This is a genomic window from Polaribacter litoreus (genome assembly GCF_054584775.1).
In genome coordinates, this window is record NZ_JBTLRD010000001.1 from 115,343 (window position 1) to 173,013 (window position 57,671).

Below are 57,671 nucleotides of genomic sequence, written 5' to 3' on the forward strand. Positions count from 1 at the left end.
GGACAAGAAGTTCCCATAGGCGCTAATCTTTCTAAATCATTACTATTTATATATTGCATTACAACATCAGTATCAGAAAAATGACCTATCATTCTATTTTCTGAAGAACACAAACCTCTTAATAAAGGCATAATTTGAGCAGCTTTGTTTAAACGCTCCTCTTTTGGTAAACTTTCAACTTTTTGACCACCAAAAACATCACCTTGTTCTTTTAATTTTTTTTCTATGAATTCAGAAGCCATTTCAATTACTTCTAAACTATTTATATAACATTCGTAAGAGGTGTCTCCCCAAGTAAATAAACCATGACTCCCTAAAACAATACCTCTAATTCCTGGATTATCTGCTAAACATTTTTCTAATTGCAAACCTAAATCGAAACCTGGTTTTTGCCAAGGCACCCAACCCATAGTGTCTCCCCAAATTTCTTTGGTAACTTTTTCGCTGTCTTTAGCTGCGGCAACTGCAATTAAAGCATCAGGATGTAAATGATCTATATGTTTAAAAGGTAATAAACCGTGTAAAGGCGTATCAATAGAAGGAGCTTTGCTATTTAAATCATAAATACAATGATTAAATAAACCTACCATTCTATCTTCATCATGTAAACCTTGATAAACATTTTTTAAATCACGAAGTCGTCCTGTATACAAACCTGCAATTCCAGATCTTGTTAAAGTACCAATATCACCACCAGAACCTTTTACCCACATTACTTCTACATCTTCATTTGTTAACGGGTCTTTTTCTATGGTTTTACAACTTGTATTACCTCCACCATAGTTGGTAATTCTTAAATCTGCACCCAAAATATTTGAGCGGTATAAAAATAATTCTACTTGATTATCTCCTAATGATATTGCTTTTTCTTCGTCCCATAGATAATCGACGTATTTAAAACTTTTTGTAATTTCTTTCATTATTGTCTTTAGTGATAAGTTTATAACCCAAAAATATACGTGAAATTGTACTTTTCTATCCTGTACTATTATGGTATAGAATAAAATTATTTTAAAAGAGTGCTTGGTCTTTAGAATTGAAAGAAAATATTAACATAAATATATAAGTTTTGTTTTGCTTTGACATTATAAAAGCTTAAAAAATCGATTTTTAAAAAAACTAAAGTTAGCTAAAAAGTTCTTTTTATTAGTTATTGGTTTTATCTTACCTTTTGCTACATTTGATTTCTGGAATAAATAAACAAAACAGAAAACAATAGATTATGGAAATGATGAAACTTATTACTATTGATGAAAATTCAAGGGTGCCTAAATATCAGCAGATTATAGATTCTATTATTCATAATATTTCACAAGGCAACCTTGTTATGGATCAAAAAATACCATCTATTAACATGTTTAGTGAAGAGTTTTATTTATCTAGAGATACTGTAGAAAAAGCTTACAGTATATTAAAAGAGCGTAAAGTTATTACCTCTATAAGAGGTAAGGGGTTTTATATATCTAGAACTAAATTAATTTCTAAAGTAAATATTTTATTTTTGGTAAATAAGTTAAGTTCTTATAAATTAAGGACATATAATCATTTTATAGATAAAGTTGGTGCAAATTCTTATACAGATTTAGATATATATCATTGTGATGAAACTCTTTTTTTAAACTTATTAGAGAAAAATAAAGCAGCCTACGATTACTATGTTATTATGCCGCATTTTAAAACTGAAAATTCTAAACACATTAGTTTGCCTGAGAAAGTTTTAAAAGCATTGCAAAAAATTCCTAATGATAAATTGATAATATTAGATAATGTTAAAGAGAATATAGGAGACGGATTAACCCAGATATATCAAGATTTTGAAAATGATATATACCATGCATTAAATTTAGGAATAGAAAAAATTAAAAAATACAAAAAAATTATTTTAGCCTATCCTGATAAAGCTGTATATCCATATCCTAGGCGAATACTTCATGGATTTAGAAAGTTTTGTATAGAGCACAATTTAGATTTTGAAATACTGGACAAAATCTATGATGATATGATTTTAATAAAAGGCGACTTGTTTATAACTATTGAAGAATCTGACTTGGTAAACTTAGTAAAACAAGCCAGAGAAGATGAATTTAAGTTAGGAGCCGACATTGGAGTGATCTCGTATAACGATACTCCTTTAAAAGAACTTTTAGGTATTACTGTTATTTCTACCGATTTTAAAGTAATGGGAGAAACTGCTGCAGAAATGATTTTACACAAAACAAAAGGTAAGGTAAAAGTTCCCTTTAATTTTATTGATAGAGAATCTCTTTAGTAACTTTTCATCTGAATACTTGAAGGGCTGTTTACTTTAATTTCATTTGGTAATTTCATTAATTTGCCTGTTTTTGCATTTCTTTTAAAAATGGTAATATTATTGGTAAATTGATTTGCAACCAATAAAAAACTACTATCAGGTGAAATTGCAAAATTTCTAGGATGATTTCCTCCTGTATTTACATGTTCTATAAGTTGTAATTTTCCATTATTTTTATTGATAGAAAACACAGCAATACTATCCTCTTTTGGCCCTCTATTTGAGGCATATAAGTAATTTCCATCTGCAGAAATATGGATATCTGCTGCCCTATATATTTCTTGTTCTTCTTGATAAGATTGATAATCTTCAATAAAATTCAACCTACCTTTATCGTATAAGTATAAATCAATTTTACCACTTAATTCATTAATTCCATAACCATATAATCCGTTTGGATGAAATGTAAAATGTCTTGGTCCACTACCTAATTTTGTTTTGATTGGTTGTTGATTTAATAAGCTATCATTTGAGTTGTTGAAAATAAATTTTCTTATTTTATCTGCACCTAAATCGTGAACATATAGATGCTTGTTATCAGGAGAGAAATTTGATGAATGTATATGTGAAGCTTCTTGGCGACTTTTATTAATACTACTATCTTTAAATTGTAAAACTTGTTTTGCTAAACCTAAACTACCATCATTTTTTATTTTAAAAAGGCTTAAACTACCATCAGAATAATTTGAATTTACAAGATAACTGCCTGTTTTATCAATTTCTAAATGGGCAGGGTTTAATCCTCCACAATCTTGCATATTTAACAACTCTATTTTAGAATTTATTGCGTCCACTTTAAAAGCAGCAATTTTACCATTGTGTTTCATTTGGCTATCTACAACAGAATACAAGTAATTACCATCTTTAGAGATTTTTAAAAAAGACGTATTTGTAATATTGTTAAGTGTAAATGTTAATTTTGTTTCTGCAGTTTCTGTATTAAACTCATATACATGAATACCTTCACCATGTTTTTTATCGGTAAAGCTACCCACAAAAAGTAAGGTTTTAGTTTCAGTTTTAAAATTTTTACATCCAAAAACAAAAAAGAATACAAGTAAAAAAACGACGTTATTTTTTATCATATTCTCTATAAAATGCTTTGGTTGAATTGGTTGTAATTTCTTTATTTTTGTAAATTAATTTGTCTCCTTCTCCAATATAAATACTCTTTAGACTTTTATCTTTATGTAAAGTGATAACCGCATAAGAACCTTTAAAATAAATAGTATCATTTTTAAATATTTGATTTTTAGATTGCGTAATTACATATTGAGTTAAATCTTCTTTTGGTGTTTTACTTTCTATAATCAATCCTTTATAAATGCCATTTTGCTCTAATTTTGAAACCGATTGTATGCATGGTTTTTCGGTTTCATTATAAGGTTCGTAAACTACTACAAATGGGTTTTCCCAAGCTTCTCCTTTATTTCTGATTACTAAGGTTGGTGTAAGTACATTGTCATAAGGCTTTGGTGCTTGAAACGTATGAGGTGCTTTTACTTTAGTGTACGTTCTATTTTCAAAGCCTGGAATATGCAACTCCATAAACAAATCATTTCCTTTTAATTCTTTAATACTAAATGTAGCTTTTACAGTATTTACATATTCTTGAGAAGTGCTAACCTCTTTAAAAAAGTGCCACCCAGGGTTTCTGTATTTTTTATTATGAATCCATTTAGATTTTGCATTTTCCATATATCTTTTTGGTGTATTTTCGAACTTCATGTCTTTATTATCAAACACTATTTTATCACCTATATTATGGTACAAATAATCATGATACTCATTTGGGAGTTTCGATTTTGAACGAAAAACATCTATATAATATCCTGTTGTAGGCGATGTTCTTATCAAACCTAAAGTTCTTTCTTGGGTTGCTTCTGCTTTATCTCCTTTATCATCTAAAAAACTAGTTTGACTAAAAGAAAAATTTGGGGCAACTCCTTCCTCTCCAACTTTTGGCTCTACAGATAGTAATTGAACCGTATTCATGCCTAAATTTACCCAACCACCTTGACCTTGTGATGCTCCATTTACAATAACAGTATTATGTGCTGCAAATATTCTAGAATAGTTTTCATGAATGTCTTTACCATACTTACCATTACCATTATCAACCCCTAAAACCTGACCTTCTCCATACAGCTCCATATTCATACCATTTGCATGACCATGCACCATAGCTGCTCCTCCAACAAAACCCATTAAGCCATCTTTTGGATCTTTTGTAGAGCTCAAATTTCTTTGCATTATAATCCCTGCATGATATACCCTATCTGTTCTTGGTAGTTTATTAAAAACTGATTTTTCATCAATAATATTGTGCCAAAATAAAGCTTCAATACTTCTTCTTTTGTATTTATCTTTTTGAATAGCATTTTTTAAAATCGGACCTATTTCTTTAGTAACCTCTTCTAAATTTGATAATTTAGCTAAAGTATATGCATTATCTAGAGCGTTATAAGGAGCTTTTCCTTTTCTCTTTCCATCTCCCCATCTTACAATTTCGTTATTTGGATACACAAAATAATCTAACCTTGGTAAAGCAAATAAAATGTTCTGGTATTTATCGGCTAAATTTAAACTAGGATTATACCTACTTATCACCAACAATAATTTAGTTAAAATTGATGTTGAATGATTTAAATATCCTGATGTTTCTGGCCAAATATTTCCCTTATTTTTAAAATTTTCTGCAAAAACAGGCAATGCATCTTGATTTTTTGTGCTTTCTGATAAAAAGTAGGACAGTAATTTTTTACGCTCCTTTTCATCATCCATTGCCAAAGCATTATACACTAAACTTGGAGCTTCTAGCACTGGATGATTAGAACCTGTTTGTCCGTAATTTACAGTAATGTCTGCGTAAGTTCTACACACATTTTGAAGTTCATCAACAGGAAAAGTTACTTTTTTATTTTGCATGATATCAAAAGCATTACCTTCTTTTTTAAGATAGCTTGCTACAAAATCATAAACTAACGGAACTTTATAACCAATTACACGCACTTCTCTAAAACCATCATATGGAAATAACCAACCACCTCTACCATGCCAATTAGATAAATTGGATTTTTGTACAGATTTTACAAATGAATACAAGATACTACTGGCCATATACGCGTATTTTTCATCTTGGGTAATGTAGTATAGATAACCACAATCTAAAGCAACTTGTAAACAGGTAATCAATTTTTCTGCTGGTTCCCACTCTTTATCTGTAGCATTATCTAAATTTCTTTGTTTACCATTCTCTATATGATACGTTTTATAAAAAGGTGGAAAATCGTTTTCATTTCCTTCAGACCAATTAAAAGGCAATTGTTTGATGTAGTTTTTTGGATTTTGATTGAATTTAACAACTTGTAAATCTGTTCTTGTTTTTAATTTTTGATAAATCTCTTTCGCCCAAGGTTCTTTCTCTATTTTTTGTAAAACTTGATTTCGTTCGGAAGATTTCACCAATATGAAAGGGCGCTCTAACTTCTGTGAATAGAGGCTTAAAGAACCTATAATTAAGAATAATTGTAATACTATTTTATTTTTCATATTCGGTTTACTTTAAAAAATCTTTACCCCATTTTTTTCTTAATTCTAAAGCAAGTGCTTTTACTTTTTCTTGATATGCTGGATTATCAGCTAAATTATCCAATTCTAAAGGATCTGTTTTATGGTCAAACAACATTCTGGCATACGCAACACCATCATCTTTTGTCCACTCTGTGTAAAATAAATCGCCCTTAATTAGCGTAACTGCATCTTTAAATTTGCTAACTGCCCAATCTTTTTGAGGTTCTTTTCCTTCTAAAAGTGGCACAAAACTTTTACCATCTAAAGTATTTGGTGATTCCAAACCTACTAACTCTACAAGGCTAGGATAGATATCGATATATTCTGTAATGGCTTCTGTTTTTGTTCCTTTAGTTTTTCCTGGAACTTTAATGATTAATGGCGTTCTTAAAGCAGTTTCAAACGTAACATGCTTACACCATAATTTATGGTCGCCTAAATTCCAACCATGATCTCCCCATAAAATTACAATAGTATCGTCTTCTAATTCTAAACGTTTTAATTCGTCTAAAACCAACCCAATTTGAGCATCAATATAACTTACACAAGCATAATATCCGTGTATCAATTCTTTTGCAAGATCATCAGATAAATCTCCTTTTTTAGGAATATTTTCGTAATTTCTTAATTCTCCATATCTGTGAAATGCTTGTTTTGGAGTTGTTTTTGGTTGAATATAGCTTTCAGGTAATTCAATTTGATTTCTGTCATATAAATCCCAATACTTTTTTGGGGCTGTAAATGGAAGGTGTGGTTTCATTAAACCCATTGTTAGAAAAAAGGGTTGATTTGATTGCTTTAGTTTTTTTAAATCTTGAATTACTTTTAATGCTAGTTTTCCATCTCTATATACAGAATCATGCACTTCTGCAACCTCAAAAGGCAATCCTCTTTTTGTGTTTTTTCTAATTTCTTGACTTTCTGGCAATGCATAACTCCAAAGTTTATCTGGTTGCCACATTTCGTCCCAAGCAGCAACATCATCTTTATTATAATGATAAACTTTACCGTTAGAAATGGTTGTGTACCCATTTTCTTTTAAAAGAAAAGGAAGAGATTTTGCATTAGGTACTTGTTTATCTTTTGAGGTATGTGCTGTTATAAACCGATTTCTAGTTGGTCTCATACCTGTTAATAAACTTGCTCTTGAGGCACCACAAACAGGAACGTTACAATACGCTCTATTAAATACTAAGCTTTCACCTGCTAGTTGATCTAAGTTTGGCGATTTGATGTGTTTTGCTCCGTAAAAATTGAGCTCTGGACGTAAATCATCAACCGCAATAAATAAGATGTTTTTTTTTCTTTCTAGATGACTATCTGAATTATTTTTTTTACTATTTCCGCAGTAAAAAAAGATAACTGAACAAAATAATATTATCGCTGTTTTAATTTTTGATTTCTTCATTTTGTTCTGTTATTTTTTTTAATTGTCCTTTTTAATTTTAAAAAACGATACTAATTCACATTTACACGTTTCTTTTGCTCAACAAAATAAGGTTGAAACGTGTAGTTTGAACTAGCATCCCATTTAGAGTTTACCTTAGGTAAAAAAACTTTCATCTTTTCTATTTGAGCCTTATATTTTGGATTTCCTGCTTCATTATTCCATTCATTTGGATCTGAATTATGATCGTAAAATTCCTCTTTTCCATCTTCATATTGAATGTATCTATACCCATTCATCTTAATAGCATGGTTATTCATTCCATAAGTTGTAATCGCTTTTGCATCTGCAAGTCCTTTATCTTGCTGCATCATATCCACTAAACTGTACCCTTCATTTCTCTGGTAAGCAGGTAACCCACTTAATTCTAATAGAGTAGGGTAGATGGATAACATTTCTACAGGAGCATCTATCTTTTTTCCCTTTGGTAAATTAGGTCCAGCAAATAGCAATGGAGCTTTGGTGGCGGTTTCCCAAAGTGCGTGTTTTGCAAAAGTTCCTTTTTCTCCTAATCTATATCCATGATCTGACCAGAGTACAATTACAGTATTGTCTGCATATTTGCTGTTTTCTAAAGCATCTAAAACTCTACCTAATTCATAATCTACATAACTGATACACGCCAAATAAGCTTGCACAATTTTTTTCCATTCACCACTTTCTTTAGCCCATTCTGTTGATGGCATCATGGGTAAATCGTTAATTTGCATTCCAACTGGAGGAATATCATTTAAGTCATCTGACTTATAAGGTGGTGTTTGAATGTCTTCTAAAGGATATAAATCGAACCATTTTTGAGGCACATATAATGGTACATGTACACGTAAAAAACCAAGACCCATAAAAAAGGGTTTGTTATACTCTCTACGCAAACGTTCTGTAACCCAATTTACAGATTGATGATCTGGCATTAAAGAATCTTTTTCTGGAAAAGCACCCCAATCGGTACTGGTTCTGCCATATTTCTCTTTTTTAGATTTTGATGTTCCAAAACCATCCCAAACAAAACGTTTTTTAGGGTATGGTCCAAAACCCCTAACACGTCCTCCAGATTCATTAAAAACGCTATCAGGAGCATGAATATGAAATAGTTTTCCAATACCCATAGTGTGATATCCATTTTGTTCAAAATATTCTGGCAAAAATGTAATGTCTTTTGTGGCTTTATTTCCTGCTCTTCGGATTTTATTATCGGGTGTCATGCCATAGATACCCGTTGTTGAAGGTCGCAAACCCGTCATTAAGGATGCTCGTGAAGGACCACACAAAGGAGCTTGTACATGGGCGTTTGTAAATGTAACTCCCATTTTTGCAAGTCTATCAAAATTCGGTGTTTTTACATTTGAAAAATTTTGAATTGGACTAATCCAATTGTTTAAATCATCAACAGCTATAAAAAGTACATTAGGTTTAGCTGCTTTAGCTGCTTTTTTCTCTTCAGATTTACATGCACCTAAGAATAGTGTTATTGCAAATAATAAAAAATATACTTTTTTCATACTTTACTATTTCGATCTAAATTTTTTAATTTTTGAAGATAAATCTTTAACAATTTCTGAGTTTGCCTCTGCAATATTATTTTTTTCATAAGGATCTGTATCAATGTTAAATAACTGTACTACTTCATTTTTCTTTCTTACAGGATCTGGAACAATAATTTTATAAGGAGGAAAAATTGCCATGTTGTAATACATGCTATTTTCAATAGAATCAAAATCATGTGCGTACACTTCTCCAAAAATTCCTTTACGAGCTTCTAATGCTTTTTTATCTAACACACTAACACCTGGCAAGTTTTTAGGTTTTTCTATATTTAAAATATCCAATACTGTAGGTACCATATCTATACTACTTGTTATGGTGGTATTATTCATTTCTGGCTTTATCTTACCTGCCCATTTGTACATAATTGGTGTACGAATTCCCATATCATAAGGTGCACGTTTAGAGTCTTTCATGTAATCACTCTTATCTGGATTTTGTCTCCAACCGTTATCACAAACATATACAAAAAGGGTATTTTCAGTTAAGCCTTTATCGTCTATTAAATCGAATAGTTGACCACAAGTTTCATCAAACCACTCTATCATTGCCCAATATTTAGCTAAGTGTTCAGAGTCTGTTTTCTTTTTATATTTTTCAAATAAACGAGCTGGTGGATTATGAGGTCTGTGAGGTAAAAATGGAGCGTACCATAAAAAAAACGGTTTCTTTTCTTTTAAAGCTAAATTTACATAACTATTAATGGTATCTAAGCCTTTTCTGGCAATGGTTAAACCAAAATCGCCATGTCTCCCACCTCTTTTAGGGTCTCCATGTGTCATACCGTAATCAAAACCACCAACTTTATGGTTTCCATGCCACCATTTTCCTGTTTGAAAAGACAAATAGCCTTTTTCTTTTAGCATATCTGGTAGTGTCATTTGCTTTTCAAAAGCTGTAATTATAGGTTTGTATGCCTCTGATCTATTAGCTCTACTAGCTTTATGATCTCCTTTTACTCGTTCATACACTTTATCATTACCTAAAATACCATGATCTTTTGGATACAAACCTGTAATAATTGTTGCTAATGAAGGAGAGCATAATGGTGTTGGTACATAGCTTCTTGTAAACGTTAAACTTTCTTTTGCAAATTGATCTATTCTTGGAGTTTCAATATTCTCATCGCCCATAAAACTGTAATCTGTCCAAGATTGGTCATCAGATAAGATGAAAACGATGTTTGGCTGATTTTGAGTTTTTTCTGTAACAGATGCTGTCTCTTTTTTAGTTCCTTTTCCGCAGGAAATTAAAATGCTTATTGCAAATATTACTAAAGATAATTTTTTAATGATTTTCATTTTAAGTTTTTTTTTATTTTTTGGTTTGATTTATGCTCGGTTTTTCAAGTATGGTTTCCTTTTTGTTTCTTTGAATAGGACCTTTATCTCCAATAAGATACATTTTTCTAAAATCTGATTCTTCTTCTTTTTCACCTACAATGATTCTAGCATCAGGGTGAGGGTTATCTATCAAAGCAGATATTACAAAACCTGAGTTTTTACGTTCTAAAAAAATCTGGTTCTTTTTAAAAGTATCACCACCATCAAAACTATCCCACCTAGCAATTTCTCCAACATCACTATTGGTTTCACTCTCTAAGTAAATACTCACTTCTGTTGCAGACTTTACTTCTAAATCTCCATTTCCTCTTGGAAGATTAGCATTCTTACTTCGTAACCACTCTTGTCCATTCCATCTAAAATGTTGTAAACGTTTAGGTCCGCTTCTTTTGGCTCCTATATCTGGACCAACCAACACACAAACTTGTGGTTTTCCATCAGGATCAACATCGGCAATTCCTTGAAAAGTCCAATCATCAGGTATTTTTTTTACCAAAGTTTTTTCATCTGCCATTTCTTTGGTTAAAGGCATTTCTAAAGATTCATTTTTAACATTTTTCCATTGCCCTGTATTTGTATCAAAAAGCATGTAATACAAATGATGTCTCTCTGGAATGTGCCCTCTTTTATCTTGAGCGTTTTTATTATCTCTACAAATATGATAATCAAAAGCTACAATAATATCATCTCCATTTCCTTTACCAACCCAAGGATACCAAGAATCTTCAGCTTCAATATTTATTCTTCGTTTATGTTTTAAAAATGAAATTGGTTCGTTAAAAGTAACTCCATTGTCTGTAGATTTTTGATACACCCAATCACTTCTATGCGCTCCATGTCTGTAAAACAAATAGATGTCTCCATTATCCATTTTTACAAACTGACTGTAGGTACCAAATAACGAAACATTATCTAATGTTTCCCATGCAGAAATGTCTAATGGTTTTTTAGAAACAGCATGTAGGTTTTTTCCATAATGATGGTTTCCTAAAGGATTTTTGCCATCTGATGGTCTCCCTCCATGTCCACCAAAGGCAATATGAATATAACCAGCATCATCAATAAGTAATGCAGGTTTACCATGATTATCTATTTTCTTTTTACGATTCGGGTCTTTACCCATTTCACTAATACCCGCTTTAAAAGGACCTTTCCATTCTTTGGTTTTATGATTGTACGATGCTACATAAGGATCTTCTAAAGGACCTTGATACGCCACATACGTAATTCCTTTGTGATACACTCCTGAAGGGTGTTGCACAATAGCCACTGTATTCCCAAAACCATTATCAGCAAAATAATCTACCATTATGTCTTTATTCTTCTCTTCTGAAGTTACTTTTTTACTGCCATTACATCCCACTAGGAAAAAGCAAAAACAGATACTGAGAATTATTATTTTTTTTGTCATTATTTTATGGGTATTATTTTATGGGTATTATTTTTGAAACTCTTAATTTAACTGGACCAAGAAGACCTGAGGTAAGTAATTCATCGTTTTTTCTCCAATGTCTCCAAGATGAAAATGTGGTTCGTTTTGATGATCGTTTTGAGTTATTTAACAACCAATCTGGTATTTTTTTTAGTTTATCTCCTCTTCGTTCATAATCTAAAGGCAAACCTTCATCACCAATTAGTTTGTTTGGCCATAAATTGGTTACTTTAATTTTTATGGTGTTTGTTCCTTTTTTTACAAAGCTATCAATAGTAACTCTAAAAGGTGCTTTCCATAAAGTACTTACCTTTTTTTCGTTGATAAATACTTCTGCAATTACAGCTACGCTTCCTAGATCGAGTTCTATTTGTTTGTCTTTTTGTAATAAATCATCAGTAATCGTAAATTCTTTTTTGTAAGATGCAGTTCCAGAAAAATGCTGAATATTTTCGTCTTTATGATTTGACCACGATATTAACTTCTCAAATTTTTCATTTATAGTTTTTTGGGAAACTGATGGAAATTCAACTTCCCAAGAATTTGACAAATCAATGGGTTCTGGTATTGCACTTACTGCTGCAGTTTTTGTTTTTCCTGATGCATTGGTATAAGTAATTTTACCTGAATTTGGTGTTATCCAATTGATAACATCTTCACTATATACTAACTCTGGTTTTGATGTGTCTTTGGATAATTTTAAAATTTGCCCTTTAGGAATAAACATCGTGCGTTCTTCACCATCGGTTTTGTAAGTAATTTTTAAGTTGATTTTATTACCTTCTGGAATTTGATTATTTATCAATGCATCAGAAATTGAAATATCAAAAGTATTGTTTGAAACTAGTTCCTTAATTTTATTTGTAATCTCAAAAGTTTTATAATTTTCTGGAATGCCTTTAGTTTCTGTTTTAAATTTTCCGAATACAGCTTTTAAAACTTTTAAAGGTTGATTACCTGCATCAATCTTAATATGTTCTCTCTCTTCTGCATAAATTTGATGTTTGGTATTACCTATTTGGTATTCCATTCTTAACTCTTTTTTGTATCCCATTGCTGGATCACAATCACAAAATGCTCTCGACATTTTAAAGTCTAATTCACCATCAATTATAGCTTTATTTACTTTGTCTGTAATATCGATTAAACCTTCTTGAAGAAATGTTCCGTATTCTGCTTTTATAATTTCTAAATTCGAAAGAGCCTCCGATTTTGGTTGTTCTAATTCCATTGTAACCGATGTTAAATGGTTTGTTTTTGTAGGCTTTTTGAATACAATAAAAACAGATTCTTCAATCCCTAACTGTAAAGGAATTGTGGTTGTTCCATCTGCATTTTCTTTAAAAACCACCACATCTTTTATTTTACCTGTTTCCGAATTCCATAGTTCTGGTTGTTTTGCAGAAACTCGAAAACGCGCTACAATATCTCTTGCTTCTTTTCTAGCATTGGCGATAAAATAAATATCAGCATCATCAGTTTTTCTATGGATGAAACTTAGATCTGTTTGATCGCTAGTTTCTATTTTAAAATCGGGTATTTGATTGCTTAACACAGCCTCAATTGAATTCTGCTTTACCAAATCTTTTCCCCATAATTCATCGACATAAGTTTTAACAACTTGATCATTATTAGGATTATCAGTTAAACTTGGCGATTGTGTTGGTTTTTTTCCAATGACGATTGCACCACCTTCAGCCAATTCCTTTACTTTCTGTAAGGTTTCTGGTTTTATAAAACTAGATTCTGGCAATACCAAAATCTTATATGCATTTCCAACAGACGAGTAAATTGTTCCGTTTTTAACAGTTAAGTCTTTTAATTTATTGGCGCCAATCAAATCATAATCAAAACCCATTTTTTTAATTTCAGGTTTTAAAAATGCGGTATTTGGTGATGATTCTCCTGTAAATACTAAAACATCAGCTACATTTTTTCCTTGTTGTAATAAAAATTGAGATCGTGCTATATAATCCAAAAATCCTTTTCCTTGATTCCACCAAGTATTATTTCTATTAAAATCAAATCCGTGATAACTTAATGCCAAACCAGGTGCCACATCCCAAGGTTGATGTACATAAGAATGAAAAATAAAACGTGTAATTCCTTGTGCCCAAGCTTGGTCTCCAATTGATTTTATGTCTGCTGGATGTTTGCTCCAACCCCCAATTCCAGTAAATGCTTCTGCACCAACAATAGCACTTCCATTTAAATGAGCAATAGAAGATACAAATTTTGCCGAATCAAAAAATGGGTAGCCACCACTCCAAAATTCACACATTACAATGTCTCCTGTGGCACCTACTTGCATATTATCAAAAGGGCCCCAATAGGGTTCTACAGAAAACTGCATTCCGTTTTTATGGCATAATTCTGCAAAATGTGCGTAGTAATTTTCGGCAATTAAATCGCCAATAGTTCTTCTAAAATCCCACAAAAAACGCTCTGAAATTTCGCCACTTTCTACGTAATACCCTGCTAAGGTTGGTAAATACGATGTTAAATCGTAACCTCTTAAATTTTCAAATTGCGTTTCAAAACCAGTAGTCCAATTGGTGGTTTCCACCTCGTAACTATCAATTAAACAATTATTTACAGTTGTCCCAATTAAATCGCCAAGTTTATCAATGATAGGTTGTACACCACCTTTCCAATAAGCATCAACTGCTGTTTTACTCATTTTATCGACTTCTAAACCTCTAGCTTCTGGTGGCGCAGGCCTATTGGTTGTTCCTATTGGTGTGTGCCCTAATCGCAACACAATCCATTCGCCTTTTGGCACATTCCAATCTAAAAATCCGTCTTTAGAAACTTTATCAGTTAAATTAACAATAGTTTCTTTTTGAATAGTACTCGTTTTTGGAATGTCTTGCGTATCTGGTAATAAATGATTTCGAACACGTTCAGATAATATTTTATAATCTAATCCTTCTATTTTTTGTATCTTTTTTGGTTTTGGAAATGCTAAAACTGCAATGTCTTTATAATAATCGTACTTCGTTTTGGGTTTTGGTAATTGTACTTTAATTTCTTTTCCGCCTTTAATATTTAATTCACTAAAAACTACGGCTTGCATTGCGTTTTCTTCAGTAACCCAAGGTCCACCAGAAGAAGACCAACCTGCGCTGTTATGAAATGCCAATTCTAAATCCAAACGTTTGGCTTCTTCTGCCGAAAATTTGAATAAATCTAGCCAATCTTCACTTAAATATTTTACTGGGCCTTTTGGGAATCCTAAATGCACGTTAAACAATTGTGCTTCTTGAATACCAACAGCTTTCATAGCTTCTAAATCTTTTGTAATGCCAGATTTAGATACATTTCCGCTAATCCAATGCCACCATGTTCTGGCTTTTGCTTCATTTGGCGGATTTTTAAATCCGTCTTCTAAAGTTAAGGTTTGTGCCTCCTTTTCCGAATATGAATTGCACCCCAAACCTAAAAACAGAACAACTAAAATGGCTAACTTTTTCATTCGTTATTTTCTTTTTATAATTTTTGATATCGATATCGTAACAGGTCCTAATAAACCTGAAGGCAATAAGTCGTCCTTTGCTTTTTGGAATGAATACGCACTAAATGTTTTACGAGATCCTTCTGGAAGTGGTTGATTCTCTCTAAACCACTTTGGCATTTTTTTAAACTTACCTCTAAATTCTGAATCGCCAAAACCAGGCTTTCCTCTTCTAACGTCATAACCAGTTTGGTTGGGTAATTTTTCATCACCAATTAAACGATTAGTCCATTGGTTGGTAACTTGAATTTCTAAAGTATTTTCTCCTGCTTTTAAAGCTGTCGTTACATTTAAAGCGTGAGGAGCTATCCAACTTACCCCAACATCTTTTCCGTTTACAATTACTTTAGCAATTACATTTACTTTGCCTAAATTAATTTGAAATTGTCTATCGGATTGCAACATATCTTTTTCTATATTGAATGTTGTTTTATAGATTGCTGTACCAGAATAATGTTTAATTTCATCTACTTTGCTTGTTGTCCAATCAAATAATTCATCTGTTTGCAAAGTAGTTTTATAAAAGTCTTCTGCTCTAAAATTGATTTCCCAATTGCCTTTAATTTCAATAGGATTTGGAATATCATTCACTGTAACATTCCATTTTTCAGTATCATTTACCAAGGCTGTATAATTTCCATTTGTAGAGACCTGCATTTGTAAATTATCAGTATCATCTATACTAAATTCAGGTTTTGGTAAATTATTAGTTTGTTCATAAGCTACTTTTGGTCGTTTATTTTTTGCTTCTTTAAACACTACAAAAACGGATTCCTGTGGATTTAGCGGAATTGAGATCTCTGTTCGTCCATTTTTGTTACTATATTCTACCAATTTGGTAATCTCACCTGTTTCTGCATTCCATAATTCAGGTACTTTACCTTCTACTAAAAAGCTACAGTTTAGTACTTCCTTTTCTGTTAAATTATGATTGTACACAAAGTAAATATCTTCGTTTTGGGTTCGTCTGTGGTAAAAATTAAAATCTGGTTGTCCTTCAACAATTAGATCTTTCTGAATTTCATTTTCTTTCAATATTTGTTCCCATTCACCAGAGCTGTATGTTTTTTTATTTGACCAAATTTCTTTTACAAGTGTGTCAAATTCAGCTTTCATTTCTTTGGAAGTGTTATAACCACCTAGTTTTTTTGGTTTTTTACCTACAATTAATGCACCCTGTTGCGACAGTTTATGTATGCCTCTTAGCGTTTCTAAATTGATGATATCATTTCTCTGCAAAGACAGAGCATTATACGTAATGCCATTTGGTAATTTTAATTTTCCATTTTCAACTTTTAAACGATTGATAATTACATCAGCATTTAGACAATCGTACTTATATGCAGCTGGCAATTTAGGTCGCATTTGGTTGGCGTGTATCACATGACTTGGTGCTCTATCACCCACAAAAACCAATACATCTAACACAGGATTTCCTTGACGTAATAGATACGAACCTCTAGCCAAATAATTGAACCATTCAGGTCCTGCATTGTCCCACCAAGTTTGAGTTCTATCAATGTGAGAACCCACAAAACTCATGCTCATTCCTGGTTTTACGTGCGTATTGGATTGATGCGCAAAACGATGAAACATATATTCGTTGATGCCATTAGTCCATTCGTAATCGCCTTTTTGTTTGGCTAAAGCTGGATGAAATCCCCAATTTAATTTAGTACTTGTAAAAGCTTCCGCAGAAATTACATTTTTACCATAAATATGACCAGCAGATACAGCTGCACGTTTATGGTTATTCGGTTTTCCTAACCAAAATTCACCCATAGGAATATCCGCACTTCTACCTGCATCTAAACTGTTAAAAGGCCCCACAAATCCGTAAGGTTCTATGTAAGAAATTAAACCATCTTGATGACATAATTCTGTAAAATAATCAAAATAATTGGTCACCATTAAGTCACTTACCAATTGTTTCATATCCCAAAAAACAGCTTCAATTGTTTCGTTGTTTTCTATGTATTTACCTGCATACATTAATAAAAACGGCGTAAAATCGTACCCAAATCTTTTTTCAAAGATTTGCTCCATATCGTCAGTCCAGTTTTGTGGTCCCACTTCATAACTATCGATTTCTACATATTGTAAGGCGTTTGGTGCATCAATTTTTGCTTGCTTTACCAATTTTCCAACAAAAGCATCGTAATGAATTTTCAAGGCTTTTTTACTGAATTTATCCACTTCAAGCCCTGTACCTTCATCAGATGCAGGCTCATTTGTTGCCCCAGAAGCTGTAAAACCAAAACGCATAATGGTCCAATTTCCTTTTGGTAATTTTGCATTTAACACACCATCACTATTCATTTTATCAGTTAAAACAATAATATCTTCTTTTTTGATGTATGTACTTTTATCAGGATTTCCAATAGATCTTCTACGTTTTCTGTAAGATGTAAATTCTAACTTATTTCCTAAAGTTTGATTTGCAGAAAGTTGCATTTCGTAAATTCCTGTATCTAATTCTGTTACGATTCTAAAATAACGCGCTGTAATAGGTTTAAAATGCTCTTCAAAATAACATTCGTCTTTCCCAATACGTTCTTCGTTGGGTTTGTGAGCCAAAGTAAAATTAACACCATCATCTGATTTTAATAATTTTAAACGCCCTTTTCGTTTGTTGATAAACACAGACATAGAACGAATTGTGTGTGGTTTTCCATAATCATATTGCACCCAACCTTTTGCTTTTAAATCGGCATGTGTATTGGTTTGGTGGTCTGTTGCTAAAGCTGTTTTAAATGCTTTATCTGATGAAGTTATAACAGGGTTTACACTATTATCTATCAATTCGGTTTTTAAAGACGGATACGCAACTACAGCAATATCTTTATAAAAATTATGTCTTGTTGGTGGTTGTGGTAATTTTAGCTGTATTTGTTTACCTCCTTCTGTAATAACTTGACTATTCACCACAACTTTCATTGCGTTTTCTGGGGTTACCCAAGGTCCTCCACTAGACGTCCAACCATCACAATTATGCACTCCAAAACTCAAGCCTAATTTTTCACATTCTTTAGCTGCGTGGGTTAAAATATCTCTGTGTTCTTGTGAGTTGTATTTTACATCGCCTTCTGGTAATCCCATAGATACATTAAACACCAAAACACCACCAATACCAGCTTCTTTTATGGCTTTTAAATCTTTGGTAAAGCCTTCTTTAGAAGCATTTCCGCTATTGATGTGATACCACGTTCTGGGTTTTGATGCTTGTGGCGGATTTTTAAAACCTTCTTCTAGTGTTAAATTTTGGCGTTCCTTTTTCTTTTCATTACAATTACTGAAACAAAAGCAAAGCATTATTAACAAGATGTAACCTAAATTCTTCATTAATTTTGATTCAATTTTTCTAGGGTATTATCAAAAGCATCTTCTTTAAATAGTTTACGAGCCTTTTTTAAATCTGCTATTAATTTTTCTTCAGAAGGTTTTTTGTCTTTAATTTGTTTGTATGGCCACTTTTTTTCATTAGTTAAAAAAGGCAACATAAATTCATAGCCTTTTTTTATGCTTCTGCCATCTTTTGAAGAAACATCCCAAAGATTTACACCTACTTTTTGTCCTATTTGTGCCAATTGTAAAAATCCGTGTAAGTTCATTACTGAATAAGAAAAAGATTTTGTTCTTTTCAGCTCTAAAGGTTGTCTCCCATCTGGTTTTATTTGACTAAAAATTCTTGCTTTTGTTATTGTAGATAAATATTCTTTTACTTCTTCAGTTCTATTTAGATACATTAAAATACTTAATAACTGTACATCATAATGAGTAGCATGATTGTTTTTTCTTGTAGATTCTTCTATTCCTAATTTGCTGTTTTTTAACCAATTGCTATAATCTGTAAACCAGTTAATCATACCTTCTTCTGTTTGTTTATCAAGTACGCCTTTATATTTAGCTAATTCAAGAAACTCTACAACCTCTATAAGACCATCAAATTCAATAATTCCAAAACACCTACCTTCTGATTTACCAGGAACATATTGCCCAAAATTCACATTAGGATTCATTTTAGTGTTTTCGTTTAAAAACCAAGTATTGATGAACTCTAAATTTTTGTTAGCGTATTTTTTATCATCACTATAAAAGAATACATCTTTTAACGTTTTTACAGCTGAAATAAAATTCTTTTTCTCAACGAAATCTGTGAAATTATTCCTTGTTTCTGGATTAATTTCTCCATCTTTTCTAATATATGGCAAGCCATTTTCTGTTTTAGGATTTGGCCACCAATATGGACCAATACTCATATAATCGTGTTTATTTTTACTTGGAGGAATACCTGTTTTTTTTGTTACAGAAAAACCATCAACCTTTAAAAGGTTATCTGCTTTAGCTAATAGTTTATGATAATTTTCTACAGACTGTTTATCACCTTTTTTAATAAGTGATTTTTGAGTTTCTAAACTTTCATAATCTATGTTAGAAACTCTATTAGTATTGTTTTGGGTGATTGAACAACCATATGTACTTATTAAAAGTACAAGAATCAATTTTTTACAAAATGCTAATTTATTCTTCATAAAACTACTCTAATAATTATTAATTAATCGATAAACAGCTCATCTAAATAAGGACCACTTTGTCCTGTGGTTTCTAATCGTACACTATTTGCCCCTGCTTTTAATCTAATAATTGTAGGCACAAACTTCCAAGATTTTTCCCAACCACCTGTTGCTTTAAATTCTAAGGTTCTAATGTATTCATCATTTACAAACAATTTCATTGGATGTAACTTTCCAATATTATTGTGCATGTATCTAAAACGAATACTGTAATCGCCAGCTTCACCATCATTTTCTTGATAAAACTCCACAGAACCTTCTTTGCCTTTAAAATCTACAAAACCAGTTCCTTTAAAACGTCTTGCAGCTCTACTAGCAGTTGCGTTTCCTTTTAAAATTCCTTCTTCAGCAGAAATATTCACACCTCTACCAATCCACATATCTTTAGAGTGTTCATCACCCCAAAATAACCCTTCGTTTTTCCCAAAAGTTTCCTCCATGTTTAATACAATTTCACCATTCTGTTTTACAATGGCTTTTACAGTGGTATTGTCTTCAATTTCAAAAGCACCTTTGTAAACGATTCCATTTGTTTCAGGATTATCGCCATTTATGGTATAAAAAACTTCTAAGTCTGATGATTTTGATTCACCAATTACATCAAATTGTTGGGTTGCTATGGTTATTTTATTAGAAAGAAATAAAGCCTTATCTCCTAAAATTGAAGCTGTAATTATAGTTGCATTTTTTGCATTAGGTCGCTCTCTTAAAAACAATCTTGATTTCCCAAAAAACAAAGCTCTAAAATCTGATTTTGTTCTGCTTGTTGGGTCAATAGGATTTCCATTTTCCATAGAAATCTTATTTACATCACCTTGAATATTGTAGTAAACTTTATTTTCTCCATAAGGATATAAATTATCGTTTGCATCTAAACTTTCTGAAGTGATGATATAACTGGCTTCAAAACTATCTTCTGCGTCTAATTTTTGAAGACTTGTTTTTAGTTTTGATGGCTGCTTGCTTGTGTTAAACGAAGTTCTTTTAACTTCTTTACCATCGATATATGCAACAGCTTCCAATTTTCCTTCTTGATAAGGCACCATCCATTCGCATTGCATTTCGTTCCAAACAGTTCCTGGTTTGTCTTTTCCTAATGATTTTCCGTTTAAAAACAATTCTACTTCCTCTGCATTAGAATACACCCAAACAGGAATTACAGTACCTTTTTCCATTCTTGGATGCGACCAATGTGGTAACATATGAATCATTGGTTCTGTTGTCCATTGACTTTGGTAGAAATAAAACAAGTCTTTTTTGAATCCTGCTACATCTAAAGCGCCACCCATAAATAAGTTGAAAGGTAAACCACCATGCACCAAACCTGCTTCTCCATAATAATCGAAACCTGTCCATCTAAAATGACCACTATGCCAAGGATGATCTCGCATAACTTCCCAATATTTTCTTGCAGAAACTCTTACAGTTGCATTGTCATAAGACGAATTGAAACTTTGTTTTCTGTTTCTCCAATTTTTAGGATTGATACCTTCGTAAAAGAAAATTTCTTTTTCAGTTAAATTTGGTAGTTCATATGTTCCTGGTAATTCGTTATCTCTCCACCAAGTTTGTGTTCTGTAATAGCCTCTAGTTTGCCAAGTATGTGGCGCTTCTGTAGAAATAAAAGGTTTCTCAAAAGTTCTGCTTTCTATAAAGGATTTTGTTTCAGAACCACCATTTACACCAGTAATATCCATATCTTCAGGATTTCCTGCTCCTGAAGTAAATAAACGAGTTGGGTCTAAACGCCTTCCAAACTTCACCAATTCTGGTCCAATTGGGCTATGTGTTTCATTACCTAAACTCCATACAAAAATACTTGGATGATTTCTATCTCTAGTAATCCACTCTGTAACATCACGTTGCCACCATTCATCAAAAGCTTGTTTACCATAATCTTGCGGTGCTTTTTTATGCCAACCATCAAAAATCTCATCCATTACCAACAAACCAATTTCGTCACAGATATCATAAAACATTGGCGGAGTTGGGTTGTGAGATGGTCGAATAGCGTTGATGCCCATATCTTTTAAACTCTGTAATTTCCAACGTAACATTGGCTTTGTCCAAGCGCCTCCAACAGGACCACCCTCCCAGTGTTCGCAAACTCCTTTTAGTTTTATGTTTTCGCCATTTAGCCAAAAACCGGTTTTGGTTTCCCATTTTACAGTTTTGAATCCGAAAGTAGTTTCGATTTCATCAATTACTTTTTTGCCATCTAGAATTTGAGTGACTGCTTTGTAAACATTTGGTGTTTCTGGACTCCAAAGTTTTGGGTTTTTAACTTCTAATTTTACAACTGGAGTTGTTGTTTTTAACTTATCAGAACTTTTATTGATTTGCTTTCCTGAGGGAGAAAATATATTTACATCATATTTTAATCCTTTTAGTTTTCCATTGATTTCTGCATCAATACTGACTGTTGCTTCTTCTGCTGAAATTGAAGGTGTTTTTATAAAAATTGAATTGGGTTTAAAATGCGTTGGATTCACTTCAATTAATTTTACAGGAGCGTAAATTCCACAAGGATGATACCAACGTGCAGAAGGCTCTAAACTATTATCAACTCTAACAGCGATGGTATTTTTTCCTTCTTTTAGGTATTTTGAAATATCATATCTAAAACTGATATAGCCATAAGGTCTTTTGCCTAAATGATTTCCATTTATCCAAACCTCACTATTCATATACACTCCATCAAAATTGATATAGGTAATTTTAGAAAGGCTTTCTTTTTTAATGTTAAAATGTTTTCTATACCAACCAATTCCACCATCGTGATAACCTCCACCTTGACCTTGATCTCCTCCTTTACGAACTCCTTTTTCAAAGGACCAATCGTGAGGAACGTTTAAGTTTTTCCAAGAGGAAGCATCATAAATTTCATTTGAAAATGCTGGGTTGTCTTCTAGAATAAAGTTCCAATTGTTGTTGAAATTGGTTTCTACACGTTGGGCACTAATGGTATTTATTATAGCAAAAAAACAACTTAAAATTAAAAGTTGTATTTGTTTGGTTTTAGTCATTGTAAAGTTCATTTTATGTTAATAGGAAGCCTCAACTTTATAAACTCCTGAAGAAACCTTAACTTTTATATACTTTTCATTTTGAGTTATTATAAAAGCATTTTTATTTTTTTTAGCTTTTCCTTTTTTCCAAAAGATTTCTCCATTTAAGGTGATTTTAGAAATCGTTTTATACGTTTTTGGGATACCGATAATGGCATGTGTTTTTTTAGGAGCGTTTACTTTAATATTAAAACTGTCTTTTCCTTTTTTAATATCAATTGTAATATTACCTTTTACAGTAGGTATTACTTTACTCAACGAGTTTAAATGTGCTAGGTTGGGTAAGATTTCAAACTCACTCCAAGCCGCTTTTGTAGGTTGAATACCAGCAATGTACTTAGAAAGTACAGTATTTGCCCCATTCCAAGCATGATTGTAACTACCACCTTTTGGAAACATCTCATAAAGTGTTGTTATTTTTTTATTATTCACCTGACTTTCATACTGGTCTTTCATTCTAGAAAGTGCGGCTTTGTAGTTTCCAGCAACACACATGGCTTCTTCTACCATCCACTCGAAATGTGGACTACTAAAACGATTAGGAATTAATACATTTTTAATAATTGCATCGTGGTGTTTTTCATTTGCAACACCTGATAAAATAGCGATTCCATTAGCTCTATCGTCTTTAAATTTTAATGAATCTGAACTATAAAAACCATTTTTCCAGAAAACTTTGTCAAAATTGGCTTTTATAGATTTAAGTCTATTTTCATACCAATTTACATCTTCTTTTTCACCCAAAACTTTTGCCATTTCTTTAGATTTACCTAAAGCCATATAATAAAAAGCTACTTGAATAGGTTCTTTGTCTACGGTTTCTTTTACACCCCAATCTACCCAATCCCAAGAGTCTGGACTTTTTCTTTTTCGGTATTCAGGTAAACCATTTGCTTTCATTTGGAATAGAGATAAATAATTTTTTATATAAGGATAGGTATCTTCTAGTGTTTTTTTATCACCGGTATTTAAATAATATAACCAAACTGTTTGGGCGATAAATTGAAGGCTTTGCCCTACTAACTCTCTATTTCTTAAAGGACCTAATGCGCCTAAAACTCCATCTTCACTAAAATTAATAGTAGTGTAAATTGATTTTTTTAATAGCTGACGCCCTGCATTATCCATAGTATAAAAAAGATAACCTGCTTGGTCTGCCACATCACCAATCCAATGAGCACGTTCTCTATCTGGGCAGTCCATAAAATTATCTCTAGCACAAACAAATAAAGTATTGTTTCCCATTTCCCATAAACGTTGATAAAAAGGATCATTAGTTATAAAACTTCCTGCCATTTTTCCTACACTCATCCAACGATATTTCAATGCTTTTACAGTTACCCCTTTTGGAATGGTATATTTAATTTCGTGACCATTCATCCAAGAAAAACTCTCAAAACTTTGCTGGCCAGATTTTGTAGTATATTCTGCAGAAATTTTATTTAAACGATTGTCTGTTGTAATATGAATTACTTGTCCTTGTTCTGATTCTACTTCCAAATATGGTGTAATTTGCATATTAAAAGGTAATTTGCAAACTATAGTTTCTCCTTTGCTAACATAAGGCAATTGCAACTGATTGTTATTTACATAATTTTTTAATCCATGATTGATTAATCTAGGTACATAATTTTCTATCAAATTAAACCAAGGAGCATCACCTGCGTTAGCTAAAACTGATGCAGAATTCCAATTTTTGTCATTGTAACTTTCTGTATACCATGCATTTTTAGACCAATCTAAAAGATTATTATTTGCATTGTATTTTACATTAAATTGTACTAAAGATTTGCTTGCTACACAGCCTTCGGAAGCATAACCATCGTGAGCTTTAGCTTTCCAGCTATCGTCTGAAATTATTATTTTATTTCCAATATTTGCAGAAAATAGTAAGCCAGCCTTACCACTATCTATATGTGTACCTTTATGAGTTTCTCTACCCCAATACCAAGCTAAAATAGCAATTGTGTTTTTTCCTTTTTTAAGATAAGGCTTAATATCTATTTTTTCGTACCAAGTATTGGCAGGAGTTATTTTTTCTTTACGTTTCCATTCACCTGCTTGACTAGGGCCCCTTGCTACACCACCTTCAAAAACAACCATTTCTCCATTAATATATAGCCAAAATTTACTATCTACAGCAATATTTGCCATTGCTTTGTTAAAAGAAAGATCATTTAAAAAAAAGGTTTTTCTGAATACTGACCAACTGTTATTAGAACTTGCTTCTGTGTTCCAAATCCATTTAGAGTTGTTCCAATTTGGTGCTTGTGCTCTGAGTTTATGGGTATTTGTAATCGCAAAAAATGCAACTAAAAAAAAAAGTGTAGTATTGTTTTTCATTAGCTTGTTTATAGTTATTGTGATTTAAACAAACTTAACTATTAACCCACTTAAAATAATCCTGTTGTGTCCTGTCTGATTTTTTTTTAAAATCTAAAAAACTACAAAATTTAGTCCTTTTTACTACTCGTAAATTTATTTGAAAATTCTGTTGGAGTTAAACCATATTTTTTCTTGAAACATTGACTAAAATATTTTGGTCTTTTAAAGCCAACTTTGTAACTGACTTCAGAAATATTGAGTTTATTTAATTCTAAAAGTTTTGCTGCATGGCTTAAACGTATTTCTTGAATAAAATCTTTTGGAGTTGCATTTGCCCAAGCCTTTATTTTTGTAAAAAGCATTGAACGACTTACACCAAGATCTTCTGAAAATTGAGTAATATTAAAATCTTGATTAGAAATATTGTCTTTTACAATTTGAAATGCTTTTTCTAGTAACTTTTGATCTAAAGAAGGTAAAGAAGCATCTAAAGATTCTAACCTACTATCTGAAATAAATTTATTTTTTAAACTTTGTTTGGAATCTAAAATATTTTTAATTTTTAATTTGAATTCTTTTAAAATAAAAGGTTTTGTAATATAATCGTCAGCGCCACTTTCTAAACCTTCGAATTTATAGATTAATGAAGATCTAGAGGTTAATAAAATTACAGGAATATGACTAGTTGCTATGGTTGTTTTTATTTTAGAACACAATTCTGTACCCACCATTTTAGGCATTATTACATCACTTACTATTAAATCTGGTAAGTGTTTAAGGGCCATATTAAATGCTACTTCTCCGTTTTCTGCTTGTAAAACATTATACTTTTCTTTTAAAATTTCTTTAATAAAAGATCCTAATACCACATTATCTTCAACAATAAGAATCGTATATTTTTTTTCGTTTAAAATTAAATCATCTAGTTCTTTAATTTCTACTTCTGGTAAATCTATTTGTGTAACATATTGAGATACATCATCACTTTTCTTAAAGTTTTTTAAAATTTCTTTTTCAGAAAGATGTGCTTTACCTAATTTTAGCGATACTAAAAATTTTGCTCCATGAGGTTTTATGTTTTCTACAGAGATATGACCATGATGAAGCTTAACTATATTCTTAGCAATAGAAAGACCAATACCAGTACCTTTTAAATGATTGGCTTCGGTTTGTTTATGAACAGCAACTTCAAAAAAACGATCAAAAATTTTATCTTTATATTCTTCTGATATTCCTACACCAGAGTCTTCAATTTCTATTATAACTTGTTCATTTTCTTGTTTTATTTTTACAAAAATATTTCCACCTTTTTTTGTGTATCTAAATGCATTTGATATCAAATTATAAAAAACACGTTCTAATTTATATCGATCATAATACACTAAAATTTCTTCTTCTGATTTTAAAAATTTATAGTTGTAATTTCCATCTTTTGCATGTTCTGTAAACGATAAATAAATTTCTTGTAAAAACTTAACAATATTACCTTCTGCGGCTTTTAATTGAAATTGATTACTTTCTAGCTTTCTAAAATCCATTAATCTATTGATTAATCTTAAAAGATGATTGGTGCTACTTTCAATAATTTTTAATTTTTTGTAGATTTCACTAGAACCAGTATAATTAGATAGTATATTTTGAAGAGGTGCAATAATTAGGGTTAAGGGAGTTCTAAATTCGTGAGAAATATTGGTAAAAAATTGAAGTTTTACCTGATTTAGTTCTTCATTCTTTTTGTGGGCAATATACTCTAAGTCTAACTTATTTTTTAATCTTGATTTGGTTTGTATAAACCAAATAAACCCATAAAAAACACCAAAAAGTAAAAAGAAATAAATAGTATAAGCCCACCAAGTTTTCCAAGGTGCAGGGCTAACTATAATCTTAATTTTTGCAATTTTGTTATTCCATACATTGTCATGATTTGCGGCTTTTACCTGAAACTCATAACTACCTGCACTTTGAAGTGTAAAAAAAGCTTCTGTTTGATTTGTCGACGTCCAAGCATCATCTAAACCTTTTAAGCGGTATGTATATCGATTACCTGTGGAGTTTATATAATTAGGAAGTGCGTAAGTTATAGAAAAATTAGAGTTGGTATGATCTAATTTTAAAACATCAGTATATTTTAAACTTTTAGAGAGTATTCCATCATCAGCATTAATAGCAACTTTTTTATTTTTTATTTTTAACTCAGATAATATTACTTTGGGTACTTTTTTTACTTTAATAATTTTTTTAGGATTAAATGTAGTAATACCATTAAGATGTCCGAAATAGAATTGATTGTCTATATTTAAACCAGAACCTTGTCTAAAACTATTATTTGCAATAATATTATTTTGATTGTATAAGAAACTTTTAGCCGTTTTTATATTGTATTGAATAATACCTCTGTCTGTACTTATCCATAAATTTCTTTCGTTATCTTCTAAAATAGAGTTTACTGTAGAAAATTTATTACGATTAGCGATTGTAACTTGTTGCACTTTTTCTCCTTCAATACGATATAAACCCCTTGTTGTTGTACCCACCCAATTAATGTTATTAGAATCTGTAAATACCGAACTTACATTATAGGTTGTAAAAATTTTTTCTTTAAAATAATTGGTAATTTTTGGAATTCTATTTTTATCGAAATTAATTGTAGAAACACCTCCAAGACCACCAATTAATACGTTGTCTTCTTTATTTATGCATATGTTTTTAATAATGTTTGTAGCAATTTGGGGTCTAGTAAATGATTCTATTTTTTTAGTAATTAAATTGTAAATTATAAGTCCTTTGCTAAAAGTTCCTATAAATAGATTGTTTTTAGAATCTTTTTTGATGTCGTAAATAATTACATTTTCTAATAGTTTATTCAACTCTTTAGAAATAATATTTTTACGTATAATTTTAGAAATTACATCATAAGTGATAATTCCTTTGTTTTGTGTACCCATAAATAAGACATCTGAGTCATCGAAATACAATGATTTAATGGGAGTGTTAATACTTTTATTTTGGCTATTTATTTTAAAAAATTCAGAAACCTGTTGTTCTTTGTTTAAAAGATTTACAACACCACCTTCTGTAGCAAAATAAATATTATTATTAGAATCTGATACAATAGCATTGGTAATATTGTTGTGTAAATTAGGGTTCTTAAGATGTAAAAAGTTTTGATACGATTTATCCCAAGTAATTATCCCACGGTTTTGAGTACCAATCCATATTAAACCATTTTTATCTTTATAGATTTTTCTGATAAAATTTTTAATTGCACCATTATTTTCTCTATCGTTATCTTTTACAGAAATTGTTTTATTTTCTGAAGTAACAATAAAAATTCCGTTAGTTGTAGCCAGCCATAAATTTCTATCGTTATCAAATTCTAAATCTCGGATATCTAAGTTTTCAGGGATGTCTATTTTTTGGGGTCTAACAAACTTTTCTGTTTTAGTATTAAAATATAGAAAGCCATCAAATTTAGTACCCAATCCAATAAGGTCTGGTTTTATTTCTATAATACTGTTAATGTTAAAATTTGCTCGTTCTTGTTTTAGTTTATATTCTTTTACAACAAATTTTTTATTTTTATCTAGAATTACTTTTATAAGACCATTATTAGAAGCTAACCAGGTTCTGTTTTTAGAATCACGATAAATATGTTGTATTGATCTTTTTTTCTGATTAGGTTTTCCTTGTAAAAACCTTTTAAACCTGCCTTTCTTTTTGTTATATATGGAAACACCATTTGCCGTGCCAAACCAAATATTACCTTTAGGCATTTCTAGACTACAAATAATTAAACTGTTAGTTAATGAAAACTTATTAGATCTTCTGTAAAATCTTTTAGATACATCGTTTTTTGGGTCGTATCTATTTAAACCGTTTATGGTTCCTACCCAAACATATCCATCTCTATCTACAAGTATATCATTTATTTCACTATTACTTATGCTGTATTTATCTTTAGGTACATTTCTGTAAATCGTAAATTCCTTACTATTATATTTATTCAATCCATTGCTTGTGCCAATCCAAATTTGTCCAAACTTATCTTCTTTTATAGATGTTATAGTGTTATTAGATAAACCATCAGAAATGGTAATATTTCTAAAGTTTAAGTTATTTATTTGAGCAAACAGAAAATTTGTAGCGAATATAAATACTAATAAAAATAATTTTCGTTTCATTAAAAAAACCTATTTACAGTTTTAGGTTAAAAAATCTGTCCTAAGGTAAAAAATACATTTTAATTGGAAGCTTTGTTAGTATAAAAAAGGGAAGACTGTAATAGACTTCCTTCTTTTTGTATGAATTTTAAAATCGTTATTTATATAGAAGCTCTATTAATTAAATGAATAGGAATTTTTCTTTTTTCTTTTTTCTTTTGTAAAATGATATTTGCAGCTTGTTCTCCCATAGAAGAGATATTAGTTGTCATTGCAGTAATACCTAATAATTGTTTTAGAGGACTATCGTTATAGGAAATTACACCAACATTTTTACCTAACTCATATTTACTGCTTTTTATTTTATTTACAATCTTTACTAAATCATTGTCTTCTAGTGTTATAAAAATGTTTTTAGGGGTTATTATTGTTTTAGAAGTTACCTCTTCAATAATTTTAAATTTCAAATTATTTTGGATACTGTATTTTTTAAAACCTTCTAATATACTTTTAGGGTAGGGGTAAAAAGATTTCTTAGGATATACAATAGTTAGTGAATTGTATTTTGATAGCTTTTGTGCTCCTTGATGTAAAGCTGTTACAATATCATTTTTATAATCTTGATATATTTCATTAAAATCTCCATCTATTTTATGATCGCTATTGTCTAATAAAATTAAATTTTCTTTTGGTAATCTTTTAATTACTTTCGTTACTTTTTTTGTAGTGCTAATGTGTGATAAGTTTTGGGTTCTAAAATGTGGGGTTATTACATAATAATCATAAGATGATTCATGTTTTTCCATTAATTCTAAAAACAGTGTTTCATCACAATGATAACTTTGTAAATCTACTTTAGCACTATTGTCTATTTTTTTTAAAAATGAATTATAGATTTTCATTTTGTATGGACTCAATCTATCTACAAAGAATAAAATTTTTGGTTTAGAAATTGATTCTGTTTCTACGATATAAGTTCCTTTTCCATGAACAGAAACTACTACTTTTCTTTTTTTTAAAACGCTATAAGCTCTTTCTACAGTGTCTCTTGATAAATAAGTATTTTGACTCAATTTATTAATTGAAGGAATTTTATCACCAACTTTAATATTACCAACAGAAATGTTGTAAATTATTGCATCGATAATCTGCAAGTATTTTGGAGCAGCTGAGCTTGGATCTAGTTTAATTAAGTCTACCATATTACGTACTTTTAAGTGTCGTAAATTTAGGATGGATTCAACAAAAAAAAATCTGAAATAGGGTAGCTAAAAGTTTTTTAACATCTTTATATGCCAAATTGATAATTTAAGGGGATGTTTTTTACTTTCTAGGTTCATCATTCTGCAAAAAAGGTTTGTTCCTTGGGAATTTAGTTTCTAAAAGTATTTTCATTCTTTGTTCAACTTTTTCATATTTTTTGTTTCCAGAAAGATTTACAAAAGACAATACACTGTTTTTATGTTGATACAATTCTGTTCCTAAATTTTGGTTTGTAATAGAATTTCTCCATTCTGTGTATCTCCATTTTCCATCTGTAGTTGTAACACCCATTATTTTTTTTCCTCTAGCATAAACGCTATATGCTGCAGCTTTTTCCCATTTCTTTTTTGGATTATTTAAAACAGAAACTATACTTTTACCTTCAGTAATAGGCGCGTTTTTTAAATTGCATATATCTACTAAAGTCTGAAAAATATCTACATTTTCTACTAAAGCATTAGAAACCTTATTGGTTTTTCTTTTTTTAAAATTGTTTTCTCTACTAATAATTAAAGGGACTCTAACATCAATTTCTACATTAGAGTGTTTACACCAAGTACCATATTCGCCAATTTTATACCCATGATCGCTCATAAAAATAACGATAGTGTTTTTTCGTAAATCCAAATCTTCTAAAGTTTGCATCACTTTACCCACTTGAGCATCGATATAACTAACAGAAGCGTGGTAACCGTGAATTAATGTTCTTGTCAATTCATCATTTAAATCTCCTTTTTTAGGAATACCATAATAACCCTTTAATTCTCCCCATTTGCTTAACGCTAAACGATACATGCCTTCTGGTTTCTCTCTAGATGGAATTTTAAAATCGTTTTTATTGTATAAGTCCCAATATTTTTTTGGTGCATTGAAGGGCAGGTGAGGCTTACTTAATCCAACAAACATTAAAAACGGATCGTTTTTTACTTTATGTAAGGTTTCAATTGCATATTTAGAGGCTCTACCATCTTTATAAGCTTCATCTGTAACCTCTGCATCTTCATACGCAGGACCTTTTAATGGTTTTACTCCTTCTGCTTTTAAACGCTTCATTAATGCAATGTTTTCTGGTTTTACATAACTGTTAGCTTCTTTTGCAAAGTAAGTTGTCCATTCTTTTTTATCATCAGAACTATGATGATACACCTTACCAATACTAATGGTCTTATATCCATTTTTATTAAAAAGTTGAGGCAAAGTAACCACCTCTTTATGCACTTTACGAAGTGGAGTAAAAATACTATAAATGCCTAAAGTTTCTGGACGTAAACCTGTTAAGGTACTCATTCTAGAAGGTGCGCAAATTGCTTGTTGTACATAGGCTTTGTTAAATTGCACTCCATCTGCTGCTAATTTATCAATATTAGGCGTAATTGCAGTTTCACTGCCATAACAACCTAATTCAGCCCTTAAATCATCAACATAAAATATTAAAACGTTCGGTTTTTCTTTTTGAGCATAAATTGATGAAAAACTGAATATTACTAGCAATAAGGCTATAATTTTATACATGTTGTTTAATTTTTAAAAGAGTAGATGTTTAATAATTTAAAGGTTTTGGAGATTGAACTTTACCTTTTCCATCTTTCCAACTCCACCAATTTATAGCTCTTCGTTTATTATCAAAAGTATAACCCCATTTTTCCATGTAATATGCTCTTGGTTTTACTTCATCTCCAATTTTTTGAAGTTGCTTTTGTAATTTAGTATCTAAATCTTTTTGAATTGCTGCAAATGCTGATTTGCCTAGTAAATTATTTTGCTGATAAGGATCTTTTATATTATCGTAAAACATACTTGGCCCTTTTGGAGTAACTGCATAAGTGTATTGCTTGGTTCTAATTCCTCTATAAGGTTCATCTTTATAATTCGCTCCAAAAGGTGCAACATTCATTACCAAAGCAGCTCTATCTGCATTTGGGTCAGGATTTTGGATTAATGCTGCTAAGTTTTCTCCTTCAATTTCATTTAGAATATCACTATTAGTTAAACCTAGTAGAGATGGTAAAATATCTGGAGTGGTTAATGGTGCATTTACAATTTTTCCTTTATTGCTATTTATTTTTGGATAGCTGATTAAAAAAGGAACTCGAATAGATTCGTCCCAAGCCAATTGTTTTACAAAAGGTTTTACACCATGTGCACCCATCATTTCTCCATGATCTGCAGAAAACACAATAATGGTATTCTCTAATAAATCTAATTCTTTTATTTTATTGATAATAGTACCAATAGCTTTGTCTGTAGCAGTTGCATGTGCATAATACCCTTGTAATTCTTTACGTGCTCTTTCTTTAAAATTCTCTGAAATATTAGGATTCAATGTTAACGATTCTGGAGGATACATATCTTTATATTTCTTAGGTGCAGAACCATGTGGATAATGTGGTGTTGCAATAGAAATTACAGCTAAAAACGGATTTTCATCCTTAGCATGCTTTTCTAAATAGGTATTTGCATCTTCTGCAATTGCAAAAGGCGAGTACTTTTTCCAGTGTTTTAAAGTTGTGTTTTCATTATCATAATAAGGCATTTTTGTGTAATTATGAGAACATTCTAAAGCTCTCCAAAAATCGAAACCTTGCCTTCTTTCTTTTGGAATATAAGTTGAGCGCCCATGACCATCTAAATGCCATTTACCCCAGTAAGCAGTATTGTAGCCTTCTTTCTTAAAGATTTCTGCCATTGTTAGTTCTTCAGCAGGTAGATGAATATCATTTAAAAACATTCCTGTTGTGGTAGGAAATTTACCTGTAAATAAAGCTGCTCTATGAGGTGTACAAACTGGTGTTACAGAAACTGCATTTGTAAAATTTACAGCTTCTTTTGCAAAAGCATCTAAATTTGGCGTTTTTATATCAGAATTACCAGCATAACCTAAAGATGAACCTCTCCATTGATCTGTAAGAATATAGACGATATTTGGCTTTTTTATACTGTTTTTTTTCTTTTCTAGAGTAGATTCTGAGTTTGTTCCTTTTTTACAACTTGATAAAATAATTACTATTGTTAAAATGAAAGTTGAAAGCAATTTGGTTTTCATAGTTTGGAATTTAATTAATTCAATTTTGAGGTGAATGTATAACTACCAGGCATCACTAATAACTCAAACTTTTTATCATCTTTATGAACTAGTTTTACATCGTTATTATCTATAAATTTAGCTCTATTTAACATTAATTCTTTATCAGTGTTTGCTAAAATAAAAACCTTTGCTGTTGTATTTGGTGGAATTGTAACACTCAATTGAAATTCATTTCCTTGAACCTTCCAAGAAGAAGAAACTTTGCCATAAGGTGTTTCTAAACTTGTGGAAGCAGAGGTTAATGGTTTTCTAGGTTCTGGAGCAATTTTTATTGTTTTATAACCCGCTTCTAATGGAGCGATTCCTCCAATACGTTCGTACATCCACTCACCAATTGCTCCATAAGCATAGTGGTTTAAACTATTCATGCTCATTGGGTTGTACCCCTCTGTTTTGCTATAGCTATTCCAACGTTCCCAAATAGTGGTTGCACCTTGATTGATTGAATAAAACCAAGAAGGATAGGTTTCATTAAAAATTAGTTTGTAAACCATATCTATTTCTCCCATTTCATCTAAAACTTTTGACAATAAAGGAGTTCCTAAAAAACCTGTTCGTAAATGATAATCTGCTTCTTTTAATTTACGTAATAGATTGGCTTGGGCGTTTTTTACTTTAGAATCAGGTAATAAATCAAATGCCAATGCTAATAAATAAGACGTTTGCGTTTCTGTAGCTCCTTTTACTTTTCCAGTTTCGTCAAAAAACCTTTTATCAAATGCGCTAGCAACCTCTTTATAAATACCTTCGTATTTTGCTTGTTCTTCTGTTTTGCCTAAAACCTCGGCTGCTAAAGCTGTTAATTTCGCTGAGCGTGCAAAAAAGGCAGTTCCTATTAAATTCCGAGAAGTATCTCCTGTGTTTTTTCCACTTTCTGGATAAGGTTGTAACCAGTCTGAAAAAGACATCATATTAGAAATATTGTTTTTAGATTTTTTTTGATGATAGCCCACCCATGCTTTCATCATTTCAAAATTATCTTCTAAAAAACCAACATCACCTGTTCTTCTATAAATTTTCCAAGGGATGATAGTACCTACATCTCCCCAACCTGAACTTGCTATTTTATTACCTCTGGTGTCTGGCACTGTCCAAGGAATAGCACCATCTTCTAATTGCGCTTCTCGAACACTTTGCAACCAACTGGCCCAAAACTTATATACATCTGCATTAAACATAGAAGTTGGTCCAAAAACTTGTGCATCTCCTGTCCAACCCAAACGTTCGTTTCGTTGAGGGCAATCTGTTGGAATATCCAAGAAATTACCACGTAAACCCCAAACAATATTGCTTTGTAGCTGATTTAATTTTTTGTGCGATGTTTCAAATGTTCCATTATCATCAAAATCTGAAAATAAAACGATACCTGTAACCCAATCTTTGGTGGGTTCTTTTGAAGTATCAAAACCACTTAATTCTACAAAACGAAATCCGTGAAAAGTAAATTTAGGTGTATAATTTATGATGCCATTTTCTTTGGCTATATAATAATCTGTAGAACCTGCACTTCTGTAATTTTTGGTATAAAAAGTACCATCTGGAGATAACATTTCTGCAAAACGAATTCGTAAGGTATCTCCTTTTTTCATAGGAACACTTACTTTTGGGACACCAACCATATTCTGATTTAAATCAAAAATTATAGCACCGTCTTTTTCTTTAATCTCTTTTGGAGTTAATTCTATCTTTGCTTTAACTGCAGTGTGTCTTTTAGGTTCAAGTTTTACCTTGTTATCAAGACTTTCAACTTCTACGTCTGTCCAATTTTTATCATCAAAATTAGTGGTTGTCCAACTTGGCATTGCTAAGTTGGCATTGTAAATTTCTCCATCATAAATTTCTGCAAATTGTAACGGTCCATTCGTTATTCCTTTCCAAGTTTCATCAGAAATAATGATTTCTTTAGTGCCATCTTTCATGGTTAATTCTAACTGACATAGTACTTTTGGAGAAACAGAATTATCCCAAGGTGTAGCATTCCATAACAATCTTCCTGAATACCAGCCAGAAGCCAACTCTACACCTATTGTATTTTGTCCAGATGTTATTAAATTGGAAACATCGTAAGTTAAAGTTTCTATTCGTTTATCGTAAGTTGTAAATCCGGGTGACATGGCGTCATCGCTTACATTTTCTCCGTTTATAGAAACATCAAAAACGCCTTTTGCTGTAATGTATAATCTTGCAGAGGCTACATCATTAGATAGTTCAAAACCTTTGCGTAAATATTGTGGTTTATGTATCAACACATTTTCTCTTCCTCTAATACTGTCTTTTGCTGTATTTAAACCAACCCATTTTGCTTTCCAATCGCTATTGTCTAACAAACCCAATTCAAAATGATTGATATCGCTCCATTTAGAAACATCATTATCTTGATTCCAATATTTTACTTGCCAATATGCTTTTTGACGAGATGCTAATGTTTTACCTTGATATTTAATCCAAACAGATTGGTCTGTTTCTTGTTTTTTAGAATTCCATAGATCTGCATTATCTGGTAATAAATCAGGATTACTGGCTACTACTATTTGATATGCAGATTGACTTTTATTATTTTCTGAAACTGGTAATTTCCAAGAAAATGTTGGTATTGAATCGTAGAAACCTATTGGATTTTTAAATCCTTCTGAAATTGTTAAATCTATTGCTTTTTCTAGATTTTTATTTTGCTCACAAGATGTTAAACTTAAGTAAACTAAGTTTACGAATATTAGAGTATAAATATTAAAGATTAATTTTTTATTCATCTGAATTTAGTTTGAGCTAAATAATTTTAATAAAATGTTGCTTTTAACTTCTAAAAACTTACAGAAGCTTTATATTTCTATTCAATGATCAACCTTTTAAAATACGTATTTCTGAATTCATCAATAACTTTCACTAAATAAATACCTGGTTTAAAATTAGTATCATTATTTATTTGAATGCGATTCTTATTTGTATTTTTACTATAAATAGATTTTCCTAGAACATCATATATAACAACCTTAGCATTGTTAAACCCTGTAAATTGCAGTGTAAACTCACCTTTTGTAGGATTAGGAAATAAGTTAATCGAAGTTGATTTTACAATATTGTCTGCTACACTAAGTGGTGTGTTACTTGCTAATTCTAGCTTCCATTTACTTCTAGCATCATTAGATGCTGAAGTCATATTGTAAAACTGATTATCATCTTGATGATACAGGTAATTATTACCATCTTTTACTGCAAATCTATATACATCTTCAGCCTCAATGTAGTAAGATGTCCATACTTTATCTACATCTGTATTCGGTGCAGCTCTACTTGTATTTATAATAGCATTTCCTGCACCAGAACCAGCTCCTCTTAAAACACCATTAACTTCACTATCTATGTTGTAATACGCTGAGGTTCCTATATTGGTGTCAACAAATTTCCAATTTAAAGAATCATCGTTAGCTATATAATCGCTAGGTACAACATTAGGGCCTGATGATTTTAAATATTTACCTGTGGCTACATTTTTTAGTCGATATATTTTATCTGATAAATCTGTTGGATCAAACAGAACAGCATTAATTGTAATTTCATTAGAAGTTACAGCATTATTATCTACATTATATGCCACAGCTTTAATATTATATTCACCTTCTTGGGTAACTGTCCAATCTATTGCATAAGGTTTTGTAAAATCTTCATCAACTACAGTACCGTTTACACTAAATTCAACTTTAGATATACTCCCATTTTCATCAATAGCATTTGCCGATAATTGAATTGTATCATCTACATAATACGTTTCACCATTAAAAGGAGAAGACAGATTTACTCTAAAAGGATCTTTTACAATACCTAGATCTATTATTTGAAGGTATAAAGGCTGAGCACTACCCGATTTTTTCTCCATTAAATAATAATATAGTTTTCCATTTGCAATATGCACTCTACCATGATCGAATGTTCTACCAGAAGAAGCTTGATAAACCGTTTCAAAATTATTTGTACCCCCCTCTGTCTTTTGAATAAAAATTCTATTGTTTTTAAGACCTATAATGTATACATCATTTCCTGCAGTGTAAATAGAAGTACCACCTGAAAAATCTTCTGTAGTAATAAAATTTGAAGCGCCAGAAGGTTTATAAGTATGCAAATATTTGGTCACATTATTTTGGTTATCTTTTACTTTACTTATAATGTGAACATCTCCATTTTGAGTAACTGTCCAATCAAAATCTCCAACAATGTAAACTTTGCTTGTTTGCGTTGTTGAAACGTAATCGCCAGGTTCCATAACTTTTATCTTATCAGCATCATAAAGCGGTAGTGAAAAAGATTCTCCTGAATGATTTTTCCAACCATCAGCTCCTGATTGATTATCAGAATAGGCATAATAAACTCCGTTTTGGTATTGGTATTTATCGTTATTATTAGATAACCTACGTTGAAAGCCTATTCTTATTTTTCCATTTACATATTTCATATTACCATAAAGCCCCCAGTTATAATCTATTCCAGATTGACTTTTAGCATTTAATACATTAAAATGCGTGAAATCTGACCAAGTAGACGTATTTGCATCATACTTAGAAAATTTATAGGCTCCATTATTATTACCTCCTTCACGCATATACATAAATATATCACCCAAATCATTTGTAAAAAATTGTGGATAAGTTAACGCAGCATATTTTGAATATTCTTCATCAGGATAACCTGGTTTCCCACTATTTAGACTTAAATGTTTATAACCATTAGAACTATTTTTTACAAACTTATCTAAGGTAAATTCAGCATCAGAAACAGATGCAGCATTCTTTATAGAATAACTGTATCTAAAATAATCATCAGATAAACCACCATCAGAAGGTCTTGTTCTGCTGTATGCGTGCATGTCATATAGTAAATGAATAGTACCATCTAAAGGACTTATTGTAATTGCTATTGTATTGTGAGATTCTCCAATCCAATATTTATTCTGAAAACCTGTATGTCTGTGAGGAAACTCTATATCTACACTTGTACCTGTTTCTGTATTATAACGAGTTAGCATTACATGACGATCTGCTTTTCCGCCTTTATACCAAGTCATAAAAACATATTTTCCGTACGTTTTTATACAATCTCCATGAGCAGAAATATTTCTTCCGAAATAAAAATCATAGGGAGCATTATCACCTGTATTTGTGGCTGAACTTCCCACTTTATCCCCATCAAAATGTAGACCTAAATCTGTTATTTTTACTTCTTTTTCAAAAGTAACTTGTGAAAATGAATAGCAACCAACTAAAAGTAGTAAATACAATGCTATTCTATGTTTATTAAAAGTAATTTTGTTCATATTTAATTTCATTTAACTAGTGTAAGTAAAGATAAATTTGATAGTAGGAAAATGCATCTTGTTGTGTCCTGATAAAAAACGTTTTACAGTGTTTATTAGGACATATAAAAAACCTCTTCTAAAGGAACTGAAATAGGGGAGTTGTCAGGATTTACTTCCATGATATCAGCCATAAAATCCCACCATTTTTTTACAATTTCATTGGATGATAAATCTTGCGAACCACTAGAGCCAGTTACTTTTTGAAAAGCAAATAGGGTATGGGTTTCTTCATCGAAAAAAATAGAATATTCGCTTACCCCATTTTCTTTAAGTAATTTTTTCAGTTCTGGCCAAATTTCGTTGTGACGTTTGGTATAAGCTTCTTTTTGCCCTTTATTTAACTTCATTTTAAAAGCTAATCTTTTCATAAATTTAATGTTTTAGTTAAAAAAAAACCATTCTAACTTTTTAAAAAAGTAGAATGGTTTTAAACTATTTTATTTGTTTTCTAAATAAAACTTATTGTTTGATTATTTTTTTAGAGAATTTTTCACCATTAGAACCAATCATTTTTAAGATATATAAACCAGTTGAAAGAGAATTTACATCTACATTAATATCTCCGTTAGTATTGCTAACTTTTTTAGATAAAACTTTATTACCTAATACTGTATATAAAGAAAGTTCTTGTACTTTAGCTGTTGCGCCTCTTACAATCAGTTGATTACTAATAGGATTTGAAACTGTAAATGCATCAATACCAAATGTATTTACACTTGCTACTGCTTCTTCTACAAGATGATATTGAATTACATCAATACCTGCACCATCAAATTGAACTAGATCACCTTCTGCAGCTGGTATTACACCATATCTTGAATTTCCTCCTTGGGTGTTTTTTATAAACAAAGCGTTGTTTCCATCTGATGGGTTAGATCCTGCAGTATCAGCAAGACCCTCTGCATTAACTTTAGCTTTTCTTCTTTGAAACTGGTCTAAGCCTGAAAAATCTTCAGAATAAGTCCATAGATCTGGGTTTGGGTCTGAATTATCAAATGCTACACTTTTAGGTTCACCAGGTCTAACAGTAAGCGTTATCGCAGGGTGTGTTGAATCATCTGCTGTACATAAGGTAACCATACCTATGCCATCAATATTTGCTGTAATTTCCATCAACCCTTTGTCTGCAGGAGTTCTGTGATTTAATATGGTAAAAAGTTGCGATTCATGATCTCCATCTATCTCTTTTTTCCATACTACAAAAGGACCATTACCTTCATTATTAGTTAGATCAATTGTCATGTAAAGATTTTCCGTTAAACCTGATGTTGAAATCTTGTAAGTGCCTTCTACAGTGTATAATGCTTGTGCTTGTGATGTTGATGCACTAAAGAACACTACAAGAGCTAATAAAGTTAATTTAAGTAATTGTTTTTTCATTTTATTATAATTTATAAGTTAATACACCTGCAAGTAAAAACTTTTATAAGATTTTAGTATCCTGCACTATACTGTTTTTGTTATATTTTTTTTAATTATATCGTAATTTTTTAACAATTTTTATGGTAGTTTCATATATAATATTCAATGCATTAATTTACTTTTCTAAGCTTTATTCCACTTAATCTGGTTTTTCCTTTTAAAGATTTAAAATCGACAGTAATTCCGTTTTCATCACCCACAGCAATTAAAAAGCGTTTAGTTACACCTCTGTCTTTTCCATACTGTTTTTTAAGATTTAGATTTTCCCAGATTTTTTTTCCATTTACTAAAATGTCCATCACATTTTCTCCTTTAGATTTTAGTTCTGCCAAAACCAAAGACAACTCATATGTGCCTTTTGGAACATCAAACTTATACGCTTCTAAACCTATAATTTGGGTTTGATAAATAGGATCATTTTCTGTTCCTTTTACACTTACATCTGTACCAATATTGTTTCTTCGTCTGGTTTTGGTTCTTAACAATTCGCCACCAACATAACCATAACTCCCTTTTATATAAGCTTTATCTGGCATCCATAAATAATCTACATTATCGGTTTCTATAAAGTAACAATAAGACCCTATATTTATAGCAATCTCTTTAAAAGGATTGGTTTTACTTTTTAAGTTTTTAGGCTGAAGTGTAAACTCGATATTCGCAAAATCTTTTAAAACTTTACCCTCTTTTTCTGAAACTACTTCAATTAAATTTTGCCCTTGTTGAAAAGGTACATTAAATGTTGTAGTTGCAAAATCAAATTTTTGTTTTCCAAGTGATTTTCCATTGATAAACAATTCTACATCATCAGCATTTCCTACAATAGTAATGGGTTGAGTAGCCACTTTTGCATTTTCAGTATCTTCAATTCCTGCTCTTTTATGCCATCCTTTAGAAGCGATTGCTAAAAAAGGTGTTTTTTTCAATAAAGCTTGATACAGATAATACGCATCTTTCTTTACTCTTGATGCAGATACCAAACCTTTGTTATTGATGTGTGGCACAGCATCTTTTCTATGTTCCACTTGAAAATCAGCATAATTCCAAACATTTGCTCCTACAATTTCAGGTATTTCTAAAATAGCTTTCATGTATGCTTTATGTAATAGAAATTGATACTCAACACTAAAATCAAAACGAGTAGGTTTGTAAGACCTTAATCTAGGATCAGCACCTCCACCATATTCACTTAAAATAAACGGTTTATCAGGATTAAGTGCTAAACTTCGTTTTACTAAACTTCGTAGATTTTTATCAACATCTTCTAACTCTTCTATATACCAACCATAATATTTATTGTAGCCTACAAGATCTGTTACTCTAATTCCTAGTTTATTTTGATAAGCAGGTTCTCTAAAAAATACGGAGTAAGAATATCTTGTTTTGTCCTCTTCTTTAATGGTTTTTGCTAAAACTTTATGCGTTTCTATAAAATGTTTTGTGTATTCTTCACCAAGTTGATCTGGCGCTTTCATTGTAGTTTCGTTTCCTAAATTCCAAGCCACAATTGCAGGGTTATTGTAATTAAAACGAATGGCCTCTTTTAGCATATTAATGCTATTTTGTTTGCCAGCTTCGTTGGCAGCAGCTTTGTTTACAAATGGAATTTCTAGTGTTGTTATAAATCCATATTTGTTGCACATTTCTAAAATTGCAGGATCTTGTGGATAGTGTGCAATACGTAAAAAATTAATACCCATTTCTTTTAATAGTTTCATGTCTAATCGATGAATTTCATCGCTTACAGCATTTGCTTTTCCATAAAAATCTTGATGCCTATTGGTGCCTATTAATTTGGTTGATTTTCCGTTGATAAAAAATCCTTTGTGGGCATCAAAACTAAACCATCTAAATCCTAAAGGATTTTCTACTCTATCGTAAACAATCCCTTTTTTATCTACAATTTCTGTAACCAATTTGTACAAATACGGATTATCTGGTGACCATAAATTCGGGTTTTCAACAGAAAAATTACTAACCACCTCTTTACCAAATTTTGATTTTGTTTTTACAGTTTTTATCAAATTATGCTTTGCATCAATTACAGATTGTTTTACGTAATATGTTCCTTTTTTGGGTCTAACCAATTTAGATTTTACAGAAACTTTTGCTTCTTTTTCAGAAACCTCAGGAGTAGCAATAAATACTGCATTTGACCCTAAATTGGCAACTTCAAAATGAATAGGTTTGGTAATTACCAAATGGATATCTCTATAAATACCTCCATAGAAAGAAAAATCGGCAGATTGAGGTACAATTTCATCATTATGAGCATTATCTACTTTTATTGTAATTTCATTATCACCTTCTTGTAAAGCAGTTGTAATATTTTTAGCAAATGTGGTATAGCCACCAATATGATTTTCACCTACAGCTTTACCATTTACCAATAGAGAAGTAACTTGATTAGCGCCTTCAAACAATAAAAACACCTGTTGACCATCATAAATTTGAGGGATTTTTATCGTTTTTTTATACCAACCTTCTCCTCTGTAATAGCCATCTTCATCATCTAAAATATCTTGTGTATTCCAAGAGTGGGGGAGGGTTACTTTTTGCCAGATACGAGATGCATCATCAGAAAAAGGATTATCGATTTTCCCTTTATAAAAATGCCACGCATCGTTTATGGTTTCAATATGTCTTACATTTTGTGCATTTGATAAAAATGCTATACTTAAAAAAAGTAATACTAAATTCTTTTTGATCATTGTTAAAAAGCTAAAGTGTTTAATAATTTTGAAGTCCTGGTACTATTTTAATCTGATACTCTGCATTGTCTTTACCCCATTTTAAAACAATTAATTTTTGAGATTTCGTATCCCAAATAAAATCTGCAGGATTAGAATCTTTGGTTGTTTTATACACTTCTAAACCCACATTTTTTAATGGATTATAATACATCACAAAATCATTATTGATAATGATTGAAAAACCATCTGGATAATGTCGGTTTGCTCCAATAAAAATTTTAGAAGCTCCTTTACTATTGTCGGATTTTATATGCAAACTCAATTCTCTTTTTGCGAAATTGAATAAAAACGATTGAATATCGCCAGCAATTGCTTGCGGAAAAGGTCTTGAAATTACATCTGTAATGTATTTACGTTCAACTGTGCCTGCATCTGTTTTATCACTAAAAATAGACCAAGTAGAAGGGCCAGGTTTTAGAAAATTTTGCATGGTTCTATTGCCTAAAAACCAAGCTTTAATTGAACCAACACCCATTTTATCAAAAACCTCAGCAGTTCTAATATACATTTCACTGTACTTTAATTGTCCCCAATTACCTACTAAAGTAGTGTCTGTTCTTGCAAAGGTTGGAAAACCCCACTCACCAATTAAAATTGGTGCTTTTAACATGGCTGATTCTCTATCAAAACGATCCATGTTTTTTTTGATAAAATCTACATTGCTTTGATAAATATGAGGTGCAAAAATGATGTTTTTACGATTTACAGGTGATGTAATTTCTGCATATTGATTATTATCAATTTTTTCGCCTTTATTCATAAAAATAGATTGAAATAAAATCTTTTTCTCTGGATTTATTTTATGGCTTTCATCAATAATTCTTTGGTATAGAGGCACTAGATATTTATCCGTTAAATCTTTGTAAGTAATATCCATTTTAAGTTTTCTAGGTTCATTTACAATGTCATACCCTAAAACATACGGTTCATTGGCAAATCTTTTCCAAATAACTTTCCATGCATTAATATATGTTTTGTATTGATAATCATTTTTATTTTGCCAAAACTCTTCCCAAACAAATTTGTCTACTCCATAAACTGTCATTTTAAAAATTGTTTTTATATCATGGTTTTTTCCTAGCCCCACTAAAGAATCTAATTTTTGTAAATATTTTGGTTCCATTTTTCCTCCAGGAAATTCGCTTACTTTACCAAGTTCTAAGCGAATAACTTGATGATTGGCACCCATTCTAACTTGTCTTGCATAATCATCACTATTAAAAAAGACTTCACCTTTATGATCGTTGGTATTGATTACAAAACCTCTAGGTATAACGTGTCTACCTTGTTCATCTCTTAAACCGTGTTTAATCTGAGAAAAACTAACTATTGTAAATGCCAGTACTATTATTGTAGTAATTTTTTTCATTTTGATGCTGATTCTTGTTTTGATATTGTTGTAGTAATTGTTTTACTTGGTATATAGCCAATTCTATGGGCTTGTACCAGTAACGTTTTAGTAGATTTTACTTCAAAAGGTGCTGAATATACTTGCCAATTATTGGCTTTCGGATTGGTTTTATAACCAATAGAGGCTCCTTTAGTATTACAATTAATTATAACTTTATTATTCCTAAACTGAACCACAGGATCTGCTGTTACAGGTTGTGATTTTTTACCATTCCAGAGTTTAGCAACCAAATCTTTTTCGAGTAAATTTGGGTTGTCTTTAATTTCTGATAACCATCTGTCCATTTCATTAGATAGCTCCATCAGCTTTTTTTTGTATTTTGGATTCTTAGCTAAATTATTCAGCTCAAAAGGATCATTTACACAATCAAATAACTCTTCTTTAGGTTTAGTTTTTCTAAACCATTGCATTTGATTTTCATTTAATTTACCTTCCTTTTTCAGCATCAATAGATTTTGCATGGTTGGTATTTTTTCTCTGTAAGTAATAGGAAGATAATACCCTTGCTCTGGCCTGTAATTTCTAATATATTTAAACTGCTTGTCTTTTACCGCCCTAATTGCATCAGTAAAACCATCAAAACGATCTGCAGCAGCGTGAATATAATTGCGTTCTTTTGATTTGTATTTTCCTAAAAAAGGTTGACCTTGAAAGTATTTTTTAGGTTGTTGATTTATCAAAGAGAGTAGGGTAGGTGCAAAATCAACAAAACTTAACAATTGCGCATCTTTTGTTCCAGCATTTTTTTTATCAGGAAAACGAATAATCATTGGTGTTTTTAAACCCGAATCATAGATTAATCTTTTTTCTCTAGGCATTGGCCCTCCATGATCACCGTAAAAGAAAATAATAGTATTCTCTAGCAAACCATCTTCTTCTAATTGTGTTAAAACAGATCCAACTTGTCTATCCATTTCTGCAATATTGTTGTACAGTTTCCAAAGATCTCTTTGTACAATATCTGTATCTGGTAAATAAGGAGGCACTTTAAATTTAGTATCTTTTGGAATATGAACAGTAGTTTCTGCTTCTGTCATTCTATTTTTAGCATGAGATTTTCCTTTGTTTTTCCAATTGTACGATTTATCTCCAGCATGATAATGCCTTGTTTCAATTTCTCTAAAACCATAAGGTTCAAACAAACCAGACTCGTGAGTTTCAGTAAAATTAAACACCGCAAAAAACGGTTGATCTTTGCTTCTATTTCTCCAATGTGCGTAAGGACTACTTTCATCCCAAGCAGTTACAGGAGGTTTAAATTGATAATCTGTTTTGTAATTATTAGTACAATAATATCCATTCATTCGCATCAATTCACTAATCATTTTAACTTCTGGTGGAGGAACAGCTCCATATTTAGGAATGCCAATAACATCATTATAAGAAGTTGTTCGCATATGATTTGCGCCAATACTAGAAGGGTACATTCCTGTAGCAATTGCGGCTCTACTTGGGGCACAAACGCCAGAAGTAGAGTAGAGGTTTGGGTATATTACACCTTCTTTAGCTAATTTGCTTAAGTTTGGTGTAACTATTGTAGAGTCTCCAAAGGAAGGAATATAATGCCCCATATCTTCAGTTACTAACCAAAGAATATTGGGTGGCTTAGAAACTATTTCTTTTTGTTTACAACTGGTTATGAAAAAGAGCGTAATGAATATTAGAAAAGAGCACTGCTTGATGTTCATTTGTTTTATGTTGTTATCTTTAGTTGCAAAATATTTAATAAGTTAAACTTATGTATCTTGTACTGTACCGATTATTAAGATAATATTCATAAAATAACTTCTATGACAGGATACTACAGGGTATTTATATTATAAGATGATGCTATTTTTAAGCATTTAAATAAACAATACGATGAAAAAAAGTGTTTTAATTACATTTTCAATATTATTTTCTTTATACCAAATTACAGCGCAAACCATCAATCCTCCAAAAGGAAGAATTGCTATAGTTGCTGACGGAAACTCTCCTGATCCTGATGATTTAGGTGGTACAGCCATAACTATTGCTTTATTAAAATCTGCTGGTTTAGAAGATAGATTGGTACATTATTCTCATAGTTGTGATTTGGTTAGAGATGATCGTATTTCTGAGAGAGCAGAAAGAGAAAGACACCATTTAATGCAAATAGCTTGCGATATGACTGCTAGACTTTGGGACGGTTTTAATCACCTTACTTTTTACGATGCAATTTGGCAAAAAGAAGAAACAATTAACGATTTATGTTGGGCAATAAATACCTCTACAAAAGACAATCCTTTGTGGATTGTTGAAGCTGGTGAACCTGACATTATAGGAATGGCTTTACAAAAAACACCGAAAGAAAAGCATAAATATGTAAAAGTGATTACACATCATCCTGCAAATGATAATGCAGGCGATTTTTATACCTGGCAACAAATTTTAGATTTTGGTGTTGAGGAAGTTCGTATTCCTGATCAAAATATAAAATTAAAGGTTCCTATTGCTGAATGGAATTGGGCTAAAAATCATACAGATTCGCGTATTCAATTAATTTGGACACTTGGTAAATTGGCAGAAGTAGATGATGTTGTTCGATTTCAAAAAGGAAAATGGGATTGTTCTGATGCTGGAATGATTTTATATTGGATTACTGGAGCCAACAAAAACAATGGTCTAAAACAAGGAACTGTTGATGATGTAAAAAAAATATTATTAGATTTTATTGCAAAAAATCCTGAACCTAAAAGAGGTCCTAAAAAGAAAAATTAATCATTTGTAATTTTACTTTTCCACCAATTTGCATTGGGTTTAAAATCTTTAGAAAGTATTTCTAATCTATTTTTTTCTAAGGATTTTAATTTTTGGTTGATAATATTAAAATCTCTTTTTGCATCTTTTATACTATCGTATTCTGTATCCTTTATCGGAAATTTTGCACCAACTTCTTGTAACCAATTCATCAATTTATTATGAAGCTGTTTTGCCAATTTTGGATGGTCTGCAACTACGTTCAATTCATCTTTTTCAGTTGAAGGAAGTTTGAATAATTCTTGACGATTATCTTCATAATAATGAATTAATTTCCAACCATTCTGTTGAATTATAGAAGATGGTTCTCCTCCTTGGTTACCATAATGTGGATAGTGCCAAAATAAAGGTCTATCTGTATTGATTTCTTTAACTTCTAACAAAGGCTTTAAACTGATACCATCTTTGTGTTGTTCTGGTTTTAGAGAAATACCTGCTAAATCTAAAAACGTTGGATAAAAATCGGTATGCATAACAGGGAAATCTGTTTCAAAACCTTTGTTTTCTAACCATGGAACTTTAATAAAAAATGGTTCTCTAATTCCACCTTCCCATTGATAGCCTTTTCCGCCTCTTAAAGGTAAATTACTTGTAGAAAAATTATCTCCAGAAGCCACACCACCATTGTCTGAAGTAAAAACAACAATCGTATTTTTATCTAAACCATTATCTTTTAAAGTTTTTAATACGATTCCTACAGCATCATCCATGGTTTCTACTAAACCTCCATAAATAGGATTGTCTTGTACTTGACGAATTGGCAAAACACGTTCCATTTTATAACCAGATTTTGCGATACCCAAACTGTCTGCTTTATTTCTGTATTTTTTCCATTTATTTTCTGTAGTCTGTATAGGTGCATGCACTGCATAAAAAGATAAAAAAGCAAAAAAGGTTGAATCTTTATTTTGTTGGATAAAATTGGCAGTTTCTTTGGCTAAACGTATGGTAAGATTTTCTCCTTTTTGTTTGTTTTCTAATTTCGGATTTTGCCAAGGAGAGAAAAATCCACCTGATGGACCTCCTCTGTGAAAACCTCCTTTATTGATATCAAAACCATGATCTTCTGGATAAGAACCCTTGTTACCTAAGTGCCATTTTCCAGCAAAAAAAGTTTTGTATCCATTGCTTTTTAAAGCTTCTGCAATGGTAATATCGTCTTTTGGTAAATTTTGAACATAATTTGCAGGTAATAATTTGTCATACCTTTTTCTGCTGCGCCAATTTGTTCCGGTCTTTGCGCCAATCCAATCTGTAATTCCATGTCGTGCAGTAAATTTACCAGTCATAATACTAGCTCTAGAAGGGCTACAAACTCTACTTGCTGCATAGCCTTGTGTAAAAATTACACTTTGATTAGCGAGTTGATCTACATTTGGTGTTTCGTAAAATTGACTTCCTGTAAACCCTAAATCATGATATCCTAAATCGTCTACAAGAATAAATAGAATGTTTGGTTTTTTATACTCTTTGATTTCCTTTTTTTTACAACTGAAAAGAAGCGTAAGAGATAAGACTAAAAAGCATTTTAACACTGTAAGCACTGTGATGTTTTAATATAAGATTATATTTTAATAATTTTCTTTACAAAATGATTGGTTTTGTCATCATTAGAAATAAAGTAAACACCATTGGTTAAATCACTAATGTCTATCATTTTTGAAGTATTATCGCTTTTTATTTTTCTAACTACAGCACCAAACATATTGGTAATAATTAAATTAGAATTTAAAGGGATATTTTTTATTTCTATTTTTCCTGCAGTAGGGTTGGGGTAAATTTTAGTTTCTTTTTTTTTAAAATCTTTAGTAGATAAAGAAGCATCATAGCATGTAGATTCTGGGTTGGTTAAATTGTGTGCATTAGAATCTGACAAATTACTTCTTCTTAACACCATTTTATCCATAAAAAAGAAATTTGACCTTGCATCAATGATAATCGAATAATTACCTGCAGTATTAAAAGTTGCCCAAATAAATCTAAAAGAATTACCATCGTTTGTGTTTGTGACAAAACCCCATTTTCTATCAGGAGTTGAATTTATTGGATGTCTGTTCATAAAAGCTTTAAAAAAACCTCCAGTAGTAGAACCTTCAGGACAATCTCTATCTGGGTTATTAGTACAATTCGGTTTTGGTTCTAAAGCAGGTGAAGCAGTAGGGCTATTTTGACTTGTAGCATAAAAATCATCTGCAACAATTTTTAACCAGGCATCGTTATGTTCACCTCCAGAATCCCCCATACCAATTCTACCTCGCCAAGCCAATCTGTAAGTACCAGGATTATTAATTTTTATATTGTAAGTTATTGCTGCTCCCGTTAAAGAACTAAAAGACTGAGCCCCATTCCAATATATATAATCTATAGTAGAGCCAGATAAATTAGGATCTGATTCACTACCTAATTTCCAACTTGAATCAGCAGGAAAAATACCAGATTCCATTTCTATTGTTAATAAACCATCTTTTTCTTCAAATGGTAAGGAACCATCGCAAGTTGCTGTTTGTGAGTATAATTGGATTGATATTATTGATAGTACAAAAAGTAAAATGCTTTTCTTCATTGTTTTATTTTTATAAGTATAATTACAAAAATACTTCAAGCTATAGCAGAAAGTATCCTGTTCTGTAATGTATTTATTTTGGTGTTTTCTGATATTGAATTTTATAAGATCCAGAACCTAAAATTATATTTGTTGCATCTGCAATAGCAACTTTATTTTTATCTTTAAAAGCATCAAAAGAGGTATCATTTATTTTTAAAGATTCAAACTCTTTTTTATCTAAAATGATTTTAGCCTGTGTATTAAAAGGTACTTCCAAATTCATTGTTAAAGAACCATTTGTATAAGTCCAACTATTTTTGATTGCTCCAAATGGAGTAGGGGCAGATACTTTTGTAGCTGTAATTTGATTTGGAAATTCTGGGTTTACGATAAATTGTTTAAAACCTGTTTTTTCTGTTGATGATTGAACGCCACCTAAAGACTCATAAAAATACGCAGCAAAACCACTATGCATTGGATGGTTTAACGAATTTGTTGGTCCTTCTAGTTCTTCCCAAATAAACTGACGCTCTGGCCAAGTAGTAAAACCAGAATTCATTACATACGTTTGACTAGGAAACTCTGGTGTTGTTAAAATTTGATACGCTAAATCTGCTTTCCCATATTTAGACAAAACTGTATAAATATATCTATTTCCATGAATTCCTGTAGAATGATGCCCTCCTTTTACCTCAACAATATTGTGTACTAAACCATTTACCACAGTTTCTATTTCTGATGCTGGAACCATATTAAATTGTAAAGCTTGTACAGTTGCTGTCTGACTTTGATACCATTTGTGTTTTGTATTTGGAATATCGACTAAAAACTGTTGATTGAAAGCTTTTAACAACGCTTCTTTTTCATGTTTCATTTTTGCTTCATAAGCAGCATCATTATTCATTTTTGCAAAAATTTCCATGATTCCCAACACATCATAAAAATATGCGTTTGCAGAAATAATTGGGTCACATTCCATTGCACTTGGGTTTTTTCTTCTATCCCAAAGTGGGGGACACCAATCTCCCATACCATCTTGCATAATTCCGTTTTTTCCTTTAAAATTTAGGTAGAAATCAGTCAATCCTTTCATAGGTTCATAATAATCTTTTACGATAGATTCATCACCATAAAACTTATAATTGTACCAAGGCAAATACATGGTTGCAACACCCCAATCTATTTTTGCGTAGGTAGATGTTCTTTTACCTGGCGCAATCATTGTAGGAACTTGAAACTTTAATTCAGGATTGTTATGTCCTTTTGTTGGTCGCATTTGTGTTTTAATGTCTTCCATGTATTTTTTATAAAAATCATACATATCATAATTGTACAACGCATATTCACAAAAAGCATGTGCATCACCCAACCAACCACATTTTTCTCTGTGAGGGCAATCTTCTGGAATTCCGTGTACATTATCTACAATTGTCCATTTACTAATGTCGTGCATTTTGTTTAACAACTCATCAGAAGATGTAAAACTACCTGTTTCTTGAATGTTTGTAGCTACCAAAACTGCCTTAATCATATCTGCATCTGGTTTTCTAGAAATACCTTTAATTTTGGCAAATCTAAATCCGTGGTAACTAAATTTAGGCTCCCAAGATTCAACACCTTCTCCTTTACAAATGTATTTGTAAATCTGTGGCATTCCGTTTGCACCACCACCAGTTGAACCTTTAAAAATATCTTTTCCGTTTGTTAAAAGGGCTTCTGTGGTAATAATGTCTATGAGTTGTCCTTTTTTTTCTTCTACATTAATTTTTACCCAACCTGCAATATTTTGTCCAAAATCTACAATCCATTCTCCATCTGTACCTTTAAAAACTCTTATAGGTTCAAATTCCTGTAATTTTTTAATTGGTGGAATTTGTTGTGCACTAATTGTTCTTAATTTTGGTGATGCAATTTTTGCATTTCCCCAAGAAGTATCATCAAAATTAACAGAAGTCCAATTCCCTAATTCGAAGTTAGCATCATAGGTATCTCCTCCATAAATATTGTTGAATACAATAGGTCCTGTGGATTCTTTCCAATTTTCATCCGTGTAAAAATCTTTTGTAGAGCCATCAGCATATTTTAATTTCACCAAACATTTTACGGTTGGTGGGCCATAAGCCATATCTTTTTCTGATTCTGGATCTCGTTTCCAAGAAATATTTTGACCATAAAAGCCATTTCCTAAAATAATTCCGAAGGCATTTTTACCCGACTTTAAAGTTGATGTAATATCATAATTTACATAATACGCTTGCTTATCGTAATTTGATGGAGCAGGATCTAAAACGTGATCTCCTACTTTTTCTCCATTTAAGTATAACTCATAATAACCTAATCCGCAGATATAAATTTGGGCATTTTCTATTTTTTTATCAATCTTTAGTTCATTTCTAAAATAACTAGCAGCAAAACCATTTACCTTTTTAGGCGTTTTCATTCTACCTGTTTTGTAGTTTCTAAATTGATATGGAGAAGTTCTGGTATCATTTTTTAAAGTAATCCATTTAGAATCTCCCCAGTTTTTGTTATCCATCAATCCCATTTGAAATTTTTGAACAGCAGACCATTTTGAAGAACTTCCTTGTTCATCCCAAATCTTCACTTTCCAGAAGTAGGTTTTCATCGCTTTTAAATCTTGGCCTTGGTATTTTACAAATGCAGATTTGTTGCTTTCTACTTTCTTCGAATTCCAAACATCTGCATCAGTTTCATTTAAATTTTCTTCTGATGATGCTACTAAAATTTGATAAGCTGATTGTGATTTATTGAAACCTTCTGCATCAACAACCCAAGAAAACACAGGTTGTTTAGTTTCTATTGTTGATGGATTTTGTTTGGTATTTACCAATAGTTTATCAAAAGAAATAGAACTTGAATGTTTATTGCACGAAACAAAAATAAAAATTAAGAATATAATTGGTAATAGCGTATGTTTTTTCATCATTTCTTGATGTAATTAAATTTTATGGAAAAATAAGTTTAAAAATAATTGACATCATCCTGTACTTACTTGTTAATTAGAGATATTAAAAATAAATGAAATTTTATGTTACAATAATTCTTTTCTAATTAAGCTAAGATTTTAAACCATTTCTCTATTTTTTGATAAATTTTGATTCGTAAGGTTTACCTTCTATATCAGTCATTCTAATTATATATACACCATTACTTAATGAAGAAACATCAATAGTATTATTATTTACGGTAAATGTTTTTATCATTCTTCCTGATAAATCGTAAACCTTTGCACTAAGCATTTCTGCACCTGAGATATTAAGTAGTTGAGTTGCTGGATTTGGATATAATTTTACAGTATCTAATTCAAGTTTATTTTCTGTAATACTAAGACTCTTAAGAAAATCTGGTAGATTCTCAATATTCATTACTTCATTAATTTCAGTTTCAGTAAGTACATCATCGAACATATATACTTCATCTAACATTCCTGTAAAATTTCTTACTACTTGAGTGGCTGAAAATGAACCAAAAATTAATTTACCTATACCTTTGGTTTTGCCTGTTTCAAATTCATCATATTGAGCGATACTTCCTCTTTGCTCACCATTAACATAAAATTTATGTTCTCTTTGCCCTTCTCTTTGGTCTATAACTAAAGCAACATGGAACCAATCATCTTTTTCATCGTTATCTACATTAAATGAAATCGTCCTTTTTTGATGAGAAGATCTAAAGCTTAAATCAGGACCATTAGAATAGAGCAAAGTACGCCCTGAAGTAGCTTGTATAATATCACCACGAGTGGCGTAGTCTGTTACTTTTAACCAAAACGCTATGGTATAAGCAGTTTCAGAACTGTATTCGAAGACTTTGTCTGCAGATGTAAAGTTTGATCCCTGAGTATAACTAAAGACACCTCCTTTGCCGTATTTTGCATTAGCATACGTTACCGCAGATCCCATAGTTGCATTATTGCCATTCCCACTTTCGTCATTACCATTTCCTTCTAAAGGTAAATAAAACAACAGTTTATTTGTAAAAATACCTGCTCTGTCAAGTATACTTATATTAATACTTGCATCAGAACTTTTACCATCTGTATCTGTTACTTTGGCTGTTAACACATAATTCCCACCTTCTAAGTCTGATAATGCAGGCGTATCTGAAGAAGAAAAGTTAAAAGGTCCATCTGTTTTTGTAGCGATAAGCTGTTCGTCAAGATACAATTCAACTTTTTCAATACCTTCATCATCAGTAGCATTCAATTCAATATTTAAACCACCATCTGCCTTCTCAAATATAGCACCATCAGTTGGCGTTGTGAATGAAATTTCAGGATTGTAGTCCACAAATATGTTGGCATTAAACTCCCAAACACCAGGATTTACATTGAACCTTAAAAAAGATTCATCTTCGCTATTGAAAGAAATTCCTGAAACGCCCTCTACAAATGCTCCATTTTTCCAAACAGTTACGCCTCCAACAGTAACTTCAAAAATTTCTGTATTCGTTTTAGGTATTCCTACAATAGCGTTTGTGTTTTCTGGTGATTCTAATTTCAAATTAAAATTCGTTTTCCCTGAATTAACCTCAACTACAATATCTCCTTTAACAGAAGGTACTTTGGTTTCAAATGAATTAAAACTAGCTAATGTTGGGCATACTTCATAGGACGCCCAAGCCACTTCAGTAGCTTTAATACCTGTAATGTAACGAGATAATATATAGTTGGGTGCATTCCAAGCATGGTTTGGTGTACCTGGATTACTGTTAGGATCGCTCTCAAAACGTTCGTATAAAGTGGTTAAGTTCGGGTTATCAACTTGAAAATCGTACACCTCTCTCATTCTAATTAACGCTTTTTCTGTTTCCCCTAATTGCATCAACGCCTCTTCTGCCAACCATTCAAAATGTGGACTTGATTTTCTAACAGGGAATAAAACTTTATCGACTAAGGTATCGTAATGACTTTCATCAGCTAAACCAGCTATAACAGCCAGTGAACTCACTCTTTCTTCAATTGGGTTTCCTGAAGTATTGTAACTACTCCCTCTCCAATACTTTTGGACATAGTTTTCTTTGATGCTATTAATTCTGTTTTCATACCAAGGTATATCTTCATTTTTTTCTAAAACAACTGCCATTTTTCTGGCTGCTTTTAGCGCAATATAATACCAAGTTGCTCTAATTGCATCTCCATCACGATCACTACCCCAATCTGTCCAATTTACACCTCCTTTTCTGTTTTCAGGCATGCCATCTGAAGCCATATTCCATAATTTTAAGTAAGTTAGTATGGCAGGATATGCATTTTCTATAGTCGCTTTATCACCAGTATTATAATAATATTGCCAAACCACATTATCAATAAACTGAAGACTTTGTGCTGCAAACTCGGCTGTTTTCGTTTGAAAGCTACCAAAACCTGGTGTTAAGCCTTCTATAATATCTCCTCTACGATAATTTATGGTGTTATCTATTGCTTTTTTCAATAATTTTCTTCCTGCTTCATCTAAAGTATAAAAAATTGCCCCTGTTTGATCACCAACATCTCCAATCCACAATGCACGTTCTCTATCAGGGCAATCCATGTAACCATCTCTTGCACAGATGTACAATGTGTTACGTGCCATCCACCATAAACGGTTGTAAAACTCATCATCACATTCAAAATTACCTGTCATGTCTCCCACACCTGTCCAACGATATTTTAGTTCTTGAACTTCTACTCCTGAAGGAATGCTATATTCTACAAAATGTCCATTAAACCAAGTATATCCTTCAAATTCTTGAACACCGCTTTTAGAAATATAGGTTGATTTTAATAAGTGAAAGTTGTTATCTGTATCCATAACAACAGTTTTTCCTGCACTAGCATTCAACTTTATATAAGGCGTAATTTGTTGGTTGAATGGAAGTTTTGCTATTATGGTTTTATTAGATCCTGTATTATTTGTATACGGAAGCTGAATTGCTGCTCCGTTTACTGTCATAGATGGATAATCTGTTAATCCTCTATCATTCCATTGAGGTATAGCACGTTCTACCAAATTGCCCCAAGGTTGACTATTTACACCTCCTTTTTCTACAGGTGTATCCCAGTTACTATCGTCATAACCTTCTAAATACCAAGCATTATCCGTCCAATCTCCTAATGCATTTCGCGCATCGAATTTTACGCTGTATGGAGTAATTCGATTGTCTGCTCCACCACCACCACTGTTTGGATCATACCCTGGGTGCAATTTCATTTTCCAAGAAGTATTTGTATTTAAATCTGAAGTCCAATCCGCAGAAACATATAAACCTCCTTTACCACTATCTAAATGAGACTTTCGTGTACGTCCAAAATACCAAGCTAAAATGGCAATCGTATTTTCTCCTTCTTTTAAATAAGGTGCAAAATCTACAGGATCGTAATATGTGGTATTTGGTGCAGCACCTCTTGCTAATCCGCCTTCAAATAAAACCATCTCGCCATTTACCCAAAGCCAATATTTACTATCAACAGCAATATTTACCATTGCTTCTGATGGCACTGTAGTAACATTAATTTTTTTTCTGAACGCTATCCAAGTATTGGCTGGACCATCTTGTTGTTGCCAAATCCATTGAGATTGTGCATTCACAGAAGTTATTGAAATTGTTATAAGGAAAAATAGAGAAAATAAAATTCCTTTTCTTTTAGTTTCGCTGTAAAATCCTTTTTTACTTTTCATTACTTTGTACCTTTATTTTTAATCTTTTGGTTAGTAAAAATCTTTATTTGATATATAGGCTTAACCTGAAGTTTGTCGATGTTTTATTTAGACTACTATATTAAAAAGTATGTGTGTAAAAAGTATCCTGTAGACTCCTTATCTAAATGTATTTCATTTAAGGTCAATATTTAAGTGAATATTTTATTTAAGCAGCTGTAATAATTGTTACAAGAACAAAAAAAAGCAAACATCACTATTAAAATGATATTTGCTTTTTATAAAATTATAGTATTTTGTTCTATTTTTAATACAATATTTTTACAAAAGAATTGTTGATATTTAGAATATAAACACCTTTATCGTAAGAAGAAATATCAATAATATTTCCTTTCCCTTCAATTATTTTTTTTCCTGTGATGGAATACACTTTCCAACTTTTAGGTGTTTGGTTTTTTATTTGAAAGACCCCATTGTTACTTGGATTAGGAAAAACACTTATCTTTTCAATGTTATTTTTATTAACAGATAATTGACTATCAGAAAATATAGCTTTGATATTTAAATCTGATGTTACTGTTATGGCTAAAGGATTATTTGTACTTGTAATATCACCTTCCCAACCTTGAAACGTCCAACCACTTTCTGCAATAGCATTTAAACTCAATTCTTGTCCATTCAGTGCAGTTCCACTGCTATAATTTAATAGGCCTTGACCTTCTTTGCTAAGTGTTATCTTATGAGTAGTTGAGTTTAAAGGAACAAATTCTATCTTATCAAAAACAATACTTCCAGAAGTAAAATTATTATAAAATTTAAATTCATTGATTGTACCTGTCCATAATCCCCAATTTGTTAAATCGAAATCTAAAGTATGCCATTGGTTATCATTAGGTACTGTTTCTTTTTTTCTTCCAGACACAAAACTTGTACCTGGGGCATTTGGTGCCATTTGAAGATCTGGTTTGTCTGAACTATTTTTAACTACAATTCTTAAAGTACCATACAAACTCGCATTGATGTTTAAATCAGTTATGGCTAACATTGGCCAAGAAACATCAGAAGAAAAATCTACACTTAATTTATCATCATCTGTATGAAGAGTCATCCCATTTTTAA

Annotated in this window: 30 protein-coding genes (2 of these 30 running past the window's edge); 2 read left to right on the forward strand and 28 right to left on the reverse strand. The window is 31.3% G+C overall.

Features of this window, described 5'->3' with window-relative positions:
* On the reverse strand, positions 1-920 hold the 5' end (the start) of the coding sequence (locus ACW9UN_RS00495) for a bifunctional aldolase/short-chain dehydrogenase (protein ID WP_459483032.1). 1,186 nt of this gene lie to the left of the window's left edge; the window shows 920 of its 2,106 coding nt (coding positions 1-920); its start codon is at positions 918-920; its stop codon lies beyond the left edge, outside the window.
* A gap of 308 nt (positions 921-1,228) precedes the next feature.
* Between ACW9UN_RS00495 and ACW9UN_RS00500 the strand changes: the two genes are divergently transcribed.
* Positions 1,229-2,269, forward strand: coding sequence for a GntR family transcriptional regulator (locus ACW9UN_RS00500; RefSeq protein WP_459483033.1), 1,041 nt, complete (start codon positions 1,229-1,231; stop codon positions 2,267-2,269).
* On the opposite strand, the gene ACW9UN_RS00505 is transcribed toward ACW9UN_RS00500, so the two are convergent.
* The 22 genes from ACW9UN_RS00505 to ACW9UN_RS00610 all read right to left on the reverse strand — a co-directional run bounded on the left by ACW9UN_RS00505 (position 2,266) and on the right by ACW9UN_RS00610 (position 46,258).
* Positions 2,266-3,306, reverse strand: coding sequence for a lactonase family protein (locus ACW9UN_RS00505; protein WP_459483034.1), 1,041 nt, complete (start codon positions 3,304-3,306; stop codon positions 2,266-2,268). The genes ACW9UN_RS00500 and ACW9UN_RS00505 overlap by 4 nt on opposite strands.
* 76 nt (positions 3,307-3,382) lie before the next feature.
* A complete protein-coding gene (locus ACW9UN_RS00510; protein WP_459483035.1) occupies positions 3,383-5,863 on the reverse strand; it encodes an endo-acting ulvan lysase-like protein in 2,481 nt (826 codons plus the stop codon).
* Positions 5,864-5,870: 7 nt separating this feature from the next.
* Positions 5,871-7,292, reverse strand: a complete 1,422-nt coding sequence (locus ACW9UN_RS00515) for a sulfatase (protein ID WP_459483036.1) — start codon at positions 7,290-7,292, stop codon at positions 5,871-5,873.
* A gap of 50 nt (positions 7,293-7,342) precedes the next feature.
* Positions 7,343-8,830 carry a sulfatase gene (locus ACW9UN_RS00520; RefSeq protein WP_459483037.1) on the reverse strand — a complete coding sequence of 496 codons (1,488 nt, stop codon included), beginning with the start codon at positions 8,828-8,830 and terminating at the stop codon, positions 7,343-7,345.
* A 6-nt stretch (positions 8,831-8,836) separates the two neighbouring features.
* On the reverse strand, positions 8,837-10,174 hold the full coding sequence (locus tag ACW9UN_RS00525) for a sulfatase-like hydrolase/transferase (protein ID WP_459483038.1): 1,338 nt from the start codon (positions 10,172-10,174) through the stop codon (positions 8,837-8,839).
* Positions 10,175-10,187: 13 nt separating this feature from the next.
* Positions 10,188-11,627 carry a BNR-4 repeat-containing protein gene (locus ACW9UN_RS00530; RefSeq protein ID WP_459483039.1) on the reverse strand — a complete coding sequence of 480 codons (1,440 nt, stop codon included), beginning with the start codon at positions 11,625-11,627 and terminating at the stop codon, positions 10,188-10,190.
* A gap of 13 nt (positions 11,628-11,640) precedes the next feature.
* Positions 11,641-15,123, reverse strand: coding sequence for a glycosyl hydrolase (locus ACW9UN_RS00535; RefSeq protein ID WP_459483040.1), 3,483 nt, complete (start codon positions 15,121-15,123; stop codon positions 11,641-11,643).
* A 3-nt stretch (positions 15,124-15,126) separates the two neighbouring features.
* Entirely contained in the window at positions 15,127-18,474 is a 3,348-nt protein-coding gene (locus ACW9UN_RS00540) for a glycosyl hydrolase (RefSeq protein ID WP_459483041.1), read from the reverse strand.
* Between the two features lie 29 nt (positions 18,475-18,503).
* On the reverse strand, positions 18,504-19,694 hold the full coding sequence (locus ACW9UN_RS00545; protein WP_459483042.1) for an alginate lyase family protein: 1,191 nt from the start codon (positions 19,692-19,694) through the stop codon (positions 18,504-18,506).
* Between the two features lie 23 nt (positions 19,695-19,717).
* Positions 19,718-22,762, reverse strand: coding sequence for a glycoside hydrolase family 2 TIM barrel-domain containing protein (locus tag ACW9UN_RS00550; protein WP_459483043.1), 3,045 nt, complete (start codon positions 22,760-22,762; stop codon positions 19,718-19,720).
* Positions 22,763-22,780: 18 nt separating this feature from the next.
* Complete coding sequence (locus tag ACW9UN_RS00555; RefSeq protein ID WP_459483044.1) at positions 22,781-25,147, reverse strand: alpha-L-rhamnosidase-related protein; 2,367 nt, start codon at positions 25,145-25,147, stop codon at positions 22,781-22,783.
* Between the two features lie 110 nt (positions 25,148-25,257).
* Positions 25,258-29,310: a hybrid sensor histidine kinase/response regulator transcription factor gene (locus ACW9UN_RS00560; RefSeq protein WP_459483045.1), complete on the reverse strand. Its 4,053-nt coding sequence runs from the start codon at positions 29,308-29,310 to the stop codon at positions 25,258-25,260.
* 140 nt (positions 29,311-29,450) lie between these two features.
* Positions 29,451-30,491: a GntR family transcriptional regulator gene (locus ACW9UN_RS00565; RefSeq protein ID WP_459483046.1), complete on the reverse strand. Its 1,041-nt coding sequence runs from the start codon at positions 30,489-30,491 to the stop codon at positions 29,451-29,453.
* A 121-nt stretch (positions 30,492-30,612) separates the two neighbouring features.
* On the reverse strand, positions 30,613-32,064 hold the full coding sequence (locus tag ACW9UN_RS00570) for a sulfatase (RefSeq protein WP_459483047.1): 1,452 nt from the start codon (positions 32,062-32,064) through the stop codon (positions 30,613-30,615).
* A gap of 28 nt (positions 32,065-32,092) precedes the next feature.
* Positions 32,093-33,595, reverse strand: a complete 1,503-nt coding sequence (locus ACW9UN_RS00575) for a sulfatase family protein (protein WP_459483048.1) — start codon at positions 33,593-33,595, stop codon at positions 32,093-32,095.
* 14 nt (positions 33,596-33,609) lie between these two features.
* Positions 33,610-36,387 (reverse strand): alpha-L-rhamnosidase, encoded by a 2,778-nt coding sequence (locus ACW9UN_RS00580; RefSeq protein WP_459483049.1) that lies wholly within the window; start codon positions 36,385-36,387, stop codon positions 33,610-33,612.
* 77 nt (positions 36,388-36,464) lie between these two features.
* Positions 36,465-38,942, reverse strand: coding sequence for a T9SS type A sorting domain-containing protein (locus ACW9UN_RS00585; RefSeq protein WP_459483050.1), 2,478 nt, complete (start codon positions 38,940-38,942; stop codon positions 36,465-36,467).
* A 95-nt stretch (positions 38,943-39,037) separates the two neighbouring features.
* Positions 39,038-39,352, reverse strand: coding sequence for an L-rhamnose mutarotase (gene rhaM, locus ACW9UN_RS00590; RefSeq protein WP_459483051.1), 315 nt, complete (start codon positions 39,350-39,352; stop codon positions 39,038-39,040).
* A gap of 91 nt (positions 39,353-39,443) precedes the next feature.
* Positions 39,444-40,364, reverse strand: a complete 921-nt coding sequence (locus ACW9UN_RS00595; protein WP_459483052.1) for a T9SS type A sorting domain-containing protein — start codon at positions 40,362-40,364, stop codon at positions 39,444-39,446.
* Between the two features lie 152 nt (positions 40,365-40,516).
* A complete protein-coding gene (locus ACW9UN_RS00600; RefSeq protein ID WP_459483053.1) occupies positions 40,517-43,117 on the reverse strand; it encodes a glycoside hydrolase family 2 TIM barrel-domain containing protein in 2,601 nt (866 codons plus the stop codon).
* Positions 43,118-43,136: 19 nt separating this feature from the next.
* Positions 43,137-44,528, reverse strand: a complete 1,392-nt coding sequence (locus ACW9UN_RS00605) for a cellulase family glycosylhydrolase (protein WP_459483054.1) — start codon at positions 44,526-44,528, stop codon at positions 43,137-43,139.
* Complete coding sequence (locus ACW9UN_RS00610; RefSeq protein ID WP_459483055.1) at positions 44,525-46,258, reverse strand: sulfatase family protein; 1,734 nt, start codon at positions 46,256-46,258, stop codon at positions 44,525-44,527. Before ACW9UN_RS00610 ends, ACW9UN_RS00605 begins: the two co-directional genes overlap by 4 nt.
* 172 nt (positions 46,259-46,430) lie before the next feature.
* Here ACW9UN_RS00610 and ACW9UN_RS00615 point away from each other — a divergent pair, with 172 nt between their 5' ends.
* Positions 46,431-47,309 (forward strand): hypothetical protein, encoded by an 879-nt coding sequence (locus ACW9UN_RS00615; protein WP_459483056.1) that lies wholly within the window; start codon positions 46,431-46,433, stop codon positions 47,307-47,309.
* On the opposite strand, the gene ACW9UN_RS00620 is transcribed toward ACW9UN_RS00615, so the two are convergent.
* The 5 genes from ACW9UN_RS00620 to ACW9UN_RS00640 all read right to left on the reverse strand — a co-directional run.
* The gene (locus tag ACW9UN_RS00620; protein WP_459483057.1) at positions 47,306-48,892 is read right to left on the reverse strand and encodes a sulfatase; all 1,587 of its coding nucleotides are present in this window, start codon (positions 48,890-48,892) and stop codon (positions 47,306-47,308) included. The genes ACW9UN_RS00615 and ACW9UN_RS00620 overlap by 4 nt on opposite strands.
* Before the next feature lie 20 nt (positions 48,893-48,912).
* Positions 48,913-49,911, reverse strand: coding sequence for a T9SS type A sorting domain-containing protein (locus ACW9UN_RS00625; RefSeq protein WP_459483058.1), 999 nt, complete (start codon positions 49,909-49,911; stop codon positions 48,913-48,915).
* Between the two features lie 73 nt (positions 49,912-49,984).
* Entirely contained in the window at positions 49,985-52,840 is a 2,856-nt protein-coding gene (locus ACW9UN_RS00630) for an alpha-L-rhamnosidase (protein WP_459483059.1), read from the reverse strand.
* Between the two features lie 151 nt (positions 52,841-52,991).
* A complete protein-coding gene (locus tag ACW9UN_RS00635) occupies positions 52,992-56,573 on the reverse strand; it encodes an alpha-L-rhamnosidase-related protein (RefSeq protein ID WP_459483060.1) in 3,582 nt (1,193 codons plus the stop codon).
* 286 nt (positions 56,574-56,859) lie between these two features.
* Positions 56,860-57,671, reverse strand: partial view of a GH39 family glycosyl hydrolase gene (locus ACW9UN_RS00640; protein WP_459483061.1) — the end only. The gene runs 1,744 nt beyond the window's last position; only the last 812 of its 2,556 coding nucleotides appear in the window; its start codon lies beyond the right edge, outside the window — the gene reads right to left on this strand; the stop codon is at positions 56,860-56,862.

Coding starts and splice junctions, on each gene's coding strand:
- ACW9UN_RS00550 (WP_459483043.1), bottom strand. CDS start 22,762: ATGACTAAAACCAAACAAATACAACTTTTAATTTTAAGTTGTTTTTTT.
- ACW9UN_RS00570 (WP_459483047.1), bottom strand. CDS start 32,064: ATGTATAAAATTATAGCCTTATTGCTAGTAATATTCAGTTTTTCATCA.
- ACW9UN_RS00540 (WP_459483041.1), bottom strand. CDS start 18,474: ATGCTTTGCTTTTGTTTCAGTAATTGTAATGAAAAGAAAAAGGAACGC.
- rhaM (WP_459483051.1), bottom strand. CDS start 39,352: ATGAAAAGATTAGCTTTTAAAATGAAGTTAAATAAAGGGCAAAAAGAA.
- ACW9UN_RS00560 (WP_459483045.1), bottom strand. CDS start 29,310: ATGAAACGAAAATTATTTTTATTAGTATTTATATTCGCTACAAATTTT.
- ACW9UN_RS00520 (WP_459483037.1), bottom strand. CDS start 8,830: ATGAAAAAAGTATATTTTTTATTATTTGCAATAACACTATTCTTAGGT.
- ACW9UN_RS00625 (WP_459483058.1), bottom strand. CDS start 49,911: ATGAAGAAAAGCATTTTACTTTTTGTACTATCAATAATATCAATCCAA.
- ACW9UN_RS00610 (WP_459483055.1), bottom strand. CDS start 46,258: ATGAACATCAAGCAGTGCTCTTTTCTAATATTCATTACGCTCTTTTTC.
- ACW9UN_RS00510 (WP_459483035.1), bottom strand. CDS start 5,863: ATGAAAAATAAAATAGTATTACAATTATTCTTAATTATAGGTTCTTTA.
- ACW9UN_RS00575 (WP_459483048.1), bottom strand. CDS start 33,595: ATGAAAACCAAATTGCTTTCAACTTTCATTTTAACAATAGTAATTATT.
- ACW9UN_RS00630 (WP_459483059.1), bottom strand. CDS start 52,840: ATGATGAAAAAACATACGCTATTACCAATTATATTCTTAATTTTTATT.
- ACW9UN_RS00615 (WP_459483056.1), top strand. CDS start 46,431: ATGAAAAAAAGTGTTTTAATTACATTTTCAATATTATTTTCTTTATAC.
- ACW9UN_RS00635 (WP_459483060.1), bottom strand. CDS start 56,573: ATGAAAAGTAAAAAAGGATTTTACAGCGAAACTAAAAGAAAAGGAATT.
- ACW9UN_RS00600 (WP_459483053.1), bottom strand. CDS start 43,117: ATGATCAAAAAGAATTTAGTATTACTTTTTTTAAGTATAGCATTTTTA.
- ACW9UN_RS00585 (WP_459483050.1), bottom strand. CDS start 38,942: ATGAACAAAATTACTTTTAATAAACATAGAATAGCATTGTATTTACTA.
- ACW9UN_RS00605 (WP_459483054.1), bottom strand. CDS start 44,528: ATGAAAAAAATTACTACAATAATAGTACTGGCATTTACAATAGTTAGT.
- ACW9UN_RS00535 (WP_459483040.1), bottom strand. CDS start 15,123: ATGAAAAAGTTAGCCATTTTAGTTGTTCTGTTTTTAGGTTTGGGGTGC.
- ACW9UN_RS00545 (WP_459483042.1), bottom strand. CDS start 19,694: ATGAAGAATAAATTAGCATTTTGTAAAAAATTGATTCTTGTACTTTTA.
- ACW9UN_RS00595 (WP_459483052.1), bottom strand. CDS start 40,364: ATGAAAAAACAATTACTTAAATTAACTTTATTAGCTCTTGTAGTGTTC.
- ACW9UN_RS00580 (WP_459483049.1), bottom strand. CDS start 36,387: ATGAATAAAAAATTAATCTTTAATATTTATACTCTAATATTCGTAAAC.
- ACW9UN_RS00565 (WP_459483046.1), bottom strand. CDS start 30,491: ATGGTAGACTTAATTAAACTAGATCCAAGCTCAGCTGCTCCAAAATAC.
- ACW9UN_RS00525 (WP_459483038.1), bottom strand. CDS start 10,174: ATGAAAATCATTAAAAAATTATCTTTAGTAATATTTGCAATAAGCATT.
- ACW9UN_RS00500 (WP_459483033.1), top strand. CDS start 1,229: ATGATGAAACTTATTACTATTGATGAAAATTCAAGGGTGCCTAAATAT.
- ACW9UN_RS00555 (WP_459483044.1), bottom strand. CDS start 25,147: ATGAAAAACAATACTACACTTTTTTTTTTAGTTGCATTTTTTGCGATT.
- ACW9UN_RS00530 (WP_459483039.1), bottom strand. CDS start 11,627: ATGACAAAAAAAATAATAATTCTCAGTATCTGTTTTTGCTTTTTCCTA.
- ACW9UN_RS00515 (WP_459483036.1), bottom strand. CDS start 7,292: ATGAAGAAATCAAAAATTAAAACAGCGATAATATTATTTTGTTCAGTT.